The organism is Pelomonas nitida, from assembly GCF_043555975.1.
Lineage (GTDB): Bacteria > Pseudomonadota > Gammaproteobacteria > Burkholderiales > Burkholderiaceae_C > Pelomonas > Pelomonas nitida.
In genome coordinates, this window is sequence record NZ_JBIGIA010000011.1 from 168,211 (window position 1) to 225,881 (window position 57,671).

At 69.2% G+C, this 57,671-nt stretch carries 46 protein-coding genes and 1 riboswitch (2 of these 47 only partly in view); of the genes, 32 read left to right on the plus strand and 14 right to left on the minus strand.

Annotated elements, in window-relative coordinates; translation table 11 throughout:
• From ACG00X_RS15595 to pyk, 5 genes are all read left to right on the plus strand, one after another.
• Nucleotides 1–202 carry the 3' portion of an AzlD domain-containing protein gene (locus ACG00X_RS15595; protein ID WP_394489114.1) on the plus strand. The gene continues 128 nt to the left of window position 1, outside the view, so the window shows 202 of its 330 coding nt (coding positions 129–330); its start codon lies beyond the left edge, outside the window; its stop codon occupies nt 200–202.
• A gap of 62 nt (nt 203–264) precedes the next feature.
• Nucleotides 265–1,458 carry a phosphoglycerate kinase gene (locus ACG00X_RS15600; RefSeq protein ID WP_394489115.1) on the plus strand — a complete coding sequence of 398 codons (1,194 nt, stop codon included), beginning with the start codon at nt 265–267 and terminating at the stop codon, nt 1,456–1,458.
• 150 nt (nt 1,459–1,608) lie between these two features.
• The gene (locus tag ACG00X_RS15605; RefSeq protein WP_394489116.1) at nt 1,609–3,948 is read left to right on the plus strand and encodes an NADP-dependent malic enzyme; all 2,340 of its coding nucleotides are present in this window, start codon (nt 1,609–1,611) and stop codon (nt 3,946–3,948) included.
• Between the two features lie 71 nt (nt 3,949–4,019).
• Nucleotides 4,020–4,514 carry a GNAT family N-acetyltransferase gene (locus ACG00X_RS15610; protein WP_394489117.1) on the plus strand — a complete coding sequence of 165 codons (495 nt, stop codon included), beginning with the start codon at nt 4,020–4,022 and terminating at the stop codon, nt 4,512–4,514.
• A gap of 71 nt (nt 4,515–4,585) precedes the next feature.
• Nucleotides 4,586–6,016, plus strand: coding sequence for a pyruvate kinase (pyk, locus tag ACG00X_RS15615; protein WP_394489118.1), 1,431 nt, complete (start codon nt 4,586–4,588; stop codon nt 6,014–6,016).
• Between the two features lie 96 nt (nt 6,017–6,112).
• On the opposite strand, the gene ACG00X_RS15620 is transcribed toward pyk, so the two are convergent.
• The gene (locus ACG00X_RS15620) at nt 6,113–7,363 is read right to left on the minus strand and encodes an NRAMP family divalent metal transporter (RefSeq protein ID WP_394489119.1); all 1,251 of its coding nucleotides are present in this window, start codon (nt 7,361–7,363) and stop codon (nt 6,113–6,115) included.
• A 111-nt stretch (nt 7,364–7,474) separates the two neighbouring features.
• Here ACG00X_RS15620 and ACG00X_RS15625 point away from each other — a divergent pair, with 111 nt between their 5' ends.
• Nucleotides 7,475–8,431: a glycosyltransferase family 2 protein gene (locus tag ACG00X_RS15625; protein WP_394489120.1), complete on the plus strand. Its 957-nt coding sequence runs from the start codon at nt 7,475–7,477 to the stop codon at nt 8,429–8,431.
• On the plus strand, nt 8,428–9,219 hold the full coding sequence (locus tag ACG00X_RS15630; protein ID WP_394489121.1) for a ChbG/HpnK family deacetylase: 792 nt from the start codon (nt 8,428–8,430) through the stop codon (nt 9,217–9,219). The genes ACG00X_RS15625 and ACG00X_RS15630 overlap by 4 nt, the downstream gene beginning before the upstream one ends.
• Nucleotides 9,220–9,234: 15 nt before the next feature.
• On the opposite strand, the gene ACG00X_RS15635 is transcribed toward ACG00X_RS15630, so the two are convergent.
• On the minus strand, nt 9,235–10,698 hold the full coding sequence (locus ACG00X_RS15635; RefSeq protein ID WP_394489122.1) for an ArnT family glycosyltransferase: 1,464 nt from the start codon (nt 10,696–10,698) through the stop codon (nt 9,235–9,237).
• A 635-nt stretch (nt 10,699–11,333) separates the two neighbouring features.
• Here ACG00X_RS15635 and ACG00X_RS15640 point away from each other — a divergent pair.
• The 4 genes from ACG00X_RS15640 (at nt 11,334) to ACG00X_RS15655 (ending at nt 17,480) form a co-directional block, all read left to right on the plus strand.
• A complete protein-coding gene (locus ACG00X_RS15640; protein WP_394489123.1) occupies nt 11,334–13,928 on the plus strand; it encodes a TonB-dependent receptor in 2,595 nt (864 codons plus the stop codon).
• A gap of 115 nt (nt 13,929–14,043) precedes the next feature.
• Entirely contained in the window at nt 14,044–15,555 is a 1,512-nt protein-coding gene (locus tag ACG00X_RS15645) for a lamin tail domain-containing protein (RefSeq protein WP_394489124.1), read from the plus strand.
• Between the two features lie 96 nt (nt 15,556–15,651).
• Nucleotides 15,652–16,557, plus strand: coding sequence for a S1/P1 nuclease (locus ACG00X_RS15650; protein WP_394489126.1), 906 nt, complete (start codon nt 15,652–15,654; stop codon nt 16,555–16,557).
• A 14-nt stretch (nt 16,558–16,571) separates the two neighbouring features.
• Nucleotides 16,572–17,480, plus strand: coding sequence for a hypothetical protein (locus tag ACG00X_RS15655; protein ID WP_394489128.1), 909 nt, complete (start codon nt 16,572–16,574; stop codon nt 17,478–17,480).
• Between the two features lie 16 nt (nt 17,481–17,496).
• Here the strand turns inward: ACG00X_RS15655 and ACG00X_RS15660 are convergent, their stop codons facing one another.
• Genes ACG00X_RS15660 through ACG00X_RS15675 form a run of 4 tightly spaced genes read right to left on the minus strand, consistent with a single transcriptional unit; the run spans nt 17,497 to nt 23,766 of the window.
• Entirely contained in the window at nt 17,497–18,507 is a 1,011-nt protein-coding gene (locus ACG00X_RS15660; protein ID WP_394489129.1) for an MBL fold metallo-hydrolase, read from the minus strand.
• Nucleotides 18,504–18,974: a group I truncated hemoglobin gene (locus ACG00X_RS15665; RefSeq protein WP_394489130.1), complete on the minus strand. Its 471-nt coding sequence runs from the start codon at nt 18,972–18,974 to the stop codon at nt 18,504–18,506. The genes ACG00X_RS15660 and ACG00X_RS15665 overlap by 4 nt, the downstream gene beginning before the upstream one ends.
• Nucleotides 18,975–18,999: 25 nt before the next feature.
• Nucleotides 19,000–21,561 (minus strand): cyanophycin synthetase, encoded by a 2,562-nt coding sequence (gene cphA / locus ACG00X_RS15670; RefSeq protein WP_394489131.1) that lies wholly within the window; start codon nt 21,559–21,561, stop codon nt 19,000–19,002.
• A gap of 27 nt (nt 21,562–21,588) precedes the next feature.
• Nucleotides 21,589–23,766, minus strand: coding sequence for a cyanophycin synthetase (locus tag ACG00X_RS15675; RefSeq protein WP_394489132.1), 2,178 nt, complete (start codon nt 23,764–23,766; stop codon nt 21,589–21,591).
• 89 nt (nt 23,767–23,855) lie between these two features.
• Between ACG00X_RS15675 and ACG00X_RS15680 the strand changes: the two genes are divergently transcribed.
• The 11 genes from ACG00X_RS15680 (at nt 23,856) to ACG00X_RS15730 (ending at nt 34,560) form a co-directional block, all read left to right on the plus strand.
• Nucleotides 23,856–26,111 carry a cyanophycin metabolism-associated ABC transporter gene (locus ACG00X_RS15680; protein WP_394489133.1) on the plus strand — a complete coding sequence of 752 codons (2,256 nt, stop codon included), beginning with the start codon at nt 23,856–23,858 and terminating at the stop codon, nt 26,109–26,111.
• Nucleotides 26,104–26,610, plus strand: a complete 507-nt coding sequence (locus tag ACG00X_RS15685; RefSeq protein WP_394489134.1) for a RidA family protein — start codon at nt 26,104–26,106, stop codon at nt 26,608–26,610. The genes ACG00X_RS15680 and ACG00X_RS15685 overlap by 8 nt, the downstream gene beginning before the upstream one ends.
• Before the next feature lie 2 nt (nt 26,611–26,612).
• Nucleotides 26,613–27,086: a cyanophycin metabolism-associated DUF1854 family protein gene (locus ACG00X_RS15690; protein WP_394489135.1), complete on the plus strand. Its 474-nt coding sequence runs from the start codon at nt 26,613–26,615 to the stop codon at nt 27,084–27,086.
• A gap of 191 nt (nt 27,087–27,277) precedes the next feature.
• The gene (locus ACG00X_RS15695) at nt 27,278–27,883 is read left to right on the plus strand and encodes a hypothetical protein (RefSeq protein ID WP_394489136.1); all 606 of its coding nucleotides are present in this window, start codon (nt 27,278–27,280) and stop codon (nt 27,881–27,883) included.
• Between the two features lie 118 nt (nt 27,884–28,001).
• A complete protein-coding gene (locus tag ACG00X_RS15700; RefSeq protein ID WP_394489137.1) occupies nt 28,002–28,343 on the plus strand; it encodes an SDR family oxidoreductase in 342 nt (113 codons plus the stop codon).
• 45 nt (nt 28,344–28,388) lie between these two features.
• The gene (locus ACG00X_RS15705; RefSeq protein ID WP_394489138.1) at nt 28,389–28,676 is read left to right on the plus strand and encodes a TFIIB-type zinc ribbon-containing protein; all 288 of its coding nucleotides are present in this window, start codon (nt 28,389–28,391) and stop codon (nt 28,674–28,676) included.
• A gap of 90 nt (nt 28,677–28,766) precedes the next feature.
• Nucleotides 28,767–29,915, plus strand: a complete 1,149-nt coding sequence (locus ACG00X_RS15710) for a methionine aminotransferase (RefSeq protein WP_394489139.1) — start codon at nt 28,767–28,769, stop codon at nt 29,913–29,915.
• Between the two features lie 40 nt (nt 29,916–29,955).
• Nucleotides 29,956–31,062, plus strand: coding sequence for a sugar-transfer associated ATP-grasp domain-containing protein (locus ACG00X_RS15715; protein ID WP_394489140.1), 1,107 nt, complete (start codon nt 29,956–29,958; stop codon nt 31,060–31,062).
• A 146-nt stretch (nt 31,063–31,208) separates the two neighbouring features.
• Nucleotides 31,209–33,068, plus strand: coding sequence for a dihydroxy-acid dehydratase (ilvD, locus tag ACG00X_RS15720; protein WP_394489141.1), 1,860 nt, complete (start codon nt 31,209–31,211; stop codon nt 33,066–33,068).
• Nucleotides 33,069–33,237: 169 nt separating this feature from the next.
• The gene (locus ACG00X_RS15725) at nt 33,238–33,990 is read left to right on the plus strand and encodes a S1C family serine protease (RefSeq protein WP_394489142.1); all 753 of its coding nucleotides are present in this window, start codon (nt 33,238–33,240) and stop codon (nt 33,988–33,990) included.
• 102 nt (nt 33,991–34,092) lie between these two features.
• Entirely contained in the window at nt 34,093–34,560 is a 468-nt protein-coding gene (locus tag ACG00X_RS15730; RefSeq protein ID WP_394489143.1) for a hypothetical protein, read from the plus strand.
• Nucleotides 34,561–34,634: 74 nt separating this feature from the next.
• On the opposite strand, the gene ACG00X_RS15735 is transcribed toward ACG00X_RS15730, so the two are convergent.
• The 6 genes from ACG00X_RS15735 to ACG00X_RS15760 form a co-directional block, all read right to left on the minus strand.
• Complete coding sequence (locus ACG00X_RS15735; protein ID WP_394489144.1) at nt 34,635–35,900, minus strand: Zn-dependent hydrolase; 1,266 nt, start codon at nt 35,898–35,900, stop codon at nt 34,635–34,637.
• 11 nt (nt 35,901–35,911) lie between these two features.
• On the minus strand, nt 35,912–37,360 hold the full coding sequence (gene hydA / locus ACG00X_RS15740; protein ID WP_394489145.1) for a dihydropyrimidinase: 1,449 nt from the start codon (nt 37,358–37,360) through the stop codon (nt 35,912–35,914).
• Entirely contained in the window at nt 37,357–38,787 is a 1,431-nt protein-coding gene (locus ACG00X_RS15745) for an NCS1 family nucleobase:cation symporter-1 (protein WP_394489146.1), read from the minus strand. Before ACG00X_RS15745 ends, hydA begins: the two co-directional genes overlap by 4 nt.
• A gap of 94 nt (nt 38,788–38,881) precedes the next feature.
• A complete protein-coding gene (locus ACG00X_RS15750; protein ID WP_394489147.1) occupies nt 38,882–40,381 on the minus strand; it encodes a CoA-acylating methylmalonate-semialdehyde dehydrogenase in 1,500 nt (499 codons plus the stop codon).
• Nucleotides 40,382–40,391: 10 nt separating this feature from the next.
• Nucleotides 40,392–41,699, minus strand: coding sequence for an NAD-dependent dihydropyrimidine dehydrogenase subunit PreA (preA, locus tag ACG00X_RS15755; protein WP_394489148.1), 1,308 nt, complete (start codon nt 41,697–41,699; stop codon nt 40,392–40,394).
• Nucleotides 41,692–43,074, minus strand: a complete 1,383-nt coding sequence (locus ACG00X_RS15760; RefSeq protein ID WP_394489149.1) for an NAD(P)-dependent oxidoreductase — start codon at nt 43,072–43,074, stop codon at nt 41,692–41,694. Before ACG00X_RS15760 ends, preA begins: the two co-directional genes overlap by 8 nt.
• A 107-nt stretch (nt 43,075–43,181) precedes the next feature.
• Between ACG00X_RS15760 and ACG00X_RS15765 the strand changes: the two genes are divergently transcribed.
• The 3 genes from ACG00X_RS15765 to ACG00X_RS15775 are packed head-to-tail and all read left to right on the plus strand — an operon-like array spanning nt 43,182 to nt 44,636.
• Nucleotides 43,182–43,814, plus strand: coding sequence for a TetR/AcrR family transcriptional regulator (locus ACG00X_RS15765; protein ID WP_394489150.1), 633 nt, complete (start codon nt 43,182–43,184; stop codon nt 43,812–43,814).
• Nucleotides 43,815–43,840: 26 nt separating this feature from the next.
• On the plus strand, nt 43,841–44,284 hold the full coding sequence (locus tag ACG00X_RS15770; protein ID WP_394489151.1) for a nuclear transport factor 2 family protein: 444 nt from the start codon (nt 43,841–43,843) through the stop codon (nt 44,282–44,284).
• A 52-nt stretch (nt 44,285–44,336) separates the two neighbouring features.
• On the plus strand, nt 44,337–44,636 hold the full coding sequence (locus tag ACG00X_RS15775; RefSeq protein ID WP_394489152.1) for an antibiotic biosynthesis monooxygenase family protein: 300 nt from the start codon (nt 44,337–44,339) through the stop codon (nt 44,634–44,636).
• A 44-nt stretch (nt 44,637–44,680) separates the two neighbouring features.
• Here the strand turns inward: ACG00X_RS15775 and ACG00X_RS15780 are convergent, their stop codons facing one another.
• On the minus strand, nt 44,681–45,895 hold the full coding sequence (locus ACG00X_RS15780; RefSeq protein WP_394489154.1) for an HD-GYP domain-containing protein: 1,215 nt from the start codon (nt 45,893–45,895) through the stop codon (nt 44,681–44,683).
• Between the two features lie 84 nt (nt 45,896–45,979).
• Nucleotides 45,980–46,043: riboswitch (S-adenosyl-L-homocysteine riboswitch) on the plus strand.
• A 19-nt stretch (nt 46,044–46,062) separates the two neighbouring features.
• On the opposite strand from ACG00X_RS15780, the gene metH reads away from it, so the two are divergent.
• On the plus strand, nt 46,063–48,759 hold the full coding sequence (metH, locus tag ACG00X_RS15785; RefSeq protein ID WP_394489155.1) for a methionine synthase: 2,697 nt from the start codon (nt 46,063–46,065) through the stop codon (nt 48,757–48,759).
• A gap of 126 nt (nt 48,760–48,885) precedes the next feature.
• Nucleotides 48,886–49,452 (plus strand): glycine zipper 2TM domain-containing protein, encoded by a 567-nt coding sequence (locus tag ACG00X_RS15790; protein ID WP_394489157.1) that lies wholly within the window; start codon nt 48,886–48,888, stop codon nt 49,450–49,452.
• A gap of 401 nt (nt 49,453–49,853) precedes the next feature.
• Here the strand turns inward: ACG00X_RS15790 and ACG00X_RS15795 are convergent, their stop codons facing one another.
• Nucleotides 49,854–51,374: a YifB family Mg chelatase-like AAA ATPase gene (locus ACG00X_RS15795; RefSeq protein ID WP_394489158.1), complete on the minus strand. Its 1,521-nt coding sequence runs from the start codon at nt 51,372–51,374 to the stop codon at nt 49,854–49,856.
• Between the two features lie 286 nt (nt 51,375–51,660).
• Here ACG00X_RS15795 and ACG00X_RS15800 point away from each other — a divergent pair, with 286 nt between their 5' ends.
• From ACG00X_RS15800 to ACG00X_RS15820, 5 genes are all read left to right on the plus strand, one after another.
• Nucleotides 51,661–52,392 (plus strand): TorF family putative porin, encoded by a 732-nt coding sequence (locus ACG00X_RS15800; protein WP_394489159.1) that lies wholly within the window; start codon nt 51,661–51,663, stop codon nt 52,390–52,392.
• A gap of 19 nt (nt 52,393–52,411) precedes the next feature.
• Nucleotides 52,412–52,750, plus strand: a complete 339-nt coding sequence (gene glnK, locus ACG00X_RS15805; protein WP_233370978.1) for a P-II family nitrogen regulator — start codon at nt 52,412–52,414, stop codon at nt 52,748–52,750.
• Between the two features lie 33 nt (nt 52,751–52,783).
• Nucleotides 52,784–54,313 (plus strand): ammonium transporter, encoded by a 1,530-nt coding sequence (locus tag ACG00X_RS15810; RefSeq protein WP_394489160.1) that lies wholly within the window; start codon nt 52,784–52,786, stop codon nt 54,311–54,313.
• A gap of 140 nt (nt 54,314–54,453) precedes the next feature.
• Nucleotides 54,454–55,722, plus strand: coding sequence for a glutamate--cysteine ligase (gene gshA / locus ACG00X_RS15815; protein ID WP_394489161.1), 1,269 nt, complete (start codon nt 54,454–54,456; stop codon nt 55,720–55,722).
• A gap of 197 nt (nt 55,723–55,919) precedes the next feature.
• Nucleotides 55,920–57,671: the 5' portion of a potassium transporter Kup gene (locus tag ACG00X_RS15820; protein WP_394489169.1), read on the plus strand. 96 nt of this gene lie beyond the right edge of the window; 1,752 of the gene's 1,848 nt are visible here — the first part of the coding sequence; the start codon lies at nt 55,920–55,922; its stop codon lies beyond the right edge, outside the window.

The window sequence follows — 57,671 nt, forward strand, 5'->3', positions numbered from 1 at the left end:
CGCGCCGCTGGCGGCGCTGGCGGCGGTCATCGCGCCGGAGATCTTCATGACGCAGGGCCATGTCATCACCACCTGGCAGGACGCGCGCTGGCCCGGCGCGCTCGCCGGGACGGCCTATTTCTTCTGGCGTCGGGGCATCCTCGGCACCATCCTGGTCGGCATGGCGGTCATGCTGGTGTTGAAGCTCGGGCTCGACTGGTAACCGGACGTGGCGCGGGCGCGGCGAGAATCCGGCAGGATTTCTCAACCGTACCCGTCCCAACCATGAATGTCATTCGCTTCTCCGACCTGATCGCCGCCGGCAAGGTGGCCGGCCAGCGCGTCTTCATCCGCGCCGACCTCAACGTGCCGCAGGACGACAGCGGCCGGATCACCGAGGACACCCGCATCCGCGCATCGCTGCCCGCCATCAAGATGGCGCTGGACGCGGGCGCTGCCGTCATGGTCACGTCCCACCTGGGGCGCCCGACCGAAGGGGAGCTGAAGCCGGAAGACTCGCTGGCGCCCGTGGCGCAGCGCATGTCCGAGCTGCTGGGCCGCCCGGTGCCGCTGCAGCGCGACTGGGTCGACACCGTTTCCGTCGCGCCGGGGCAGCTGGTTTTGCTGGAGAACTGCCGCGTCAACAAGGGCGAGAAGAAGTGCAGCGAGGAGTTGTCGAAGAAGCTCGCCTTGCTGTGCGACATCTTCGTGCACGACGCCTTCGGCACCGCCCACCGCGCCGAGGCCACCACCTACGGCATCGCCAAGTACGCCAAGATTGCTTGCGCCGGCCCGCTGCTGGCCGCCGAGATCGACGCCATCACCAAGGCGCTGGCCAATCCGCGCCGCCCGCTGGTGGCCATCGTGGCCGGCTCCAAGGTGTCCACCAAGCTGACCATCCTGCAGAGCCTGGCGAGCAAGGTCGACGGCCTCATCGTCGGCGGCGGCATCGCCAACACCTTCATGCTGGCGGCCGGTCTCAAGATCGGCAAGTCGCTCGCCGAGCCCGACCTGGTGGACCAGGCCAAGGCCGTCATCGCCGCGATGAAGGCGCGTGGCGCCGACGTGCCCATCCCCGAGGACGTGGTCACGGCCAAGACCTTCGCGGCTGGCGCGACGGCATCCGTGAAGGCCGCTGCCGACGTGGCCGACGACGACCTGATCCTGGACATCGGCCCCAAGACGGCGGCCAAGCTGGCCGACAAGCTGATGGCTGCCGGCACCATCGTCTGGAACGGCCCGGTGGGCGTGTTCGAGTTCCCGGCGTTCGCGCAGGGCACCGAGACGATCGCGCGCGCCGTCGCCGAGAGCCTGGCCTTCAGCATCGCGGGTGGCGGCGACACGCTGGCCGCCATTGCCAAGTACGGCATCGAGAAGGAAGTGGGCTACATCTCCACCGGCGGTGGTGCATTCCTGGAAGTGCTGGAAGGCAAGACGCTGCCGGCCTTCGAGATTCTCAGCAAGCGCGCCGCTGGCTGATCCCGCCCACACCGAGACATGCCAAGGCCCCGATGGGGCCTTTTTGCATGACGCCGGTTGCGCGTTCTGCATGGGTCCCCAGCAAACGCGCATCGGCGGGTGCCGAAACGAGGCGTAATCTCCCGGGTTCCGCTCTGCATTTCCGCTGCCATGGAAAAGAACAACGCTCCCTTGTCGCCCGCCGAAGCCGCGCTGCGCGACGCCGCCCGTGAGTACCACCGCGCCCCCACGCGCGGCAAGATCTCCGTCACGCCCACCAAGGCGCTCTCCAACCAGCGCGACCTGTCGCTGGCCTACTCGCCCGGCGTGGCCTACCCCTGCCTCGACATCGAGCGCGATCCGTCGCTGGCGGCCGAGTTCACGTCGCGCGGCAACCTGGTCGGTGTCATCACCAACGGCACGGCCGTGCTGGGCCTGGGCGACATCGGCCCGCTGGCCGCCAAGCCGGTCATGGAAGGCAAGGGCTGCCTGTTCAAGAAGTTCGCGGGTGTCGACGTGTTCGACATCGAACTCGCCGAACGCGACCCCGACAAGCTCATCGACATCATCGCGGCGATGGAGCCTACGCTGGGCGGCATCAACCTCGAGGACATCAAGGCGCCCGAGTGCTTCTACATCGAGCGCGAACTGTCCAAGCGCATGAACATCCCGGTGTTCCACGATGACCAGCACGGCACGGCCATCATCTCCAGCGCCGCGCTGCTGAACGGGCTGGAACTGGTGGGCAAGGACATCGGCTCGGTCAAGGTGGCCGTGTCCGGCGCCGGCGCCGCGGCCATCGCCTGCCTGGACGTCATGGTGGGCCTGGGCGTGAAGCGCGCGAACGTGTTCGTCTGCGATTCGCGCGGCGTCATCCAGTCCGAGCGTGAAGACGCCAAGGCCGGCAAGCTCGACGATTCCAAGCAGCGCTACTGCCAGGTCACGTCGGCGCGCACGCTGGCCGACGTGGTGGCCGGTGCCGACGTCTTCCTCGGCTGCTCGGCGGCCGGCGTGCTCAGTGCCGACATGGTCAAGACCATGGGCACGCAGCCCATCATCCTGGCGCTGGCCAACCCCGAGCCGGAGATCCGCCCCGAGCTGGCCAAGGCCGTGCGGCCCGACTGCATCGTCGCCACGGGCCGCAGCGACTACCCCAACCAGGTCAACAACGTCCTGTGCTTCCCCTACATCTTCCGTGGCGCGCTGGACTGCGGCGCCACCAAGATCACCGAGGGCATGAAGCTGGCCTGCGTGCGCGAGATCGCCGCGCTGGCCAAGGCCGAGACGAGTGACGAAGTGGCCGCAGCCTACGCCGGCCAGGAGCTGGCGTTCGGCCCCGACTACCTGATCCCCAAGCCCTTCGACGCGCGGCTGATCCTGCGCATCGCGCCGGCCGTGGCGGCCGCCGCGGCGGCCGATGGCGTGGCCACGCGCCCGATCGACGACCTGGCGGCCTATCGCCAGTCGCTGGAGCGCTTCGTCTACCAGACCGGCATGTTCATGCGCCCGGTGTTCTCGGCCGCCAAGGCCATGGGCGCGTCGGGCTCGCCGGCCCGCGTCATCTATGCCGAAGGCGAGGACGAGCGCGTGCTGCGCGCCGTGCAGGTGGCGCTGGATGAAGGCCTGGCCAAGCCCACCCTGATCGGCCGCCCGGCGGTGCTCGAAGCGCGCATCCAGCGCGCCGGCCTGCGCCTGAAGCTGGGCGACGACGTGGCCGTCATCGACCCCGAGGACGACCCGCGCTTCCGCCAGTACTGGGAGGCCTATCACGCCCGCATGAAGCGCAACGGCGTGACGCCCGAGATGGCCAAGTCGGCCGTGCGGCGCTCCAACACCGCCATCGGCGCGCTGGCCCTCGAGCTGGGCGACGCGGACGCGATGATCTGCGGCATGGTGGGTCGTTTCGACCGCCACCTGGAGCAGGTGCGAGACCTTGTCGGCCTGCGTGCCGGCGCGCGTCAGTTCGCGGCGATGAACGCGCTGATGCTGGAGAAGATGACGCTGTTCATCACCGACACCTTCGTCAACGACGACCCGACGGCCGAGGAGCTGGCCGACATCGCCGCCATGGCGGCCGAGGAAGTCAGCCGCTTCGGCCTGCCGCCCAAGGCAGCCTTCGTCAGCCACTCGATGTTCGGCTCCAGCACACGGCCGTCGGCGCTGAAGATGCGCCGCGCGCACGAGCTGTTCTCCGCCGCCCACCCCGAGGTGGAATGCGACGGCGAGATGCACGGCGATGCGGCGCTGTCGGAAAGCGTGCGCCACGCCTTCCTGCCCGACAGCAAGCTCACGGGTGCCGCCAACCTGCTGGTGCTGCCGACGCTGGACGCCGCCAACATCCTGTTCAACGTGCTGAAGATCAGCGCCAGCCAGGGTGTGACCATCGGCCCCATCCTGCTGGGTGCGGCCCGGCCGGTGCACATCCTGACGCCGTCGGCCACGGTGCGCCGCATCGTCAACATGACGGCGCTGGCGGCGGCTGACGTGCTGGAAGCGAAGAACGCCGGCTGAGCGGCGCGGGCTGCGCGGCCGCCTGACCGGTGGCCGCGCAGTGCCCCGGCTGTAACTGAACGATCAAAGACATGAGCGTTGACCAGGCCGTTCGCCTCGAAGCCCTCGACCCCGGCCACCCCCAGGCCCAGGCGCTGATGGCGCAGTCCGAGGCGCTGATGAGCGCGCTCTACCCGAGCGAGAGCAACCATTTCGAGCCGGCCTCGGGCCTGCGCCCGCCCGGCGGCCGCTTCTTCGGCGCCTGGCAGGGCGAGCGCCTGCTGGGCTGCGGCGGCGTGAAGTGCTTCGTGGCCGGCGATGAGCCGGCGTACGGCGAGATCAAGCGGCTTTTCGTGCGGGACGAGGCCCGTGGCCGCGGCTTGGCCAAGCGCCTGATGGCGCTCCTCGAAGCCGAGCTGCAGGGGCTGGGCATCGAGGTGGCGAGGCTTGAAACGGGCATCTACCAGCCGGAGGCGCTGGCGCTGTACCGGGGCCTCGGTTATGCCGAGCGCCCGCCCTTCGGCGGCTATGCGCTCGACCCCTTGAGTGTTTTCTTCGAGAAGCGTCTGGCGCCGCCGGCGGGCTGAAACGCGACGAAACTTCTGGCGGCCGGCGCGGCCCATAATTCCGCCGCTTCAGATAAGCCACGAGACAAGCCATGACCCGCGCCACCAAGATCGTCGCCACCCTCGGCCCCGCTTCCAACACGCCGGAGGTGCTCGAAAAGATGATCCGCGCCGGCGTCGACGTCGTGCGGCTCAACTTCTCGCACGGCAAGGCCCAGGACCACATCGACCGCGCGAACATGGTGCGCGCGGCGGCCGAGCGCGTCGGCAAGTCGGTGGCCATCATGGCCGACCTGCAAGGCCCCAAGATCCGCGTCGGCAAGTTCGAGAACGGCAAGATCGAGCTGATTCCCGGCAACAAGTTCATCCTGGATGCCGACCGCACCGAGCTGGGCAACCAGGACATCGCCGGCCTGGACTACAAGGAACTGCCGCGCGACGTGAAGCCCGGCGACACGTTGCTGCTCAACGACGGCCTGCTGGTGCTGACCGTCGACCATGTGCGTGGCGCGCAGGTGCACACCACCGTCAAGCTGGGCGGCGAACTGTCCAACAACAAGGGCATCAACAAGCAGGGCGGCGGCCTCACGGCGCCGGCGCTGACCGGCAAGGACATGGAGGACATCAAGACGGCGATGTCTTTCCAGTGCGAGTACCTGGCGGTGAGCTTCCCGAAGAACGCCACCGACATGGAGATGGCGCGCCAGCTCGCCAACGTGGCCGGCGAGCCCTACCGGCACAAGCCGGCCATGATCGCCAAGATCGAGCGCTACGAGGCCATTCCCCACCTCGAAGCCATCCTGAAGGCCAGCGACGGCATCATGGTGGCGCGCGGCGACCTGGCCGTGGAAGTGGGCAACGCGGCCGTGCCGGCGCTGCAAAAACGCATGATCAAGATGGCGCGTGAGCTGGACAAGGTGTCCATCACGGCCACGCAGATGATGGAGTCCATGATCGTGAACCCGGTGCCCACGCGCGCCGAGGTCAGTGACGTGGCCAACGCCGTGCTGGACGGCACCGACGCCGTCATGCTGTCGGCCGAGACGGCCGCCGGCAAGTTCCCGATCGAGACCGTCGAGCAGATGGCCGCCATCGCGCTGGAGGCCGAGCGCGCCGAGTTCGTCACGCTGGACACCGACTTCGCCGGCCGCCAGTTCGGTCGCATCGACCAGTCCATCGCGATGGGCGCGCTGTTCACGGCGCATCACCTCGGTTGCAAGGCCATCCTGGCGCTGACCGAGTCGGGCTCCACCGCGCTGTGGATGAGCCGCCACCGCATCAACGTGCCCATCTTCGGCCTGACCAGCCAGGTCGTCAGCCAGCGCCGCATGGCGCTGTACCGCAACGTCACGCCGCTGCTGATGCCGCAGTTCAATGACCGCGACGAGGCGCTGGCGGCGGCCGAGAAGCTGCTGGTGGAGCGCGGCGTGCTGATGCCGGGCGACACCTACGCCATCACCTGCGGCGAGCCCATGGGCTATCCCGGTGGCACCAACATGCTGAAGGTCTGCCGCGTCAACTGACGCCCCCTCAGCGGCTTCGCCGGCCCCTCACGGAGCCGCTGGCTGGGAAGCCGGCGGCGGGCGGCGGCTTCGTGAACTCCATCGTGGGGCGGCGGTTCAGCTCACCGCCAGTGCCAGGACCGTCAGCGTCATGACGCCGGTGGCCAGCCAGCCCAGCACGCGCAGCCGCCTGCCGATGGCGTGGCCGCCCATGACGGACGGGCGCGTGGCCAGCACCATCATCGCCACCATGATGGGCACGGCCGTGACGCCGTTGAACACGGCCGACCAGAACAACTCCTTGACCGGGTCCATCGGCGTGAAGCACAGCGCCACGCCGCCCAGCGTCGCGGCGGCGATGACGCTGTAGAAGCCGCGCCCCTCGCCCCGTTCGAGCTTGAGGTTGAGCGAGCCGCGCCAGCCGGCCACCTCGGCCACGGCATAGGCGGCCGAGCCCGCCAGCACCGGCACGGCCAGCATGCCGGTGCCGATGATGCCCAGCGCGAACAGCAGCGCCGCGTGCTCGCCCGCGAGCGGGCGCAGCGCCTCCACGGCCTGGGCCGAGGTCTGGATGTCGGTGAGGCCGGCGGCGTGCAGCGTGACGGCCGTGGACAGCATGATGAAGAAGGCGATGAGGTTGGAGAACCCCATGCCGATGTTGGTGTCGAACTTGATGCGGCGCAGGTGCTGCTTGACCTCCTGCGGCGTGTGCGGTTCGCCCGCACCGGCGGCGCGGTCCTCCACCTCCTGGCTGGCCTGCCAGAAGAACAGGTAGGGGCTGATCGTCGTGCCGAACAGCGCCACGATCATCAGCAGCGTGTCGCGGTTCCAGTGGATGTCGGGGTGCAGCGTGCGCACCAGCACGTCGCGCCAGTCCAGGTGCAGCACCAGCACCACGCCCACATAGGCCAGCAGGGCCAGCGTCAGCCACTTGAGCCAGCGCACATAGCTCTGGTAGGGCAGGAAGACCTGCATGACCGCGCTGGCCAGGCCGAAGGTGAGGGCGTAGACATGGGTCGAGCCGCCCAGCAGCAGGCGCAGCGCTTCCGCCATGGCGGCGATGTCGGCGGCGATGTTCAGCGTGTTGGCGGCCAGCAGCAGCCCCACCAGCGCCAGCAGCACGGGCCGGGGGAAGGCCCGCTTGAAGTTGGCGGCCAGGCCTTTGCCGGTCACATAGCCGATGCGCGCGCTGACGATCTGGATGGCGGCCATCAGCGGCAGCGTGATGACCAGGCTCCACAGCATCGAGTGGCCGAACTGCGCGCCGGCCTGGGAGTAGGTCGCGATGCCGCTCGGGTCGTCGTCGGCGGCTCCGGTGATGAGGCCGGGGCCGAGTTGGCGGAGGGCGAGGCGGAGTCGATTGAGCATGGCGACAGCCTAATCGTGCAAGCCTGTGCGACCTGGTGGGCGCGGGCGCGGGAAAGGCTGCGGTCAGTCACCCACAAGCCGGCTGTCATACCCACGCCCAAGAATTTGCCCATGACTGCCGCGCCCCGAGATCCCGCTGCCAGCCTGGACGTGGTTCTGCCGGCGTTCAACGAGGCTGCCAACCTGCCCGCACTGTTCGCGCAACTGCGGCGTGTGCTGAGCGCGCTGACGCCACGCTGGCGCATCCTGCTCATCGACGATGGCAGTGGCGACGACACCGCCGCCGTGGCGCTTGGCGCCATCCGCGCGGGCCTGCCGCTGCGCTACGTGAGGCTGTCGCGCAACTTCGGCAAGGAGGCGGCGCTGACCGCCGGCCTGGCGCTGGCCGACGCCGACCGGGTGGTACTGATGGACGCCGATGGGCAGCACGCGCCGGAGCTGGTGGCCGCCATGCACCAAGCCTGGCTGGGCGGCGCCGACATGGCTTGCGCGGTGCGCTCCAACCGCGATGAGGAGGGCTGGGTCAAGCGCCTGGGCACGCGGCTGTTCTACCGCTTCGTCAACGCGTTCACGCGGCTGCACATTCCGCCGGACGCCGGCGACTTCCGGCTGCTGGATCGCCGTGTCGTGCAGGCGCTGAATGCGCTGCCCGAGCGCAACCGTTTCATGAAGGGCTTGTATGCCTGGGTGGGCTATCGCACGGAGTTCCTGCCCTACAAGCCCAGGCCGCGCGTCGGCGGGCGCACGCATTTCTCGCTGGGCCGCCTGCTGCAGCTGGCCTTCACCGGGGTCACCGCGTTCAGCAACCTGCCGCTGCGCATCTGGAGTTCGCTGGGCGGCGTCATCGCGCTGGTGGCCTTGGGCTATGGCGGCTGGATCGCCGTGGAGCACCTGCTGTATGGCCACCCCATCCCGGGCTGGCCTACCGTCGTCGTCGGGCTGATGTTCTTCAGCGGCGTGCAGCTGCTGTCCATCGGCATCATCGGCGAGTACGTGGGACGCATCTTCGACGAGGTCAAGCAGCGGCCGGTCTATCTCGTCGCGCAGGACACGGGCGCCCCGACATGACGCGGCCCCGCCGGCTGGCCGTCTGCGCGGACGACTATGGCCAGGGCGCGGCCGTCGACCGCGGCATCCTCGCGCTGGCGCAGCAGGGGCGGCTCACGGCCTTCAGCTGCCTGGTCACATCGCCGCGGTGGGCGCATGCGGGCCTGGCGCTGCCCGACGGCGGCGTGGCCACCGGGCTGCATGTCAACCTGACCGAGGGCGAGCCGCTGAGCCCCGCCCTGCGCAAGCACTGGCCCCGCTTTCCGCGCCTGGGGGCGCTCATCGCGCTGGCTCATCTGGGCCGGCTGCCGGCGGCGCTGGCCGGCGAGGTTCAGGAGCAGCTACGCCGCTTCGTCGACGTCACCGGGCGAGGCCCCGCGTTCATCGACGGTCACCAGCACGTGCATGCGCTGCCCGGCGTGCGGCCGCTCGTGCTGGCCATGGCGCGCGGGCTGCATCTGCCGGTGCGCAACACGGGCCGCGTGCTGGGGCCGGGCTTCCCGGTCAAGCGCCGTGTCATCGAGGCTTGCGGCGGCCGGCAGCTGACCGAATGTCTGCACGGGTTGGGCCTGCCGGCGGCGACGGCGCTGCTGGGCGTGTACGACTTCGACCCTCGCGCCGACTACCGGGCGCTGATGCGCGGCTGGCTGCGCGAGGCCCCCGACGGCGCGCTGCTGTTCTGCCACCCGGCCGAGGGCACGGCCGATCCCGGCGACGCCATCGGGGCAGCGCGCGTGCGCGAGATGGCCTATCTCGCGAGCGACGCCTTCACCGCCGACCTGGCGGAGTTCGGCGTCGTGCTCGGCTGAGCCAAGGCCGAGGCCTCATGGGCAGTTGCCCGGTGGTGGCAGCGCGTACAGCGTCGCCCGCCGGCCGGTGAAGACGGGCTGCGCATCCGGCAGCGCGTGCGCCGGCATGGCGACAAGCCAGAGCCGCCCCGCCGCGCAGCGTTCGCGCGCCAGGCGGGCGGGCGTCCACAGCACCTGCTCGCCATGGCCGGGGTCGAAGCGGGCCGCGTCCAGTAACTCGCGCTGCCAGTTGTCGCCGCCTTGCGAGCGCAGCGCGTCCCAATCGGCCAGCACGGCCGGCGCGGTGGTCAGCCGGGCCTGCAGGCGCAGGTCGAAGAACGGGTCGCCGGTGACGAGCACACGGTCCCCGGGCGCCAGGCGCGCCCGCAGTGCGGCGCCCACGTCGGCGTCGTCCGGCTTGCCCCAGTGCATGAACGCCGGCACGGCGGCCACGCACAGCAGCGCGCTGACGACCGCCATGCCGCGTGCCGCGCGGCGGCCGCGCCAGGCCTGCGCCAGCAGCAAGGCCAGCGGCACCAGGGCCGGCAGCACATAGCCCACCAGCTTGGAGCGCGGCGCCGAGAAGAACGCGACGACCACGAACACCCACCACAGGTCGACGCTCATGCGGCGCAGCGCTGCCGGCAGCCGCAGGCTCAGCGGCAGCGTGGCGAGCGGCAGCACGGCCAGGAAGAACCACCAGGGCTGCGCGTTGTTGAAGCGGGCCTCCGTGTAGCGGCGGAAATGCTGCTCGACGATGAAGTAGTCGAAGAAGCCCGGAAAGCGCTGCTGCATGGCCAGCATCCACGGCAGCGCGACCGCGGCGAAGACGCCCAGCGCCAGCGGATGCAGCGCGAAGCGCAGGTCGCCCCAGCGGCGCTGCAGCAGCAGACCCGGCAGCACCACCAGCCCCGGCAGCACGATGCCGATCAGCCCCTTGGACAGCAGCGCCAGCGCCATCGCGGCCCAGGCGCCGCACAGCCAGGCCAGGCTGCGCGATGGCAGGGCCCGCCGCACGGCGACGATGGCCAGCGAGATCCACCCGGCCACCAGCATGTCGTGGTTGGCGTACTGGGCGGCCAGGTAGAACAGCGGCAGCACGGCCAGCGTGACCAGCGCCTGCCGGGCGTCGCCCGTGCCGCCACGCGCTCTTGCCTCGATCCACAGCGCCAGGCCCATCAGCCAGGCGCCCAGCAGCGGCGCCGCGCGCAGCGCCAACGGCACGGGGCCCAGCAGCTGCAGGGCGGCCATGTCGACCCAGTACATCAGCGGCGGCTTGTGAAAGTAGGGCAGGCCGTAGAGCGTGGGCGTCAGTGCGTCGCCGCCGGCCAGCATCTCGTAGGCCACGCCGCCATAGCGGCCTTCGTCCGGCAGGGCCACCGGCCGCCAGGGCGCGCCGGCCAGCAGCCACAGCGCCAGCAGCATCAGCGGCAGGGCGGCGCGCAGCCGCGCCGACGTGAGGGACCGGGGGGCTGTGAGGATCGGAGTCGTGAGCGCCATGGCGCGCCAGCCTAGCGAGCGGGCATGACGGCTTGTTTCGGCCGGCTGACGCCAGGCTGATCGGGGGCTTCCGGCTTCGCGCTGGCGGATGGCGTCGTGGCGCCGGGCGTGGGCGCAGATATTGACGACGGGTTTGCGCGATATTGGTGCGGCAGGCCCAGTTATTGGGCGGGCCGCACGCCGAATATGCGTATTGCCTTATTCGGTGGCCGCGGGCGCCAAAACAATGCGCGGCAATTAATAAATCCCTGCCGAGGTGCCTGGGTGCTCGCTATGGGTGCAAATTCGTCGAACTGCGACGGCTGCTGAAGAAAGCGGCAGATGCCCTGCGGCAAGACCCGCTTCATGGGGGAAATCCCGGGTGTTGGCCTCTCGAGGCGACGTCGACGCCTTCGCCTTGTTGATGAATGCCGCAGCGTGTGTTGGTGAGGTTGTATTTCTGTTGGCCGCGCACCCCGGAAATTCCTGCAATACCGCACGAAACGGCGGAAATCTTGCGGCATCGGTATTCACCTCAATAGCTGCCGTCACCGAAAAAACAAATACTTTACTAAGTAGTACGAAAGACGCGGCTGTCCGCTTGGGGCGGCTTTTTGTTGGGATGAAGCGCTGTGCGCTCTACAGGAGTGAATGGGATGACTCATCAGAAATTTGGCCGGTTTGCCCTCACGACGCTTGGCGTGGCGGTGACGGCCATGGTGGCTGCGACCGCCGCCCACGCCCAAACGGCCAGTGCCGCGGCGAAGGCGGGCGCAAAGGACGCCGCCCCCGCCAAGGGCCAGGCGGCGCCACAAGACAAGGCCGCATCGCCAGACAAGACGGCCTCCTCGCGCGCCAGCGCGTCCACCACGTCCAACACCACGAACGCGAACGCCACCAAGAACACGATCGAATGGCTGGACGCGGTGCTGGTCAACGGGCGCCAGCAACTCGGCGGCGGCCTGATGTCGCTGCAGGCGGCGCCCAAGGCGGTGTCCACCATCACGCGCGCGGCCATCGAGGACGCGGCGCCCAGCGCCACCTACGCGCAGCTGATCGACACCATCCCCGGTGTCGTGGCCATCACCGATGACCCGAGCGGCCTGTTCGACGCGAACTACCAGATCCGCGGCTTCACCAACGACCAGATCGGCGTCACGGTGAACGGTGCGCCCGTCAACGACAGCGGCAACTACCGCGTCTACCCGACGGAGTACGGTGACACGGAGAACATGAACGACATCACCGTGCTGCACGGCTACCCGGACGTGGACCAGGCGGTCGCGGGTGCGGCGGGCGGCTCGATCGCGTGGTCCACCATCGACCCGTCGCACAAGTTCAGCGTCGACACCACGCTCTCCGGCGGCAGCCGCAACTATCAGCGCCAGTTCGTGCGCGTGCAGACGGGTGACCTCGGGCCCGTGCGTTCGTGGTTGTCCTATTCCCACAACAGCACGGACATCTGGCGAGGCAAGGGCGATGCCCAGGTCTGGAAGGTGGACGGCAAGTCCGTCTGGACCATCGACAGCGGCAACTCCATCACCGCGTCGCTGCAGTACAACCACCTGATCCGAACCGGCGGCTACAGGTTCCAGACGCAGGCGACGGCGGCGTCCAACTACGAGGCCAACTACGACACCGAGTACACCGGGTCCAACACCGCCTACTACAAGCTGCACGTCAACCCGTTCAAGGACTACATGCTGAGTCTGGACGGCGAGTTCACGCTGACCCCGTCGCTGCACCTGACGGTGATCCCGTACTTCCAGTACGGCTCGGGTGGTGCGGGCTCCGGCTACACCTTCACCGAGAACACGGCTGCGGGCAACGTGGGCCGCTTCAGCTACGTCAACTACGACCTGGACGGCGACGGGCTCGTCACCAACGGCAAGAGGGTCATGACGTATTCCTACGCCGGCTCGCAGACCTGGCGCCCGGGCGTGATCGCCAAGCTGATCCAGGACTTCGGCGACACCGACACGCTGACCTACGGCGTCTGGTTCGACCGGCCGCGCCAGCAGCAGGACCAGACCTATTCCAGGGTCGACGCCGCTGGCAACCCGTCGGACATCTGGGGCGAGAGCAACCGCATCGGCTATGTGGCCGACGGCGGGCCGCAGTACAACTACCACGACTACACCACCACCACGCTCAAGCGCGCCTTCGTCAGCAACGAGTGGACGCCGAACGACCGCTGGACCGTCACGCTGGCCGGCGCCTACACGAGCGTCGAGCGCAAGGGCTTCGGCTATCAGCACTACGGTGCGCACGCGGCCTCCGCGAGCCTGGACTATCTCAACCAGTACGGCGGCTACAGCGCCCATACCTGGAACAAGTTCACCCCGTCGGCCGGCGTGAAGTACCAGTTCGACCGTGCCAACCAGGTCTACCTGGGCTACGGCCGCAGCTTCCGCGCGCCGGTCAATGGCGTCATCACGCAAAGCGATGCCGTTCGCGCCTTCTACGAGCAGAACCCCGATGAGGTGGCGTTCAGCGGCTACACGCCCGCGCAGCTGCAGGCGGCACTGAGCAAGCTGGCCGTCAATCAGCCCGAAACGGCCGACACGCTGGACTTCGGCTGGCGCTTCTACCAGGGCGCCTTCTCCGGCAGTGTCAATGTCTATGGCGCCAACCTGAAGAACAAGCAGGTCAACGGCTACGACAGCGCCAGCGGCCAGACCGTCTACCTGGCCGTGCCCATGCTGCACCAGCGCGGCGTCAACGCCGAAGGCGCGTACAAGCTGAGCCGCAGCCTGAGCCTGTATGCGTCGTACGCGTACACCAAGTCCACCATCATGGACGATACCTTCGCGCTGGGCGACGGCACCTACCCCACGGCCGGCAAGGCGTTCGTGAACATCCCGAAGAACGCCGTCGCGCTCGGCGTGAACTACCGCAGCGGCCCCTTCTTCATGAGCATGAACGCGAAGTACCGCAGCGAGTTCTGGGCCGACTGGGTGAACACCGAAAAAGCCCCCGGCTACGCCACCGTGAACCTGAACACCGGCTGGAACTTCGGCGACGTGGCGTCGTGGGCGCACAAGGTCAAGCTCAAGCTCAACGTCACCAATCTGACCGACAAGAAGGCGGTGACCTTCGCGAGCGCCACCAACTTCCTGTCCAACAACCCGGCGGGTGCGGGCCAACTGATCGACGCGACCACGGGCAATGCGCTGTACGCCAGCGCGTCCACCTACAACCTGCTGGCACCGCGCTCGGTGATGTTGACGCTGAGCGCGTCGTTCAACTGATCCCATCGTCAGACAGCGCCCCGCGCCTGGGTGTGCCGGCTTGTGCCGGCGTGCGGGCGGGGTGCTGACCCCAACATGTGCCGGCCACAGCGCCGGTGAGGCAAGGAATCCCTTCATGAAGAAGATCAAGTTCTGGATGGCTGGTGCCGCGGCGACGATGCTGACGGCGATGGCCGGATGCGGCGGTGGCGGCGACGAGGCTCACGAGCCGCCCACGCTGACCGCGACGTTGCCGACCTCGGCCACGGCCGGCGTGCCGGTGACCATCACCGGCATCACGGCGACCAACACCACGACGCTGACCGTGGACTGGGGCGACGGCACGCAGGACGCGCCGGCCACCATCCCGACCAGCCTGTCGCACACCTACGCGGCCACCGCGACCTGCGTGAAGGCCGGGCTGTGCACCATCGACGTGGCGGTGCTGGGCTGGGGCCAGGCCGTCCAGCAGAAGGGCAGCGTCGTCGTCAGCCCGGCGCCGACGCTGGCCGCCACGCTGCCGGCCACCGGCACGGCGGGGGTGGCCTACACCATCACCGGCGTCGCCGCGGCCAATGGCACGGCGCTGTCCATCGACTGGGGTGACGGCACGAAGGAAAAGCCGGCCGTCAGCTCGACGAGCCTGACCCACACCTACGCCACGTCGGGCAGCTACGCCATCGGCATGGTGCTGACCGGCAGCAACGGCAGCTCCGCCGAGCAGAAGGGCAGCATCATGATCGTCGACCCGGCGGTGCTGGCGCTGACGGCCACGTTGCCCACCAGCGGCGTGACGGGCACCGGCGTCAACATCACCGGCATCACGGTCAGCAACGGCACCGCGCTGAGCGTGGACTGGGGCGACCTCACGAAGGATGCCGCCGACGTGACCTCGACGACGCTGACCCATGCCTACGCGGCGACCGGCACCTACACCATCGCCATGACGCTCACCGGCCCGGCCGGCAGCACGCCCGTCACCAAGACCGGCAGCATCACGATCGACACGCCGGAGCTGTTCATCAACCGCTACATCTCGGGTTCCAGCAACAACAAGGCGCTGGAGATCTACAACCCGACCGGGCAGGCCGTCGACCTGAGCTATTACGTGGTGGAACTGTGGTCCAACGGCCGCGGCCCGGCCTACACCACGCCCGTCGCCACCGGCGCCACGCCGACAGCGGCGCTGCACCTCAGCGGCACGCTGCCTCCCGGCAGCACCAAGCTCATCGTGAACTACCAGGCCACGCTGGCGGGCCTCACCTCGGTGACGGGCTCCATCCCCGGGCGCAACGACAACCCGACCGGCACCTCCGACGTGACCGCCTTCAACGGCGACGACGTGGTGTTGCTGCTGAAGTCCACGACGGCCGACACGGGCACGGCCCCACGGGCCTGCGCCCGCGACACGGCAGGCGTGACGGCCTGTACCGTGGTCGACAGCTTCGGCGTGCTGGGCAAGCGCCCGACGACGGGCGCGAGCTGGGGCGGCACGGCCACGCCGGCCATCCGGCACACGCTGCATCGCAAGCTCGGCATCGGCAAGGGCAGCGTGCCGACGGCCACGGCCGCCGACCCGTGGTGGGATCCCACCGCGGAGTACGACGTGCTCGACGCCGACAGCCTGACCGGACTCGGCAGCCGCTGAGGCCCCTGGCCACGGGACCGGGCGTCAGCCGTCCCGTGGCCCTGCACACGCAGCCCTGCGTTCGCGACAGGGCTTTTTCATTGGGAATGCATGAACATGACCTTCTCTCGCCAGCGGCTGCGCCGCCTGCTGTCGGCCCTCGCGGCCGCCAGTGCCCTCACCGCCGCGCCCGCAGCCTTGGCCTGGAGTCACCTCGGCCACTGGCTGGTGGGTGAACTGGCGCAGCCGCTGCTCACACCCGCCGCGCAGCAGCAGGTCGCCGTGCTGCTGCAGGGCGAGCCCAATCCGACGCTGGCCGGCGTGGCGTCCTGGGCCGACGAGCTGCGTGGCGGCAGCGACGCGGACCTCGCCCGCAAGACTGCCAAGTGGCATTACGTCGACCTCGACCCCGAACGCTGCGACTACCAGCCGCCGCGCGACTGCCCGGGCGGCAATTGCGTGATCGCGGCCATCGACACGCAGAGCAAGATCCTCGCCGACACCGCGCAGCCACTCGAGGCGCGCCGCGATGCGCTGAAGTTCCTCGTCCACTTCATCGGCGACGTGCACCAGCCGCTGCATGCGGGCGCCCGGCCGATGGCCGAGGGCGGCGACGACGCGGGCGGCAACAAATACCAGGTCAGCCTGCGCACGGCTGTCGCGCCCCAGGGGCGCAACGCGCGGCGGCAGGTGGCGGGCGGGCCCATCCCCACCAACCTGCACACCGTGTGGGACTACTACGCGCTCGAATCGGCCATCCTCCCGCCCGAGAAGTACGCCGCTCAGCTGCGGCAAGGCGGCATGGCCCCCGTGGCGCCGCAGGCGCTGGGCGGCCCGGCCGACTGGGCCGTCGAATCCTGCCGGGGCATCAACGCGCAAAGCCTCTACCCCCGTGGCGAGGATGGCGAGTGGCAGCACAAGCTCGGTGGCGCCTACCTCGATGCCCAGCGGCCGTACGCCGAGGCGCGCGTCCGCCTGGCAGCCGAGCGGCTGGCCACGGTGCTCAATGCCGCGTTGAAGTGAGCGGGAGGCGCGCCGTGAGACTGCGACTGCTCATCGCCCTGATGCTGTTGCCGCTGGCGGCCGCCGCGGTGCCTGACGCGGCCGCTGAGCGGACGGCGGCGCCGCAGACCGTCGCGTTGATCGCCGCCATCGGCGACCGCGTGGACGTGGTGCGCCAGCTCAAGCGCTCCAGTGGCCATGCGGAACCCTATGCGCGCAAGACGCTGCGGGTGTCGGGCCAGGCGCTGAACTTCGCCGTGCTGCGCGGGCTGGACAAGGCCTTGACCGAAGACGAACCCGACGCCCGCCATGTGCTGCTGCAGTGGGACATGCCGGCCGAGCTGCTGAACCAGCTCGCCAGGGCAGGGGCGGGCGTGCGGCGGGACATGGTCATCGCGGCGCTGGTGCAGCACCTGAGCAGCCTGCCGGAGCGCCAGGGCTGGGACCGCATCGAGGCCATCGTGCCGGCCTACCAGGACGAGGCGCAGCAAGGGCTGGGCAGCCGGCTCGGCGGCATCGGCGTGTATGTGCAGTCACAGGCGCGGCAGGATTTCGACATCGACGGCATGGCCGACGGCGAGCCGGCGGGCATGGTCACGAGCGAGGCCGACGGCGACTACCGCACCGTCAACCCCCGCACCGGCGAAACGGCACATGCCGCCACCTATGTCGCGCCCTACATGGGTTTTGAGCGCCTGAGCTTCGATGCCCGGTCCATGGCCCTCATCAGGCACGAGCACCATTTCGAACACACCAAGTACGCTGACCCGGACTCGACGGCGCTGGACGTCGGCAGCCAGATGAGCGGCACGACGCTGATCGGCAAGCTGGTCGAATCGGTGGAGCGCTCGGCCTACCGGGCCATCCGGCCGGTCACGCAGGCCGTGACGGTGACGGAGCCGAAGGTCTTGCCCGCGCCCGCGCCGCCGCCCGCCGGCAAGTAGCCGCCGGGCGCGGTGTTCAGCCCTCGCGGCGCGGCAGCCGCCGCGTGCCGCCGATGGGCAGCGTGAAGAAGGCGTCTTCGGCGAGGCCCAGCGCCGCGCGTTGGCGGGCGAGCTGGCGCGGCGGCTCGTCCAGCGACTCATCGGTGAGTTCGAAGGTGCCCCAATGCACGCCCAGCGAGGCCTTGGCGCCCAGGTCGGCATGGATCTTCAGCGCCTCCTCGACATTGACGTGCTGCTCCTTCATGAACCAGCGCGGCTCGTAGGCGCCGATCGGGATCAGCGCGAGGTCGAAGCCGCCGTGCTGCTGGCGCGGCGCGAGGCGCTCGCGGATGTCCGCAAAGTCGCGCGAGTAGCCGGTGTCGCCCGCGAAGAAGAGGTGGCAGTCGGGCGCGAACACGGCGAAGCCGCCCCACAGCGTCTTCATGCGGTCGCCCAGGCCGCGCGCCGACCAGTGGTTGGCCGGCACCAGCTGCATCTCGATCCCCGACAGCGTCTCGGACTGCCACCAGTCCAGCTCCACGACACGGCTCACGCCGCGGGCGCGGAACCAGGCCGCCAGGCCCAGCGGCACGACGAACAGCGGGCTGCCGCCCGGCTGGGCCGCCAGCGCCCGGCAGGAGGGTAGGTCGAGGTGGTCGTAGTGGTTGTGGGAGACGAGCACCGCGTCGATGGGCGGCAGCGCGGCCAGCGCGACACCGGGCGGCTGCTCGCGCCGCGGCCCGACGAAGGACAGCGGCGAGGCGCGCTCCGAGAAGATCGGGTCGGTCAGCACGTTCAGGCCGCCCAGTTGCGCCAGCACGGTGGCATGGCCGATCCAGGTCACGGCGGGCTGCTGGCCCGGGCCGCGATTGGCGTTCAGGAAGGCGAGGTCGGCCGGCTGCGTCGGAATGGGCTCGACGGGGCGGCGGGGTAGGCCTTGCCGCGCGGCGTTCCAGCGCCAACGCAGCACATCGGCCAGCGACTTGGGTTCGAAGTCGCCGTGGTTGTTCTGGAAGCCGCCGTCGCGGTGGTGGGCGGGGCGGCTCACCGGGTGACGATGTCGCGGTGCAGCGGGGCCATGCGCGCGAGCAGCTCGTTCTGCGTCGAGAACGGCACGCGGGCACGGTCCATGGCGAGCTGCAGGTGCTCGACCAGCGCATTGAAGTCGCGCTTGGCCAGGCCCAGGTGGGCGTGGGCGTCCTTCATGCCGACGCCGTCGTAGACACAGGGGCCACCCGCGACGACGCAGAAGTAGTCGGCCAGCACGCGCTTGAGGTAGCGCGGGTTGAGGCCCTCGAAGAAGCGGGCGATGCGGGCGTCCTGGAGCATGCTGTCGTAGAAATCGTCGGTGAAGCGCTGGATGGCCTCGCGGCCGCCCAGGGCCTGGTAGAGCCGGTCGTCGGCCGGGAGGGGGGCGGTGCCGGGCACCACGGTGGCCGGGCCGGTCTGCGCGAGCAGTGCCGGTGCCGGCAGCGCCAGCGCCAGCGCAACGGGGAGGGCCAGGGCGGGCTTCATGCCGATGCTCCTGGCCCGTCCGGCATCACGCCTCGGCGATGCGCTTGGCCAGGTGGGCCAGCGCTTCCTCGACCTGGTCCACCAACACCAGGCACAAGTCGCCCGGCGAGAGGCGCGCCAGCGCGCGGTCTATGGCCGTGAACTCGCCGACGATCTCTTCGATGTGGCGCGTGCGTGCCGCACCTTCGAGGCCAGCGCGCAGCAAGGCCACGACCTCGCCGGCCTGGCGGCCGCGCTGGCAGGCGTCTTCGTAGAGGATGACGTCGTCGAACGCCGCGCCGAGGATCTCCGTCTGCACGCGGATGTCCTCGTCGCGCCGGTCACCGGCGCCGCTGATGACGACGACGCGCTTGTTCGCCGGCATGGCGGCCACGGCGCCCACCAAGGCCTTCATCGCGTCGCCGTTGTGGCCGTAGTCAGCGATGACCGTGGCACCGCGGTAGTCCATCACGTTGAAGCGGCCGGGTGCGTTGTCGGCGTCGTTGGCGAAGCTCGCCACGCCGCGGCGGATGGTGTCCCAGTCCAGCCCCACGCCCCAGGCGGCGGCCACGGCGGCCATCGCGTTCTCGACCTGGAAGCCGATCACGCCACCGCGCGTCAGCGGGATGTCGCGCAGCGGAATGCTCTCGCGCCACACGCCCTGCGCGGCGACGAGCTGGTCGCCGTCCACGTAGACGCAGCGTTTGCCCTGGGCGCGGTGCGTGGCCATCACCGGGTGGTGGCGGTCGGCGGCGAAGTAGATGACCTGGCCGGGGCAGATGGCGGACATCTGGGCCGTTAGCGGGTCGGTCGCGTTGAGCACCGCGTAGCCCGTGGGCGCCACGTTCTGCACGATGACGCGCTTGACCAGCACGAGGTCTTCGGCCGTGTGCAGGAAGTTCATGCCCAGGTGGTCGCCCGCGCCCACGTTGGTGACGACGGCGACCTGGCAGCGGTCGAAGCCCAGGCCTTCGCGCAGGATGCCGCCGCGGGCGGTCTCCAGCACGGCGGCCTCGACGTCGGGGTGCATCAGCACGTTGCGCGCGCTCTTGGGGCCGGAGCAGTCGCCGCTGTCGATCTGGCGGCCGTCGACGTAGACGCCGTCGGTGTTGGTCATGCCGACCTTCAGGCCACAGCTGGCGAACAGGTGGGCGATGAGGCGGGTGACCGTGGTCTTGCCGTTCGTGCCGGTGACGGCGACGACCGGGATGCGGCCGTCCTCGGACTTCGGGCCGGTGCCGAACAGGTGGCCGATGATGGCGTCGCCGACGTTGCGGCCCTTGCCGAAGCTGGGCGACAGGTGCATGCGCAGGCCCGGCGCGGCGTTGACCTCGACGATGCCGCCGTTGATCTCCTCCAGCGGGCGCAGCACGCTCTCGGCCACCACGTCCACACCGCAGACATGCAGGCCCACCACCTGTGCCGCCGCGATGGCACGCGCGGCCACCTCGGGGTGCACGTCGTCCGTCACGTCGGTGGCGGTGCCGCCGGTGGACAGGTTGGCGTTGTTGCGCAGGATGACGCGCTGGCCCTTCTCGGGCACGGACTCGGGCGTCAGGCCTTGCTGCGTGAGCCGCGCGACGGCGATGTCGTCGAAGCGGATCTTGGTCAGCGACGTGGCGTGGCCGTCGCCGCGGCGTGGGTCGCTGTTGACCTTGTCGACCAGTTGCTTGACGGTCAGCTGGCCGTCACCGATGACATGCGGCGGGTCGCGGCGGGCGGCGGCGATGAGCTTGTCGCCGATGACCAGCAGACGGTAGTCGCCGCCCGGCAGGAACTTCTCGACCATGACCTGGCCGATCTCGTCGGCGGCCTTGTAGGCAATGTCGAAATGCGCGCGGTCGACGACGTTGACCGTGACGCCCTTGCCCTGGTTGCCGTCCTGCGGCTTCACGACGACCGGCAGGCCGATCTCCAGCGCGACGGCCCAGCCGTCGTCCGGCGACTCGACCGGCCGCCCCGTGGGCACCGGCACGCCGGCCGACTGCAGCAGGCGCTTGCAGAGGTCTTTGTCCTGCGCGATGGACTCGCTGACGGCGCTGGTCGCGTCCACCTCGGCGGCCCAGATGCGGCGCTGCTTGGCACCCCAGCCGAACTGCACCAGGCTGCCCTGCGTGAGCCGGCGGAACGGGATGCCGCGCGCCACGGCCGCATTGACGATGGAGCCGGTGGAGGGGCCGAGGCGGATGTCCTCGTCCAGCTCGCGCAGCTGGGCCAGCACGGCGTCGGCGTCGAACTCGCCCCCGTCCAGCGCTGCGTTGACGAGCTTGACCGCGTGCTCGAACGCGAGCCGGCCGACGTCTTCCTCGCTGTACTCGATGACGATCTGGTAGGTGCCGGCCTCGGGCGTGACGTGCGTCTGGCTGAAGGTCACCGGGCAGCCGGCCTGGGCCTGCAGCGCCAGCGTGGCCTGCTCCAGCACCTGGGCCAGCGAGGTGTTGTGGCGCAGCGCGCCGATGGTGGGGAAGAGCTTGCGCAGGCGGGGCTCGAAGCCGGCCAGGCGTTCGAGCGAACGCTCGGCTTCACTGCAGTGCACGACGGCCTCGATGGCCGTGTGGCGACTCCACATGTTGGGGCCGCGCAGCGCGCGGGTGCGGGAAACGTCCATGTTGTTTGGCGGTGCTTGGTTTCGGCTTCAGGCCAGGTGGAGTTCGGGGACGAAGGTGTCGAGGCCCGCGGCGATCAGTTCGGGCGAGATGCCCAGCGCCCATGCGGCGGCCACGGCGGCCAGCAGCGTGCTGGCCGGCGTCGCGCTGTTGCCGAAGCGGCGCATCAGCGCATCGATGTTGGCGCCGGGCGTCTCGGCCGGGCCTTGGGCCAGCACGGCGGCGCCGCCGCGCAGGAAGACGGCCCGGCCGCCGCGCTCGCGGTGCTGCTGGATGGCGGGCAGCGCGCCGTCCTCGGCGTAGAAGACGACTTCGCCGTCGCTGAGTTCGGCCATGTCGACCAGGCGCGGGTGGGCGGCGTTCAGCACGCTGGCGCCGTCGCCCAGCACCACGTCGATCTGGGTGCGCAACACCTTGTAGAGCTGGTCCTCGTTCTGCACGTCGAACTCGGCCAGGGCCTCGATGCCGTCGAGGTCGGTGACGACGCCGACCGTGGCGCGGTCATAGGCCAGGCCGTCGCGCAGGATGGACGCGGCGTCGTTCTCGACGACGGCGGCATTGACCACGCGGTTCATCAGCAGCCGGTGGGCGGCGTCCCAGCGGGCGCTGTCGCGCTGCTCAACGCGGCGTGTGCCCAGGAACAGGCCGTCACGGCAGGCCAGGCCCACGTGACGACCGTTCAGGTGCAGCAGCCAGGCGACCAGGCGCGAGATCTGGCGCCCGCCGGTCGAGCCGGCCACGCCGACGATGGGAATGCGCCCGGTCTCGTCCTCGGCGAACAGGTGGTCGATGATGGCCTGGCCGACGGGTTGCGGCGCGCCGCCGGCCGGCTTCAGGTGCATCAGCAGGCCCGGGCCGGCATTGACCTCGACGATGGCGCCGCCGGTCTCGGCCAGCGGCTTGGCGATGTCTTCGGTGACGAGGTCCACGCCGGCGATGTCCAGCCCCACGGTGCGCGCGGCCAGCGAGACGGCATGCGCCACCTCGGGATGCACTTCAGACGTGCAGTCGATGGAGACGTTGCCGTTGCGCTGGATCAGCACATGCTTGCCGGCGGGCGGGATGCTGTCGGCAGACACGCCCTGGCGCTGCAACTCCAGCAGCACGACCGGGTCTTCACCCAGCACGATCTTGTTGAGCGGGAAGTCCTCGGTCAGGCCGCGGCGCGGGTCGATGTTGATCTGCAGGTCGATCAGCTCGGCCACGGTGTGCGTGCCGTCGCCGTGCACCCAGGCGGCCTCGCCGCGCGCGGCCGCCACGACCTGGCCGCCTACGACCAGCACGCGGTGCTCGTTGCCGCGGATGTAGCGCTCCACCAGCACGGACGAGCCTTCGGCATCGGCCAGCTTGAAGGCGGCATGGCAGTCGGCCTCGTTGTCGATGTCCAGCGTGACGCCGCGGCCGTGGTTGCCGTCGGTGGGCTTCACGACCACCGGCAGGCCGAGGTCCTGCGCCACCTCCCAGGCCTGGGCGGCACTCTTGACCTCCTGGCCGCTGGGCACCGGCACGCCGACGGCCTTGAGCAGCGTCTTGGTCAGGTCCTTGTCGCCGGCAATGCCTTCGGCGATGGCGCTGGTCATGTCGGTCTCGGCCGTCCAGATGCGGCGCTGGCGCGCGCCGTGACCCAGTTGCACGAGGTTGCCGTCGTTCAGGCGGATGTGCGGGATGCGGCGGTCCGTCGCGGCGGCCACGATGGCGGCGGTGGACGGGCCCAGGTAGCAGTCATCCAGCTTGTCGCGCACACGGGCCACGGCGGCGGGCACGTCGAATGGGCGGTCGTTGATCATGGCCATGATCAGCGCATGGCCCTCGGCCAGCGCGGCGCGGGCGACCTGCTCGTCGCGGGCGCGGAACACCATGCGGTAGACGCCGCGCTTGGACGTGGAGCGCGTCTGGCCGAAGCCGGTGGGCATGCCCGCCAGGTTCAGCAGCTCGATGACGATGTGCTCCAGCACATGGCCGCACCAGGTGCCTTCACGCAGGCGCTCCAGGAAGCCGCCGCGTTCGCCGACGCCGCAGTGGTGCTCGATCAGGTTGGGCAGGGCGGCGGTCAGGCGGTCGTTGAAGCCGGGCAGCAGGTGGCTGGGGTAGTCCTCCAGCTCGCCCAGGTCCAGCCAGACTTCCAGCACCGGGCGGTAGGTCCACATGTTGGGACCGCGCAGGTAGTTGACGCGCAGCAGGCGGATGTCTTCTTTGTCGTTGCTCATGGGGTAAGGGGTAGGCGCGGCTAGCGCTTGGAATTGTGCGCTGAACTCATCGGGGAGAATCGCCTCGGCCTCCAAGCGCGAAGAACAACATGTCAGATCAACTTCCCGTCCCATCGCCTCATCCTCAAACCGCCGCCCTCCATGGGCGGCTCCTGGCTGGGGAGAACGTGGTGGCTACCGTGGAGGTTGACCTGGACGCTCAGGGGCGGTTCGCCCAGGGGCTGATCGCGTTGACGGATGCACGACTCCTCGCCTATGAGCCTGCCGTCGGCACGTGGAGCGATTACGTCTTGTCACCAGATCAGTCGCTCAAGCTCAGCGACCATGGCGGCCTGGCCTTCCTGGAACTGTTCGACCGCGAACGGCGCCTGGCGCGCTGGCGTTTCACGCTGGCCAGCAACCCGGCGGCCGTGCGGCTGGTGGAGGCCTTCTTGCGGGAGCAGCAGCGCCTGGCCGGCGTGGCGGTGCGCGCTGCCGAGGACGAGGAGGCGGGTGACGACTTCGACTTCGGCGAGGCCAGCGCGCCGCCCAGCACCTGGGTGCTGCTGCGGCTGTGGCGCTTCGCCCGGCCCTACCAGGGGCAGTTGCTGCTGGGCTTCGCGCTGATGCTGGGGGCCACGGGCGCCACGCTCGTGTCGCCCTACCTGACCATGCCGTTGATGGACAGGGTGCTCATCCCGTTCCAGAACGGTCAGGCCATCGATCCGGGGCTGGTCACGTTGCTGCTCAGTGGCCTGCTGGGGGCGGCGCTGGTGTCCTGGGCCATGGGCTGGGCCAAGACCTATCTGCTGTCGCTGGTGTCCGAGCGCATCGCGGCCGACCTGCGCACCAGCACCTTCGAGCACCTGCTGGGGCTGTCGCTGGAGTACTTCGGCAACAAGCGCACGGGCGACCTGATGTCGCGGATCGGCTCCGAGACCGACCGCATCAGTGTGTTCCTGTCGCTGCACGCGCTGGACTTCATCACCGACGTGCTGATGCTGGCCATGACGTCCATCATCCTGTTCAGCATTCACCCGGGTCTGGCGCTGGCCACGTTGGTGCCGCTGCCCTTCATCGCCTGGCTGATCCACCTCGTGCGCGACCGGCTGCGCACGGGCTTCGAGAAGATCGACCGCGTCTGGGGCGAGATCACCAACGTGCTGGCCGACACCATTCCCGGCATCCGTGTCGTCAAGGCGTTCGCACAGGAATCGCGCGAGGCGCGCCGCTTCAAGGACGCCAACGCCAACAACCTGCAGGTCAACGACCGGCTGAACAAGACCTGGAGCCTGTTCACGCCCACCGTCGCGCTGCTGACCGAGATGGGACTGCTGGTGGTGTGGGGCGTGGGCATCTGGCTGATCTCCCACCAGAACATCACCGTCGGCACGCTGACGGCCTTCCTGGCCTACATCGGCCGCTTCTACGGCCGGCTCGATTCCATGAGCCGCATCGTCTCGGTCACGCAGAAGGCCGCGGCCGGCGCCAAGCGCATCTTCGACATCCTGGACCACGTCTCCAACGTGCCCGACCCGGTCAACCCGCAGCCGTTCGAGAACGTCACGGGCGCCATCTCCATGCAGGGCGTCAACTTCCGCTACGGCTCGCGATCCATCATCCGCAGCCTGAACCTGGACATCCGGCCCGGCGAGATGGTGGGCCTGGTGGGCCACAGCGGCTCGGGCAAGAGCACGCTGGTCAACCTGATCTGCCGCTTCTACGACGTGACCGAGGGCGCCATCAAGGTCGACGGCGTGGACCTGCGCCGCGTGAAGGTGGCCGACTACCGCCGCCACATCGGCCTGGTGCTGCAGGAGCCCTTCCTGTTCTTCGGCACCATCGCCGAGAACATCGCCTACGGCAAGCCCGATGCGACGCGCGACGAGATCGTCGCCGCCGCGCGCGCCGCCCACGCGCACGAGTTCATCCTGCGCCTGCCGCACGGCTACGACAGCCTCGTCGGCGAGCGCGGCCAGGGCCTGTCCGGCGGCGAGCGCCAGCGCATCTCCATCGCGCGTGCGCTGCTGATCGACCCGGCCATCCTGATCCTGGACGAAGCGACGAGCGCCGTCGACACCGAGACCGAGAAGGAAATCCAGCGCGCGCTGGACAACCTCGTCAAGGGCCGCACGACCATCGCCATCGCCCACCGCCTGTCCACGCTGCGCAAGGCCGACCGCCTCGTCGTGATGGACCGCGGCGAGATCGTCGAGCTCGGCCCGCATGACGAGCTGATCGCCAAGCAGGGCCACTACTGGCGTCTGTGGGAAGCCCAGGCCCGCCGCGTGGATGCCGAAGCCGACGAAGATGGCGGCCTGATGGTCGTCGCCCCCAACCCCAACGCGCACACCGTCAATGCCTGATATCGCCTCTCATGACCGTGACGGCGAGTTGCTCGCCGCCTGTGCCGAACATGGCTTCGACCCCGCGCTGGAGCTGCAGGTCGGCGGGCGCTACACCCCGCTGGTGCGCGACGGCCGAACGCTGTATGTGAGCGGGCAGATCCCGCGCATCGGCGACCACATCGCCGTGACCGGCGTCGTCGGCGTCGACGTCAGCCTGGAGCGCGCGCGCCGCGCCGCCGCGATCTGCATGCTGCGCGCGTTGGTGCTGCTGCGCCAGGAGCTCGGCAGCCTCGTGCGGCTGCGGCAGGCGCTGCGCGTGACCGTCTTCATCCACTGCGACGCCGGCTTCACGCAGCTCAGCGAGGTGGCCGATGGCGCCTCTGACCTGCTGTGGCGCGTGCTGGGCTCCAACGGCGGCGAGCACACGCGCACCTCCGTCGGCGTGCTGCAACTGCCCAAGAACGCCGCCGTCGAGCTCGACCTGATCGCCCTGTCCATCGACGACGCCAAGGCCTGACCATGCCTGACCTGCCATTTCGCGACCTCGCGCTCGACGCCTTCGGCCGCCTGGTGCTGACCGACCTGGACGGCGCCACCCATGTCGGCGTGACGCCGGTGCGCGCCCATCCCATCTCCGCGCCGGACGAAGGCGTGTCCCTGGTCGGCGTGCACGGCCATGAGCTCGCCTGGGTGGCGCGCCTGTCGACGCTGCCCGACGGCCCGCGCCGCCTGCTGGAGGGCGAACTCGCCGCGCGCGAGTTCCACCCCACACTGAAGCGGCTGATCGCCGTGAACACCTTCGCCACGCCCAGCACCTGGCGCATCGACACCGACCGCGGCGAGATCGACTTCGTGCTCAAGAGCGAGGAAGACATCCGCCGCCTGGAAGAAGGCCGGCTGCTCATCGCGTCCACGCATGGCGTGCAGTTGCAGGTGCCGGACCGCTGGGCGCTGGACAAGCACTCCAAGAAGCTGCTGGAACGCTTCCTCTGACAGTGCGGCGGGGCTGGGCGACTGTCGCCGCTGCATGACGGCACGGTGACGGCGAGGCCGCCCGTGGCCCCTCCTTGCGTTGGATCAAACCTGGCTGCCGCGCCGCGTCGGGCGCCGTTCCGCGTCACGTGAATTTCATGCGTGCCCGCGAGGCTCGCAGTCGCGATCCGCAACTGCAAGGAGCCTTCTCGATGTCCACGTTCTGGGACCACGTCCGCACGCTGCGCTGGGACGACCACCGCTACTACCACCAGTGCCGCATCAACCAGACGCTGCACCTGGTCAGCGCCCTCAGCTTCCTGGTGGCCTACGGCCTGCTGTTCGTCGACCCGGCGGCCGCCGCCTGGCTGGGCTGGTGCGTCGGCATGGTCACACGCCAGAGCGGCCACATCTTTTTCGAGCCGCGCGGCTACGACCACGTCAATCAGGCGACGGACGCCCACAAGGAGGCCATCAAGGCCGGCTACAACATGCGCCGCAAGGCGGTGCTGATCGGCGTCTGGCTGGCGTTGCCGCTGCTGCTGGCGCTCTCGCCTTCGTTGTTCGGGCTGATCGAGCCCGGCCAGGGCTTCAGCGGCTGGGCGCACGACGTGGGCCTGGCCTGGCTGATGCTGGCGGTCTCGGGCCTCCTGTTGCGGGGGCTGCAGCTGGCCGTCGGGCGCGGTCCGTCGTGGGGGCTGGCCTGGGTGACCAAGGTGCTGACCGATCCGCTGCACAACGTCGACATCTACTGGCGCTCGCCGCTGGCGCTGCTGCGGGGCCAGCGTTATGACCCGCTGGAGCAGCCGCCGCACTGAGCGCGCGCACGCCTGCGAGCTCACTTCCGAAGCACGGAAGTGAGCCTCACGGATTTCCTGCTGGGTGTTGGGGCCCGCGCCCTCAAGTGAAGGACTCCTGTCATTGCTGGAGTCCGCCATGCAAGTCCTGTTCAAGTTCCGTGCGCCGCATGCGTCCGATCACCGCGAGTTGGCCCAGGCCCGACTGCGCACCGCCCTCTCGCGGCTGGCCAGCCGGGTGCCCCGGGCCACGGTGCAGCTGGCCGATCTGAACGGCCCGCGCGGCGGCGTCGACAAGCTCTGCCAGCTGGAACTGCACACCGTGGGCGCCGGCACTGTGATCGTGCGGTCGGTGGCCAGCGAGTGGCGCGCGGCCTTCGACAACGCCCTGGCCCGCGCGCTGCGCCTGCTGGCGCGGCTGCTGCACCGCCAACCCCGCCGGGCGCTGCCGCTGCGCCGCCAACTGCCCGACGGGCTTTGATGGCCTGCCGCCCCCAACATCGCTTCGCTTCCCAGGAGTCTGCCCATGAAATGCCCCCATTGCCCTGACACCGCCCTCGTGATGAGCGAGCGCCAGGGTGTCGAGATCGATTACTGCCCCCAATGCCGTGGTGTGTGGCTGGACCGTGGCGAGCTCGACAAGCTCATCGAGCGCGCCGCCGCAGCCGCCCCCAGCCCGGCCGCCGCCCCTGTGCGGCGGCCTGATTTCGTCGACTCCGACTACGGTCGCCATGGCAGTCATGGCAGTCATGGCAGCCATGGCCACCACGGCGGCACGCGGCGCAAGTCCTGGCTCAGCGACTTCTTCGATTGATGATGGGGCCCGGTGCACGGGCCCGCCGTTGATCGCAGCCGCAGGGCCGCCCCGACACAATGGGGCTCTTCGCCGTCACCCCTGTTGGCCATGCCCGTCCTGCCCGCCAAGCTGCCGAACACCGGCACCACCATCTTCACCGTCATGTCGGCGCTCGCCGCCGACCACGGGGCGGTCAACCTGGGCCAGGGCTTTCCTGACTTCGGTGCCGACCCGGCGCTGCTGCAGCGGGTCACCGACGCAATGGCCGCCGGCCACAATCAGTACCCGCCGATGGCCGGTGTGCCGGCCTTGCGCGAGGCCATCGCGGCCAAGCTCAACGGCGTCTACGGCGCGGCCTACGACGCCGGCACCGACATCACCGTCACCGCTGGCGGCACGCAAGGCCTCATCACCGCGTTGCAGGCCTGCGTGGGCGCGGGCGACGAGGTCATCATCCTCGAGCCCGCCTACGACAGCTACGACCCGGCCATCCGCCTGGCCGGCGCCGTGCCGGTGGGCGTGCCGATGACGCTGGACTACCGCATCGACTGGGCGGCCGTGCGCGCCGCCATCACGCCCCGCACCAGGGCGCTGGTGCTGAACACGCCGCACAACCCCAGCGGCCGTGTCGCCACTCGCGACGATCTGCTGACGCTGGAACGCCTCGCCGAGGAACACGACCTGTTCATCGTCAGCGACGAGGTCTATGAGCACATGGTGTTCGACGGCCAGCCGCACGAGAGCGTTGCCCGCTACCCGCGCTTGCGTGCGCGCAGCTTTCTCGTCAGCAGCTTCGGCAAGACCTTCCACGTGACGGGCTGGAAGGTCGGCTTCGTGGCCGCGCCGCCCGCGCTCACGGCGGCGTTTCGCCGGTTGCATCAGTACACGGTGTTCACGGTGCACACGCCGACCCAGCATGCGCTCGCCGCCTACCTGGCCGACCCCGCGCCGTGGCAGGGCCTGAGCCGCTTCTACCAGGCCAAGCGCGACGCCTTCCGCGCGGCGCTGGCCGGCACGCTGCTGAAGCTGCTGCCCTGCGAGGGCACCTATTTCCAGACGGTGGACTACAGCGCCGTGTCGGCGTTGAACGAACTGGACTTCGCCCGCTGGCTGACCGCCGACGTGGGCGTGGCGGCCATACCGCTGTCGGTCTTCTACCAGCAGCCGCAGGAGCGGCGCCATGTTCGGTTTTGCTTCGCCAAACGTGATGAGACGCTGGCGCTGGCGGCCAGTCGTTTGCAGGCCGGGCTGGGCTAGAGTTTTCGCGGCCCCGGCTTCACGCGGGGCGGGAGACGCCATGAAGGACGTCCGGGACAAGCTGAATGCCTTCCTGCAGCAGTCGCGCGAGGTGCACGCCCAGGGCGGCCCCACGCCGTGGCGGCAGTTGCGCGACATCGCCCGGTTGACCCGTAGCGAGGCCCGCCTGGGCCCGGGCGACTACTACACCTACCGCCTGTTCGAGCCCGGGCTCACGCCGGCGGCCGTGGCCGAGTTTGTCGGCTGGCGCATGGAGTCGCGGCTGGACCGGCTCAACGAGCGCTCGTGGGCCTGCCTGGGCCTGGACAAGGTGCTCACCGCCGAACTGCTTGCTGCGCAGGGCCTGCGCTGCACCGAGACACGCGCCGTCTACCTGCCGGGCCGCACACGCTTGCTGCAGTCGGCCCGGCCCCTGGTGGACCTGGCGGAACTGCAGGCCTGGCTGCGCGAGCCTGCCCACTACCCGTTCTTCGGCAAGCCTTCGGCGAGCGGCTTCGGGCGCGGCGCCTGCTTCGCCGAGCGCTACGACCCGGCCGCCGATGCCGTGTGCCTGCGCAGCGGCGAGCGCGTGGCGGTGGCCGACTTCGTCGCGCCCCGGTTCGACCTGGAGCAGTTGGGCTACCTGCTGCAGACGCCGGTGGCGCCAGACCCGCGGCTCGTGCCGCAGATCGGCAGCCTCGTCACCAGCCTGCGGGTGATGGTGCTGCTGGACGAGGTCGAAGGGCCGCTCATCCACCGGGCGTTCTGGAAGCTGCCCACCGGCACGAACATGAACGACAACTTCAACGACGGCCGCACCGGCAACCTCGCCGCCGGCATCGAGCTGGGCGACGGGCGTGTCACGCGGGTCGTCACCGGCAGCGGCTTGAGCCGTCGCGAAGTGCAGCGCCATCCCGACACCGGCGCTGACCTGCTCGCCCTGCGGGTGCCGGACTGGGCGGCCGTGCGCGCCTTCGTCGAGCGCGCCGCGCAGGTGTTCCCGAAGCTGCGTTTTCAGCAGTGGGACATCGCGCTGGCTGACGGTGGGCCGCTGGCGCTGGAGCTCAATCTGTTTGGCACCGGCGGCGGCGAGCTGAGCCAGATCATCGAGCGGCGCGGGCTGCTGGACGCCACGATGCGGCGCTTCCTGGCGCGGCACACCGCGTAGCGCCGACTCTCGGCGCCGGTTGCCGAGCATTCGGCATGCCGCAACCGAGCTTTCGGCGCCGCTGCGGAATAGCGTTCGGGCGAGACAGCGGCCGGGCCGTGCAAGAAAATCGCGGTCTTTCCGACCCGCACGCCGCAGGCCCCGCCATGCCCACCTACCGCTCCAAGACCTCCACCGCCGGCCGCAACATGGCCGGCGCCCGCTCGCTGTGGCGCGCCACCGGCATGAAGGACGATGATTTCTCCAAGCCCATCATCGCCATCGCCAACAGCTTCACGCAGTTCGTGCCCGGCCATGTGCACCTGAAGGACCTGGGCCAGCTGGTGGCCCGCGAGATCGAGGCCGTGGGTGGCGTGGCCAAGGAGTTCAACACCATCGCCGTGGACGACGGCATCGCGATGGGCCACGACGGCATGCTGTATTCGCTGCCCAGCCGCGATATCATTGCCGACTCGGTCGAGTACATGGTCAACGCCCACTGCGCCGACGCGCTGGTGTGCATCTCCAACTGCGACAAGATCACCCCCGGCATGCTGATGGCCGCGATGCGGCTCAACATCCCCGTGGTGTTCGTCTCCGGCGGCCCGATGGAAGCCGGCAAGGTGCGCCTGGCGGTGCCCGGCACGGCCAAGATCGAGATCAAGAAGCTGGACCTGATCGACGCGATGGTCATGGCCGCCGACAGCAAGGTCAGCGACGCCGATCTGGCCGAGGTCGAGCGCTCGGCCTGCCCCACCTGCGGCAGCTGCTCGGGCATGTTCACCGCCAACTCGATGAACTGCCTGACAGAGGCGCTGGGCCTCTCGCTGCCGGGCAACGGCACGGTGGTGGCCACGCATGCCGACCGCGAGGCGCTGTTCAAGCAGGCCGGCCGCACGGCGGTCGAGCTGTGCAAGCGCTACTACGAGCAGGACGACGGCAGCGTGCTGCCGCGCGCGGTGGGCTTCAAGGCCTTCGAGAACGCCATCGCGCTGGACATCGCCATGGGCGGCTCCACCAACACCATCCTGCACCTGCTGGCGATTGCCCAGGAGGCCGAGATCGACTTCACGATGGCCGACATCGACCGCATGTCGCGCCACGTGCCGCAGCTGTGCAAGGTGGCGCCCAACACCAACAAGTACCACATCGAAGACGTGCACCGCGCCGGCGGCATCATGGCCATCCTGGGCGAGCTGGACCGTGCCGGCAAGCTGCACACCGACGTGCCCACCGTGCACGCCAAGACCCTGAAGGACGCGCTGGACCAGTGGGACATCGCCCGCAACCCGAGCGAGGCGGTCAAGACCTTCTATAGGGCCGGCCCCGCCGGCATCCCCACGCAGGTGGCCTTCAGCCAGAACACGCGCTGGCCGAGCCTGGACACCGACCGCGCCGAGGGCTGCATCCGCTCGTTCGAACACGCCTTCAGCAAGGAAGGCGGCCTGGCCGTGCTGCGCGGCAACATCGCGCTGGACGGTTGCGTCGTGAAGACGGCCGGCGTGGACGACAGCCTGCTGGTGTTCGAAGGCCCGGCCCACGTGGTGGAGAGCCAGGACGAGGCCGTCGCCAACATCCTGGACGACAAGGTGAAGGCCGGCGACGTGGTGGTGGTGCGCTACGAAGGCCCCAAGGGCGGCCCCGGCATGCAGGAAATGCTCTACCCGACGAGCTATATCAAGAGCAAGGGCCTGGGCAAGGCCTGCGCGCTGCTGACCGACGGCCGCTTCTCCGGCGGCACCTCGGGCCTGTCCATCGGCCACTGCTCGCCGGAAGCGGCGGCGGGCGGCGCGATCGGCCTGGTGCGCGACGGCGATCGCATCCGCATCGACATCCCCAACCGCCGCATCGACGTGCTCGTCAGCGACGAGGATCTGGCCAAGCGCCGCGCCGAGCAAGATGCGAAGGGCTGGAAGCCGGCCGAAGCGCGTCCGCGCAAGGTGAGTGCCGCGCTGAAGGCCTATGCGCTGCTGGCGACCTCGGCGGACAAGGGCGCCGTCCGGGATGTGAGTCAACTGGGCGGTTGACCCTCCCGGCCGCGCGCGAGGCGGGGGCAGACGTGGGGGGTGAGGTGGCCGCCGATTGCAGTAGGCTCGCCCCTCGACACGCTTCAGCCCCCCCGCCGTCATGCCCACCTTGCCGCTACACCGTCTTCCGCCCCAAGCCGAGACCGGGCCAGGCCTGTTGCGCAGAGACATGCTGGCCGGGCTGGCCGGCCTGGCGTGCGGCGGCACAGCCGTGGCGGCCGAGCCGCTGCAGGCGCTCATCCCGCGGGTCAAGCGCTCGGTTGTGGCCGTGGGCAGCTATGGCCTGATGGACACGCCGCGCTTTGGCTTTCGCGCAGCCGGCTTTGCCGTGGGCGACGGCCTGCATGTGCTGACCAACGCCCATGTGGTGCCCGAGGAGACGCCCGAGCGTATCGACCGCAGCATCGCCGTGCAGGTGTGGCTGGGCGATGGGCAATGGCAGACGCGCAGCGCCAAGTTGCTGGGCCGTGACCTGCGCAATGACCTGGCCGTGCTGGCCATCGACGGGCCGGCCTTGCCGGCGCTGAAGCTGGCCGAGCGCGACGCGGAGGAGGGCGCGTCGATTGCGCTGATGGGTTTTCCGATCGGCAATGCGCTGGGCCAGGTGCACACCACGCACCGCGGCATCGTGTCCGCCTGGACGCTCATTGCCCAGCCGGCCGAAGGCCCGGCGGGCCTGGACCCGCGCGCCGTTCGCCAGCTGCGCAGCGGCGCCTTCAAGGTGATGCAGCTCGATGCCGTCGCCTACCCCGGCAACAGCGGCGGGCCGGTGCTGGATGTCGAGACGGGTGAGGTGGTGGGCGTGCTGCAGGGCGGCGCCGTCAAGAGCACCAAGGAAGCCGCGCTCAGCGCGCCGACCGGCATCACCTACGCCGTGCCGGCCAGCACGGCCGCGCGGTTGTTGGCCGAATCGACGCGCTGAGCCGATCTGTCAGGCAGTTCTCGCGGCGGCACGTTTGTTACCGTCACGGTGGACGGCGGCGTCCGAATAATCGGGCTTCGTTTCCATGACCGGAGCCCCTCAATGAAAACTGCAGCCATCGTGTTCGCGGCGCTGGCCGCGACGGCCGCGCTGTCGGCCGCGCCCGCGCGTGCCGCCGACGTCGGCGTATCGATCAGCATCGGCCAGCCTGGCTTTTATGGCCAGATCGACATCGGCAGCATGCGGCCACAGGTGATCTACCCGCAGCCGGTCATCATCCAGCGCGTCACCGCGCCACCGCCGCCGCTGTATCTGCGCGTGCCTCCGGGGCATGAAAAGAACTGGGCCAAGCACTGCAGCAAGTACGACGCCTGCGGCCGGCCGGTCTATTTCGTGAAGGGCGATTGGTACGAGCGCGAGTACGTGCCGCGCTACCGCGACCAGTACGACCGCGAACGCGGCGGCTGGCGCGATGACGACGGCCCAGGGCGCGGGCGTGGCCGCGGCCATGACAAGGATGACGACAAGGGTCGAGGCCGGGGCCACGGCAACGGCCACGGCAGGGACTGACGCCACCTCGGCTGTCGGGCTGCGCAGGGCTTCGACGCCGCGGGCCAGCCGATGCAGGGCGTGCGGCGAACGGTTCAGGCCTGCGCGCGGTCCAGGCCCAGCATCGCCTGCAACAGCACATTGCACCCGGCCTCGATGTGCTCGGGCTTGGCGTCCTCGATCTCGTTGTGGCTGATGCCGTCCTTGCAGGGAATGAAGATCATGCCGGCCGGGGCCAGGCGGGCCATGTAGACGGCGTCATGGCCGGCGCCTGAGACAGCTGGCATGTTGCTGTAGCCCAGCTCGTTCGCCGCCTTCTGCACGGCGGCGATGCAGTCGGCGTGGAAGGGCTGGGCGGGGTAGGCGCTGACCGGGGTGATTTCGATCGGCAGGCCGCTCTCCGCGCTCAATTTCGCAGCGACTGATCGGATGTCGGCGTCCATCGCCTCGCACAGCGCGTCCGTCGCGTTGCGCAGGTCGATGCTGAACTTCACGCGGCCAGGGATGACGTTGCGGCTGTTGGGGTGCACCTGCACCATGCCCACCGTGCCACGGCCATGCGGCGGGTGGCGGTGGGCGCAGGCCACCACTTCCTGCATCAGCTTGGTGGCCACCTGCAGCGCATCCTTGCGCAGCGCCATCGGCGTGGGGCCGGCGTGGGCTTCCATGCCGGTGACGACGCAGTCGTACCAGCGAATGCCCAGCACGCCCGTGACCACGCCGATGGTCTTGTCGTGGTCTTCCAGCACCGGGCCCTGCTCGATGTGGGTCTCGAAGTAGGCGCCGATGGGGTGGTCGCCAGGCTCCTGATCGCCGATGTAGCCGATGCGCTCCAGTTCGCCCTTGACGGTCTTGCCTTCGGTGTCGGTGGCCGCGTAGGCGTGCTCCAGCGTGAAGGCCTTGGCGAACACGCCCGAGCCCATCATGACGGGCACGAAGCGCGAGCCTTCCTCGTTGGTCCAGAACGCGACTTCGATGGGAGCTTCCGTTTCGATGCCGTGGTCATTCAGCGTGCGCACGACCTCGATGCCGGCCAGCACGCCGTAGTTGCCGTCGAACTTGCCGCCGGTGGGCTGGGTGTCGATGTGGCTGCCGGTCATGATGGGCGGCAGCGTGTTGTTGCGGCCGGCGCGGCGCATGAAGACATTGCCGATCTTGTCGACCGTGATGGTCATGCCGGCCTCGCGCGCCCAGCGCGTGACGAGGTCGCGGCCCTGCTTGTCGAGGTCGGTCAGCGTGAGGCGGCAGACGCCGCCCTTGTCGGTGGCGCCGATCTGGGCCAGTTCCATCAGCGAGGCCCATAGGCGCGAACCGTTGACGCGGAGTTTGGTGATGTCGGGGGTCTTGGCGGGCATGTCCATGAGGTTCTCCTTCAACGGGCCACAGCCGTGGGCATCAGCTCGGCGGTGCGCTTGGCGGCAGCGTCGAACTGCGGGCCGAATGGCGGGCGCTTCAGATAGCGGCCGGTGCCGGGTTCAGCGCGCAGCTCGCCGCGGGCGAACACGACACGGCCTTGCGAGATCGTGTGGCTGGGAATGCCGCGCACGGTGCGGCCCTCGAAGATGTTGAAGTCGTTCTTGGAGAACTGCGTCTTGGCGCTCAGTGTCTTGATACCGGCCGGGTCCCACAGCACGAGGTCGGCGTCCGCGCCCTCTTTGATGACGCCCTTGCGCGGGTACATGTTGAACAGCTTGGCCGCGTTGGCCGACGTGATGGCGACGAACTCTGATGGCGTCAGTCGCCCGGAGTTGACGCCGGCATCCCACAGCACGGCCATGCGCTCCTCGACGCCGCCGCAGCCGTTGGGGATCTTGGCGAAGTTGTCGCGGCCCATGGCCTTTTGCTCGGCGCAGAAGGTGCAGTGGTCGGTCGCCGTCGTGTGCAGCTGGCCGCTCTGCAGGCCGCGCCACAGGAACTCCTGGTGGATCTTGGGGCGGAAGGGCGGGCTCATCACATAGGCCGCAGCCTTGTTGAAGTCGGGGTCGCGGTAGACGCTGTCGTCGATGAGCAGGTGGCCCGCCAGCACTTCGCCGTAGACGCGCTGGCCACGGGCACGGGCTCGGGCGATGGCCTCGGCGCTTTCGATGCAGCTCACATGCACGATGTAGATGGGCACGCCCAGCACGTCGGCAATGGCGATGGCGCGGTTGGCGGCTTCGCCTTCCACCATCGGCGGGCGGCTCATCGGGTGGCCTTCGGGGCCGGTGATGCCCATCTTGGCGACCTCGGCCTGCAGCAGGTAAACCAGCTCGCCGTTCTCGGCGTGCACGGTCGGCATGGCGCCCAGTTCGAGCGCACGCTTGAAGCTGTTCACCAGCGTCTCGTCGTCGCACATGATGGCGTTTTTGTAGGCCATGAAGTGCTTGAAGCTGTTCACGCCTTCGTCGCGCACCAGCGTGCCCATGTCGTCGCTGACCGTCTGGTCCCACCAGGTCACGGCGACGTGGAAGGCGTAGTCGGCCGCGCTTTTCTCGGCCCAGCCGCGCCAGGTGCGGTAGGCGTCCATCAGCGGCTGCTGCGGGTTGGGGATGACGAAGTCGATGATGGACGTCGTGCCGCCGGCCAGCGCGGCGGCGGTGCCGGTGAAGAAGTCGTCCTGTGTGACCGTGCCCATGAAGGGCAGCTGCATGTGCGTGTGCGGGTCGATGCCGCCGGGAATCAGGTACTGGCCGGTGCCGTCCAGCGTCGTCGTGCCGGCGGGGGCTTCACGCACGGCGCGCTCGCCCATCGCGGCGATGCGGCCGTCCACGCACAGCACATCGGTGCGGGATTCGGCATCGGCGTTGACGACGATGGCGCCGCGGATCAAGAGCGAACTCATGCATGCACTCCCAAGGCCGCGCGCTGGCGCGGCATGCTGAAGAAATAGACCGTGCCGGACACGGCCAGGCTGAAGAACCAGCCGAAGTCGAAGAGGGTGACCAGCGCGGGTGCGACGGACGACTTGTCCAGCACGCCCGACACCACCAGGTAGCCCGGCATGCAGGGCAGCACGCCCAGCAGCAGCGCGACGAGGGCGCGCGGGTTCCAGCCGTTGCTGTACTCGTACTCGCCGCCACGGCGGTAGAGGTCGGCGCTGTTCAGCTCGGTGCGGCGGATCAGGTAGTAGTCGGTCAGCAGGATGCCGGCGATGGCACCCAGCAAGGTGCCATAACCGCCCAGCCACGTGAACAGGTAGCCGCCGGACGTGGCCAGCAGCTTCCACGGCATGAACAGCAGGCCCAGTGCGGCGGCGATGAGGCCGCCCATGCGGAAGCTGATCTTGCTGGGCGCCAGCTGCGAGAAGTCGTAGCTGGGTGAGACGAGGTTGGCGGCCACATTGGTGGTCAGGTTGGCCAGCAGGATGACCAGCAGGCCCAGGCCGGCGGCCACCGGGCCCATCTTGGCCAGCAGCGCGTCGGGGAAGAGCTCGGCCTTGCCGTACAGGATGGCGCTGGCCGAGGAGCCGATGACGCCCACCATGGAGAACAGCGCCATCGGCAGCGGCAGGCCGATGGCCTGGCCCAGCGTCTGGTCACGCTGCGTGTTGGCGAAGCGGGTGAAGTCGGGGATGTTCAGCGCCAGCGTGGCCCAGAAGCCCACCAGTCCCGTCAGCGCGGCCCAGACCTTCGGGCCACCGGGCACCTCCTTGGCGGGCAGGCCGAACAGCTGGGCTGTGGGCACCATCGTCATCAGCGCGACGACCAGCGCGATGGAGGCGCCGATCATCAGCGGCGCGGCGATGACCTCCAGCAAGCGGATGGACTCGGTGCCGCGCCAGATGAACACCAGGTGCAGCGCCCAGAACGCGAGGAAGCAGGCCAGCTGCGAGGTGCTGATGGTTTCGCCCGCGGCCGGCGCGGCCAGGCCGAAGCCCAGCACGTTCAGGAAGCTGTGCAGCGCCAGCGCGCCGAAGTAGCAGTTGATGGAGAACCACCCGCAGGCCACCAGCCCGCGCAGCACGGCCGGGAAGCTCGCGCCCTTCACGCCGAACGAGGCGCGCGCCAGCACCGGGAACGGGATGCCGTGCTTGGGGCCGACGCGGCCGATCAGCACCATGGGCACGAGCACGATGAGGTTGGCCAGCAGCACCAGGCCCACGGCCTGCTGCCAGCTGAAGCCCTGGTCCAGCATGGAGCTGGCCATGGTGTACGTCGGCACGCACACCACCATGCCGACCCACAGCGCGGCGTAGTCCTTCCAGCGCCACGTTCGCTGAGCGGATGTCGTGGGAACGAGATCGTGGTTGCTCAGCGAGGGATCAGTCATGGTGTTGTCGCGTCCTCAATGGTGCATGTTGCGTTAGCGGGGCGAGCGCCGGGCCGCGTCCAAGGCAGCCCGCCCTAGGCGATGTGCTCGGGGCTCACGTGTTCTGCGGGAAAGCAAATTGCGGGCCTTTGGGCGTGCTGTCGGGCCAGCGCTGCATGACGGCCTTGTGCTTCGTGTAGAAGCGCACCGCCTCGGGCCCGTAGGCGTGGTGGTCGCCGAACAGGCTGCGCTTCCAGCCGCCGAAGCTGTTGAAGGCCATGGGCACCGGCAGCGGCACGTTCACGCCCACCATGCCCACCTGGATGTGGTGCACGAACTCGCGGGCCACGTGGCCGTCGCGCGTGAAGATGGCCACGCCGTTGGCGTACTCGTTGGCCTCGATCAGTGCGATGGCCGCGGCCAGGTCGGGCACGCGCACCACGCACAGCACGGGGCCGAAGATCTCTTCGGTGTAGCAGCTCATGTCGGCGCTGACGCCGTCGAGGATGGTGCCGCCGACGAAGAAGCCGTCTTCATGGCCGGGCACGCGCAGCCCGCGGCCGTCGACGACGGCCTTGGCGCCAGCCTCGATGCCTTCGCCGATCAGCCGCTCCACGCGCTGCTGCGACGCACGCGTGATCAGCGGGCCCATCTCGGCGCCGGGCTGGTGGCCTTCGCCGATCTTGAGCGCCTTGACCTTGGGGGCCAGCGCGGCAACGAGCTTGTCGCCCACGTCGCCCACCGCCACGGCCACCGAGATGGCCATGCAGCGCTCGCCGGCCGAGCCGTAGGCCGCGCCCATCAGCGCGTCGACGGCGCCGTCGAGGTCGGCGTCGGGCATGACGACCATGTGGTTCTTCGCGCCACCCAGCGCCTGCACGCGTTTGCCGAAGGACGAGCCGACCTTGTAGATGTGCTCGGCCACCGGCGTGGAGCCGACGAAGCTGACCGCCGCAATGCCCGGGTGGGCCAGGATGGCGTCAACGATGTCCTTGTCGCCCTGGATGACGCTGAAGATGCCGTCGGGCAGGCCGGCTTCCTTCAGCCATTGCGCCATCAGCAGGCTTGAGCTCGGGTCGCGCTCGCTGGGCTTGAGGATGAAGGCGTTGCCGCAGCCGATGGCGATGGGGTACATCCACATCGGCACCATGGCGGGGAAGTTGAACGGTGTGATGCCGGCGACGACGCCCAGCGGCTGGCGCATGCTCCAGGCGTCCATGCCGCGCGCGATCTGCTCGGTGTACTCGCCCTTGAGCAGCTGCGGCATGCCGGTGGCGAACTCCACCACCTCGATGCCGCGCGCCACCTCGCCCAATGCGTCCGGCAGCGTCTTGCCGTGTTCGCGCACGATGGCTTCGGCGAGCTGCTCACGGCGCTCCTGCAGCAGCGTGAGGAACTTGAACAGCACGCGGGCGCGGGCCAGCGGGGGCGTCTGGCTCCAGCTCTTCACGGCCTGGGCGGCGCTGGCCACGGCGGCGTCGAGGTCGGCCACGCTGCCCAGCAGCAACTGGCCCTGCACGGCGCCGGTGGCGGGGTTGAAGATGTCCTGCTTGGTGCTGCCGCTGCCCTGGCTGACCGCGCCGTTGATCCAGTGCCCAACTTCATAGTGACTCATCGCAATTCCTTCAGCCGCAGCTGGTGCTCATCGGGTTGTTCGGATGCGTCGTCCAGTTGGCATAGCTGCCATCGATGACCCGGCCCGTGCGGGCATCCGTCTCACCAGGCTGGAGCGAGCGCATCGTGATGGTGCCAGGGACGGGGCAGATCGACACGCACAAGTTGCAGCCCACACACTCCGCTTCGTTGACGTGGAAGTGGCGCTTGCCATCTTTCGTTGCCCAGATGGCCTGGTGCGAGGTGTCCTCGCAGACGATGTGGCAGCGGCCGCACTGGATGCAGCTGTCCTGATGGATGACGGCCTTGTCGACGTGGTTGAGGTTGAGCTGGTTCCAGTTCTTGACGGTCGGCACGGCGCGGCCGCGGAAGTCGTCCAGCGAGGTGTAGCCCTTCTCGTCCATGAAGTTGGACAGGCCCGAGCACAGGTCCTGCACGATCTTGAAGCCGTAGACCATCGCGGCGGTGCACACCTGCACCGTGCCGCAGCCCATGGCGATGAACTCGGCCGCGTCGCGCCAGGTGGTGATGCCGCCGATGCCGCTCAGCGGCAGGCCGGCGGTGGCCGGGTCGCGCGCGATCTCGGCCACCATGTTCAGCGCGATGGGCTTCACGGCCTGGCCGCAGTAGCCGCCGTGCGAGCCCTGGCCGTCGGTGTGCGGGCTCATGATCATGCGGTCCAGGTCCACGCCCATGATGGAGTTGATCGTGTTGATCAGGCTCACGGCATCGGCGCCACCGGTCTTCGCCGCGCGGGCCGGGAAGCGCACGTCGGTGATGTTGGGCGTGAGCTTCACGATGACGGGCATCTTCGTGTGCTTCTTGCACCACTCGGTGACCTGCTGGATGTACTCCGGCACCTGGCCCACGGCCGAGCCCATGCCGCGCTCGCTCATGCCGTGCGGGCAGCCGAAGTTCAGCTCCACGCCGTCGGCGCCGGTGTCGGCCACGCGTTCGAGGATCGCCTTCCAGCTCGCCTCGTTCACCGGCACCATCAGCGAGACGATCATGGCCCGGTCGGGGAAGTCGCGCTTCACGCGCTTGATCTCGTCGAGGTTGGTCTGCAGCGGCCGGTCGGAGATCAGCTCGATGTTGTTGAAGCCGATGACGCGCCGGTCCTGGCTCCACAGCGTCGCGTAGCGCGGGCCGTTCACGTTGACGACCGGCGGGTCCTCGCCCAGCGTCTTCCACACCACGCCGCCCCAGCCGGCCTCGAAGGCGCGGCGCACGTTGACCTCCTTGTCGGTGGGTGGGGCCGAGGCCAGCCAGAAGGGGTTGGGGCTCTTGATGCCCAGGAAGTTGGTGCTCAGGTCAGCCATGGGTGGCCTCCTTGTCGAGATGGCGGGCCGTGGCGAGGCCCAGGGCGCGGTCGATGGCCTGTGCGGCGCGCTTGCCGTGCTCCACGGCCTCGACGGTCAGGTCCTGGCCGCCGGCGCGGCAGTCGCCGCCGGCCCACACGCGCGGCAGGCTGGTCTGGCCGTCGGCATCGGTCTGGATGCGGCCGCCGCGCAGCTGCAGGCTCTGGCCGAGGGGCTCGGCGTCGAAGGTCTGGCCGATGGCGCGCAGCACCAGGTCGGCCTGCAGCGAGAACTGCTCGCCGGTGTCCATCAGCCGGCCGTCTTTCATCGTGGTGGCTGCGAAGCGCATGCCCTTGAGCACGCCGCCTTCGGTCTCGACGGCCAGCGGGCGTGCCCAGCAGCGGATGGTCACGCCGTGCGTCTGCGCCCACTGCTGCTCATGGGTGGAGGCCGACAGGCTCTCGGCGCCGCGGCGGTACACCATGGTCACCTGTTCGGCGCCCAGCAGCCGCGCCTGCACGGCGGCGTCCACGGCCGTCATGCCGCCGCCGATGACGATCACGCGGCGACCCACCGGCACGTCGGCCGGCGCGTTCTGGCGCAGCTCGGCGATGAAGTCCACCGCATCCCGCAGCGAGGGCTGCAGGCCCGGCAGCTCGGGCTCGGCGATGCCCAGCGCGTTGACGCCCTGCAGGCCCAGGCCTAGGAAGACGGCGTCGTATTCGGCGAGCAGGCCGTCGAGCGTGATGTCGCGGCCGAGTCGACAGTTCAGCCGCGGCGTGATGCCGCCGATGCTGAGCAGCCAGTCGATCTCCTGCTGCGCGAAACCGCCGGCGACCTTGTAGGTTGCGAGGCCGTATTCGTTGAGCCCGCCCAACTTCGGTGCGGCGTCGAACAGCACAACGTCGTGTCCGCGCCACGCCAGGCCATGCGCTGCTGCCAGGCCGGCCGGCCCCGCACCCACGACCGCGACGCGGCGCCCCGTCGGCTGGCCGCGCTGGAACAGCGGCTTGCCGGGCTTAGCCAGGTGGCCCTCGACCGCATAGCGCTGCAGCAGGCCGATCTCCACCGGCTTGCTCTCGTTGGTGTTGCGCACGCAGACCTGCTCGCACAACACCTCGGTCGGGCAGACGCGGGCACACATGCCGCCCAGCGGGTTGGCCGTCAGGATGGCCTCGGCCGCGCCGCGCACGTTGTCCTGCGCGACGCGCTGGATGAAGGTGGGGATGTCGATGCCGGTCGGACAGGCCGTCTGGCAGGGGGCATCGAAGCAGTAGTAGCAGCGCTCGGCCTCGATGAGGGCTTGCGTGCGGTTCAGCGGCGGGTGCGCGTCGGCGAAATGGCGCGCGTAATCGTCGGGGGTGAGTCGACCGGACTTCAGATCGGTGGGGTCCACGGGGCTTCTCCGAGTGGAAAACGCCCAAACATTACTACCCAGTAAAACTTGACCGAAGCGTAAAAACCCGCAGCAAGCGTTTGGTGCGTAACGGCAGAATCCGGTGCATGACTGTGACCGCTACCGCCGTTCGCACGCCGCGTGCCGCCACCCTGCGCAAGCAGGAAGCCATCCTCGTCGAAGCCGAGCGCCAGTTCGCTCGATTCGGCTTCGAAGGCGTCAGCCTCGACAGCATTGCTGCGGCGCTGGATCTCTCCCGGCAGAACCTGCTCTACCACTGGCCCAGCAAGGAAGACCTCTACCGCGCCGTGCTCGACAGCGTGATGGGCGAGTGGATGGCCAACATGACCGCGATCGCCGAGGCCGACGAACCGGAGGTGGCCATCCACACCTATGTCGACGTCAAGCTGCGCTTCAGCCGCGACCGCGCCACCGGCAACGCCGTGTTCACGCGCGAGATCATGGCCGGCGCGCCGCGCTACCGCGACGTGCTCAAGGCCCAGGTCATGCCGCTGTTGCACGCCGACGTGGCCCGCTTCGAGCGCTGGGCCGCCGACGGGCTGATCCGGCGCGTGGATTTCACGCACCTGATGTTCCTCATCTGGTCATCCACGCAGGCCTATGCCGACCTCGGCCCGCAGTTCGCGCTCTACATGGGCAAGCCGGCGCTGGACGACGATGACTTCGACCGCGCCCGCGAGTTGATCACCCGGGTGATCTGGGGCAGCCTGAAGGTATGAGTGGCGCGGCGCGAGGCTCATGGCGCATGCGGCGCTTGCTGTTGGGGTGTGTGCTGGTGCCGGCGCTGGCCGTTGCGGGCTTGGCGCATGCCGCGCCGCCGGCCGCGCTGGTGGCGCGTCTGAAGGCACAGGCCGATGCGTGGGACCGGGCCATCGTCGCGAAGGATCGCGCGGCCATCGTGGCGAACATGGCCGACGACTTTCGTCAGATCGACGGCCAGGGCAATGTGGAGAACCTGCGCAGCTTCGTCGACGGACTGGTGTCGCCGGCGCTGGTCATCGACCCCTACACCGTCGAGGACTTCGAGGTGCGCCTGTACGGCGACACCGCGCTGCTCAGCGGCCGCACGCGCATGACCGGCCGCTACGACGGCAAGCCCTTCAGCTCGCACTACCGCTACATCGACGTCTACGTGAGGCGCGCCGGCGCGTGGAAGATCGTCAGCGTGCAGATCACTCCGCTGCCATGAGCACAAGTCCCCAGGCCGGCCGATTGCTGGCGGGCGTGGCAGAGTCGCGAGCATGATTCTCGAAATCGTCGACATCCGCATCCATGCCGGCCAGCAGGCGGCGTTTGAAGCCGCGCTGAAGGAGGGCATCGCGACCACGCTGTCGCGCTCGCCCGGCTTCATCAGTGCCCGCGTGCAGCACGGCATCGAATCGCCCGAGCGCTACATGGTGTTCATCGAGTGGCAGACGCTGGAAGACCACATGCAGGGCTTCCGCAACGGCCCGCTGTACCCGGTGTGGCGCGGCCTGGTCGGTGGCTTCTTCGCCAGCCCGCCGGGCATGGAGCACTTCAGCGCCGTGCCGCTGGGCTAGGGCTCGGCCATGGCGCCGTGCGGCGCATGCCCTCGGGCCGGTGCTCAGTAGAGCTTGAGCAGCGCTTCGAGGTTGACGCGCAGCCGCAGGTCGGCCGGCGCCAGGCTGGCGGCGATGGCTTGCGTGGCCAGCCGCGTGTCGCGCGGCACGGGGCTGCTCAGCGGCGTGCCGCTCTTGCCGATCAGCGCCGCCACGTGCGGCTCGTTGGCGCTGAAGCCGCGCTTGAAGACCAGTCCCACCTCGCCGTTGGCCAGCCGCACGATGCTGCCGGGCGGGTACAGGCCCACGGCCTTGATGAGCGCCGCGCCGGCTTCGTCGGGCTGGCCCTGCTCATCCAGGAAGACGGCACGAGCGGCGGCGGCGCCGCTCATCGCGTTGCGGCTGCGGCGGGGTGACAGCCGGGCGCCGAACATGTCGATGCGGCGCAGCAGCCGGGCCAGCTTCTCGCCGTCCTCGCGGGTGGCGAGCGGCCCGGGGCCGGCGTCGTGGTGCAGGCGCACGGCGGTCAGCCAGACGGGGTCGTCGATGCCGAACCGCGCAAGCCGCTGGGCGGCGTGCGCGCCGTGGGCCGACAGCGCATGGCGCTGCGCGGGCGTGGCCGGGGCCACCTGGCTGGCCAGCCGGTCGTGGGCGGCGCTGGCGCCCAGGTTCATCGTGAGGGCGGCGTTGTGCAGCGCAGCTCGCTGCGGCGGCGGCAGCTGCATCTGCTGGGCCACCATGTCGCACAACAGCAGCGTCAGCAACGCGTGGCGGGCGCTGTAGTCGCCGAATTCCTGGCTGCTCTCGAACACCAGCAGCATCAGCGTGGCATCGGGCTGGGCGTGCAGCCGCTTGAGCGCCGCGTCGCGGATCTGGGCCACGCGCTGCTGAAAGTCTGCCGGCGCGTCCTCGCGCAGCAGCGTGTGCATGTGCAGCAGCAGGTCCGACCAGGCTTCGCGCGGCCCCAGGGCCACCTTGGCTGGGGCGGCGGGGCCGGCCGGGTCGAGACGGAAGCTCGCGTCGGCCTTGGCGATGTGGGCCAGCGGCACGTCCTGCAGCACCAGCGTGTCCAGCCGGTGCGCTCGAGCACGCTGGTAGGCCATGGTGTCCTCGGAGTTCACCCAGGCGCCGCCGTCGATGAGGCTGCGCACCTGTGGCGAGTCACTCAGCTGGTGGCCGCGGGCGAACAGCAGCTGGCCGTTGGCGTCGTAGAGGTCGTAGGGCAGCGTCATGCCCAGGCGCAGCGTGCGCGCGGGGAGGGGGATGAGGTTGGATGCCATGGACGGGCGCATTCTGATGGGCCTTCGGCAGGCGCGAGCCGTTCTTGAGCGACGGCGAAGGGGCGGCTGCGTAGAATTCCCGGCTCATCCGAGGAGCGCTGCGAGGACTTTCCCCAGGCTCGGATCGTTCCAACGGCGCTCATCGATCTCTCGCGCGAGCTGCCTCGATGACTCTTTCGCCGCCCCCTCTGAAGCTCTCCGGTCTGGAGCCCGTTGCCATCGACGCGGGCAGCCTGTTCGTCAACATCGGCGAGCGCACCAACGTGACCGGCTCCAAGGCCTTCGCCCGCATGATCCTGGCCGGCCAGTTCGAGGACGCGCTGGCCGTGGCCCGCCAGCAGGTCGAGAACGGCGCGCAGGTCATCGACGTGAACATGGACGAGGCCATGCTGGACAGCCAGGCGGCCATGGTGCGCTTCCTGAACCTGATGGCCAGCGAGCCCGAGATTGCGCGCGTGCCGGTGATGATCGACTCGTCCAAGTGGGCCGTCATCGAGGCCGGCCTGAAGTGCATCCAGGGCAAGGGCATCGTCAACTCCATCTCGCTGAAGGAAGGCGAGGCGGAGTTCAAGCGCCAGGCCCGCCTGGTGAAGCGCTACGGCGCCGCTGCCGTGGTGATGGCCTTCGATGAGCAAGGCCAGGCCGACACCTTCGCCCGCAAGACCGAGATCTGCACGCGGGCCTACCGCATGCTCGTGGATGAGGTGGACTTCCCGCCCGAGGACATCATCTTCGACCCCAACATCTTCGCGATCGCGACGGGCATCGAGGAGCACGACAACTACGCGGTGGACTTCATCGAGGCCACGCGCTGGATCAAGCAGAACCTGCCCGGCGCCAAGGTGTCGGGCGGTGTGAGCAACGTCTCTTTTAGCTTCCGCGGCAACGAGCCGGTGCGCGAGGCCATCCACACCGTGTTCCTGTACCACGCCATCCAGGCGGGCATGGACATGGGCATCGTCAACGCCGGCATGGTGGGGGTCTACGACGACCTCGACGCCGAACTGCGCGAGCGCGTGGAAGACGTGGTGCTGAACCGCCGCCCCGATGCCGGCGAGCGCCTCATCGAGATCGCCGACCGCGCCAAGAGCGCCGGCAAGGACGACTCGGCGCGTCTGGCCTGGCGTGCGGGCAGCGTCGACGAGCGGCTGAGCCACGCCCTGGTGCATGGCATCACCGACTTCATCGTGGCCGACACCGAAGAGGCCTGGCAGGCGATTTCGGCCAGGGGTGGCCGGCCGCTGCACGTCATCGAAGGCCCGTTGATGGCCGGCATGAACGTCGTCGGCGACCTGTTCGGCCAGGGCAAGATGTTCCTGCCGCAGGTGGTGAAGAGCGCCCGCGTCATGAAGAGCGCCGTGGCCCATCTGGTGCCCTACATCGAGGAAGAAAAGCGCCAGCTCGAAGCCGCCGGTGGCGACGTTAGGCCCAAGGGCAAGATCGTCATGGCCACGGTCAAGGGCGATGTGCACGACATCGGCAAGAACATCGTCACGGTGGTCCTGCAGTGCAACAACTACGAAGTCGTCAACATGGGCGTCATGGTGCCGGCGCGGGACATCCTGCAAAAGGCCAAGGACGAGGGCGCCGACATCATCGGCCTGTCCGGGCTCATCACGCCGAGCCTGGAGGAGATGCAGCACGTCGCTGCCGAGATGCAGCGCGACAGCTATTTCTCGTCGCGCCACATGCCGCTGCTGATTGGTGGCGCCACGACCAGCCGCGTGCACACGGCCGTCAAGATCTCGCCGCATTACGACGGCCCGGTGGTCTACGTGCCCGACGCGTCGCGCGCCGTGGGCGTGTGCTCGGAGCTGTTGTCCGATGAACGCGCGGCGGCCTACATCGCCGAGCTGCGCGCCGACATCGAGAAAACCCGCCAGCTGCACGCCAGCAAGAAGCAGACGCCGCTGGTCACGCTGGCCCAGGCCCGCGCCAACGCCGCGCCGCTGGACCTGGCGCGCGTGCCGCCCGCGCCGAAGTTCACCGGCCGCCGCGTGCTGAAGAACCTCGATCTCGCCGAGCTGGCCCGGTACATCGACTGGGGCCCGTTCTTCCAGACCTGGGACCTGGCCGGCCCCTATCCGGCCATCCTCGATGACGAGGTGGTGGGCGCCGAAGCGCGCAAGGTCTTCGCCGACGCGCAGGCCATGCTGAAGAAGGTCATCGACGGCCGCTGGCTGCAGGCGCATGCGGTGTTCGGCCTCTACCCGGCTGCGCGCGTGAACAGTGACGACATCGAGATCCGTTCCGAGCCGCCGATGACCTGGCGCGGCCTGCGCATGCAGTCCGAGCGGCCGTTCGTCGAAGGTGTGAAGCGCCCCAACCGCTGCCTGTCCGACTTCATCGCCGAGCAGGGTGACCACATCGGCCTGTTCGCCGTGACGGCCGGCCTGGGCGTCGACAAGAAGGAAGCCCAGTTCCAGGCCGAGCATGACGACTACTCGTCCATCATGCTGAAGGCGCTGGCCGACCGCCTGGCCGAAGCCGCTGCCGAATGGCTGCACGAGCGCGTGCGCCGCGAGTTCTGGGGCTATGCGCCGGCTGAAGGCCTGACGAACGAAGAGTTGATCGCCGAGAAGTACAGCGGCATCCGGCCCGCGCCGGGCTATCCCGCCTGCCCCGACCACCTGGCCAAGGCCGACCTGTTCCGCGTGCTGGCGCCGGAGGAAATCGGCATGGGCCTGACCGACAGCATGGCCATGACGCCGGCCGCCAGCGTCAGTGGCTTCTACCTGGCTCACCCCGACGCGGCCTATTTCAACGTCGGCCGCATCGGTGACGATCAGCTGGCCGACTGGGCCGCGCGCTGCGGCCTCGGCGAGGACGACGCCCGCCGCGCGCTGGCGCCGCTGCTCGGCTGAGTGGCTTGACCGACGGCAGCACCTCTTACCCCTTGTGACGCGGCACTGCGGTGCTGTCCTACAAATTTGGGGGGTGAGGGGAGGCATGCTGTGGGTCATCTCAAAAACGCCCTTTGGAGGCTGCTCATGTCGACCGCAATTCCCGTCAAGTCCACCCAGATCGTCGCCGGCGTCGCCGTCGTGATGGCGCTGCTCGGCGGCGCTTACGCGGTGGGACGGTCGGCGGGCGGCAGCACACCGGCCGAGCCCGAAGCCGCGGCCGCAGCGCAGCCGGCGGTGAAGGCCGAGCCGCAGCGCGTTGCCAGTGCTGACACCAAGCACTCGGCGGCGGCCGCCCAACACGAAGCCCAGCCGGCGCTGTGCCAGAACTGCGGCCGCGTGACGGACGTGCACACGGAGAAGCGCGAGGGCAAGTCCAGCGGCGTGGGTGCCGTGGGTGGCGCCGTCGTTGGCGGCTTGCTGGGCAACATGGTGGGCGGCGGCAACGGCAAGAAACTGGCGACCGTGGCCGGCGCCGTGGGCGGCGGCTATGCCGGCAACGAGATCGAGAAGAGCCAGAAGAGCACCACCGTCTGGGTCATCAAGGTCGAAGAGCGCGACGGTCGCATCCGCCGCTTCGAGCGCAGCGCCGACCCGAGCCTGCGTGTCGGCGACGAAGTGCGCCTGAGCGAAAACGGCTTCACCCGCCTCTGACACCTGCAGGCGGCCCAGCGCGGCCGCCGGCGCATGGATCGCAGCCGTGGCTGCCCTGACGGGCGCCACGGCTGTTTTGCATGGCGTGAGCCTTGGGGCGAGGGCTGCCACAGGCCTCGCCGCCCCGCTGCAGCCCAGGCTGCCAAAGCGAGCTGACCGGTCGCGCGCCTGCCACCCTGGGTCTGTTTGGGTTCGGGCGCGAGGCGTCGGTCAGGCCAGGCGGGGCGCTGCCGTGGAGGGCGTGGGCCGACGATTTGGGCGTCAGCTTGGTGCGGCCGTGCGCGTCCACGGTGCTGCAAGGCGCTGCCGGTGTGCCGACATGGCGGCTGGAGGGCGGCGTCCGCAATCATGCCGCCCTGTTGATGCGTTTGGCTGGTGGATGGCTTCGTTGTGTGGCGGCGTTAGCCGCTGTGGGCCGGCAGGCCCCGCCGCAGCTGGATGGCTTCCGCCACATGGGCGGCGGCGATGGCGGGCGAGGCCGCGAGGTCTGCCACCGTGCGGGCCACACGCTGCACGCGGTGGAAGCTGCGGGCCGACCAGCCCAGTTTCTCGGCCGAGCGCTCCAGCAGCGCTTTCGCCGCAGGCTCCAGCGCGGCGTGCGTGGCCAGGTCCTGTGCCTGCAACAGCGCATTGGCATGGCCTTGCCTCGCCACGGCGCGCTCACGCGCGGCCGCCACGCGTTCGGCCACCTGCGCGCTCGGCTCGCCCGGGGCCAGGTCTTGCAGCTCGCGTGGCGGGATGACGGGCACTTCGATGAGCAGGTCCAGCCGGTCCAGGAACGGCCCGCTGAGCCGGCCCTGGTAGCGTGCGATCTGGTCGGGCGTGCAGCGGCAGGCGCGCAGTGGGTTGCCCAGGTGACCGCAGGGGCAGGGGTTCATGGCCGCAATCAGCTGGAAGCGGGCGGGGAACTCGGCCTGCCTCGCCGCCCTCGAAATCAGGATGCGGCCGGTCTCCAGCGGTTCCCGCAGCGCCTCCAGCGCCGCGCGGGGAAATTCGGGGAGCTCATCCAAAAACAATGCACCGTTTTGCGCCAGCGAGATCTCGCCCGGCCTCGGTGGTGAGCCGCCGCCCACCAGCGCCACGCTGGACGCGGAATGGTGCGGCGCGCGGAACGGCCGCTGCCCCCAGCGCGAGATGTCGAACTGGCCGGCCAGGCTCAGCACGGCGGCAGATTCCAGCGCGGCCTCGTCGTCCAGCGGCGGCAGCAGCCCCGGCAGGCGCTGCGCCAGCATGGACTTGCCGGTGCCGGGCGGCCCGACCATCAACAGGCTGTGGCCGCCGGCGGCGGCAATCTCCAGCGCGCGCTTAGGGCCGGCCTGGCCTTTGATGTCGGCCAGGTCGGGCAGCCCGCTGGCGGCTTCACGGGGCAGCGCCGCCGCGCGGGGCAGGGCGTCGCCGTCGGGCTGCAACGCGGCGACCACGTCGAGCAGATGCGTGGCGCTGCGCACCGTCAGGCCTTCGACGAGCGCCGCCTCGGCCGCGCTGGCGGCCGGCAGCAGCAGGTCGCGTTCGGCCCCTGCGCGCCGCAGCGCCAGCGCCATGGCTAGCGCTCCACGTACCGGCCGCAGTTCGCCCGCCAGCGAGAGCTCCCCGGCGCATTCCAGACGCGCCAGCCGAGCGGCGTCGATCTGCCCGTTGGCGGCCAGCAGGCCCAGCGCCATCGGCAGGTCGAACCGGCCGCCTTCCTTGGGCAGGTCGGCCGGGGCCAGGTTGACGGTAATCCTTTTATTGGCCGGGAAACCCAGGCCGCTGTTGGCCAGCGCAGCGCGCACGCGCACGCGCTCGCGGGCTTCCTTGACTTCGGTGTCGGCGAGGCCCACGACGGTGAACGACGGCAACCCGTTGGCCAGGTGCACTTCCACGGTGACCGGCGCGGCGGCCAGGCCGTCGAGGGCGCGGCTGTGGACCGTGGCGAGGCTCATGGGGTCATCGGCGTGCGGTGGGTGTCGCGCCGGCATGGGGCGCGGGGCGAGGGCGCTGCGAGTCTAGTGAGCTCTTGCCGGGCAGTGCAGCGGTTGTTTTCCCGTGCATGCACCTTGCGTGTGCGTTTTTGGCTGAAAACAATGCCAGCTTGGTGCGCTTGCCTGGGCCTTGGGCAAGCGGTTCCCAGATTTGTGCGAGACGCCGGCTATGACTGTTGGCACGGAAGCTGCAATTACCGCTCGCAACGCTTTCCGTCACTCACTATTCGAAACAGGAGCCTTCGCCATGAAATTGTCCCCCACGCTGCTCGCCCTGGCGCTGTCTGCGGTCGTTATGCCTGCCTTCGCTGACGAGCCCGCGCCGGCCGATCCGCTGTCGTTCAATGTCGGCGTTGTCAGCGAGTACCGCTACCGCGGCATTTCGCAGTCGCGCCTGAAGCCCGCATTGCAGGGGGGCATCGATTACGCGGCGCCGAGCGGTTTCTACGTCGGCACCTGGGCCTCGACGATCAAGTGGATCAAGGACGCCGGCGGCGACTCGCAAGTCGAGGTGGACGTCTACGGTGGCTACAAGACGGAAGTCAGCAAGGGCCTGACGCTGGACGTCGGCCTGCTGCAGTACTACTACCCCAGCAACAAGCTCGCCACCAGCGCCAACACGCTGGAAGCTTACGGCGCCCTGAGCTTCGGCCCGGTCACGGCCAAGTACTCGCACAGCACGAGCAACCTGTTCGGTTTCCCTGACAGCAAGGGCTCGGGTTATTTCGACGTGACGGCCAACTTCGATCTGGGCAACGGCATGACGCTGACGCCGCACGTGGGCCACCAGACCGTCAAGCACCTGGCCATCGCCTCGTACACCGACTACTCGGTGACGCTGGCCAAGGATTTCTCCGGCCTGGTCCTCAGCGGTGCCGTCATCGGCACCGATGCGGACAAGTCGGCCTATGCCAGCCCCGCCAACGGCAAGTTCATGGGCAAGACCATGCTGGTGGTCGGCCTGAAGAAGACCTTCTGAGATATCACTGGAGCGCGACATGAAATTGATCACTGCCGTCATCAAGCCCTTCAAGCTGGACGAGGTGCGTGAGGCCTTGAGTGCCATCGGCGTACAGGGGCTGACGGTCACCGAGGTCAAGGGCTTCGGCCGCCAGAAGGGCCACACCGAGCTGTACCGTGGGGCGGAGTACGTCGTGGACTTCCTGCCCAAGGTCAAGATCGAAGCCGCCGTGAACGACGACGTCGTGGACCGCGTCATCGAGGCGATCGAGTCTTCCGCGCGTACCGGGAAGATCGGCGACGGCAAGATTTTCGTGTCGCCACTGGACCAGGTCGTTCGCATCCGCACCGGCGAGACCGGCAATGACGCGCTCTGACGCGTGAATAACAACCGTTTGGAGAAACCTCAAATGAAGAAACTCCTCGCCGGCCTTGCGCTCGCCGCCGGCCTGCTCGCGCCAGCCGCCTGGGCTCAGGACCCGGCCTCGGCGCCCGCTTCTGCCGCTGTGGCCACGACGGCTGCTCCGGCCGCCGCCGATGCGGCATCTGCGCCCGCTGCCGCCACGGCCGCCGCGCCGGCCGAAGCCGCCTCGGCGCCGCCGGCCCAGCCCAACAAGGGCGACACGACCTGGATGATGCTGTCCACGCTGCTCGTCATCCTGATGACCGTGCCCGGCCTGGCGCTGTTCTATGGCGGCCTGGTGCGCAGCAAGAACATGCTGTCGGTGCTGATGCAGGTGATGGTGGGCTTCTCGCTGATCGTCGTGCTGTGGTGCCTGTACGGCTACAGCTTCGCGTTCACCGAGGGCAACAAGTTCATCGGTGGCACGGATCGCCTCTTCATGAAGGGCCTGTGGGACAACGTCGCCGGCACCTTCGCGCTGGGCGCCACGTTCAGCAAGGGCGTGCCGATGTACGAAATGGTGTTCGCTGCCTTCCAGGCGACGTTCGCCGGCATCACGGCCTGCCTGATCATTGGCGCCTTCGCCGAGCGCATCAAGTTCTCGGCCTGCCTGGCCTTCCTGGTGCTGTGGTTCACGTTCAGCTACCTGCCGATCGCCCACATGGTGTGGTTCTGGGCGGGCCCGGATGCCTACACGGCTGCTGCGGTCGTGGATGAGACCAACGCCAAGGCTGGCTTGATCTGGCAATGGGGCGCGCTGGACTTCGCCGGCGGCACGGTGGTGCACATCAACGCGGCCGTGGCCGGCCTGGTGGGTGCCTTCATGGTCGGCAAGCGCGTCGGCTACGGCAAGGAAGCCTTCACGCCGCACAGCCTGACGCTGACGATGGTCGGTGCCTCGCTGCTGTGGGTGGGCTGGTTCGGCTTCAACGCCGGCTCTGCGCTGGAAGCCAACGGCTTCGCCGCCCTGGCCTTCATCAACACCTTCGCCGCCACGGCCGCTGCCGTGCTGGCCTGGTGCATCGGTGAGGCGCTGCTCAAGGGCAAGGCCTCCATGCTGGGTGCTGCCTCGGGTGCCGTCGCTGGCCTCGTGGCGATCACGCCGGCTGCCGGCAACGTCGGCATCGGTGGCGCACTGGTCATCGGCTTTGTCGCCGGTTTCGCCTGCCTGTGGGGTGTGTCGGGCCTGAAGAAGCTGATCGGTGCGGATGACTCGCTGGACGTCTTCGGCGTCCACGGTGTCGGCGGCATCGTCGGCGCGCTGCTGACCGGTGTGTTCAACAGCCCTGCGCTGGGTGGCCCGAGCGCCGTCGGCGACTGGGTCACCGCGTCCATGATCGCGCCCGATGCCTACTCCATCGCCACGCAGTTCATCACCCAGGCCAAGGCCGTCGGCGTGACGATCGTGTGGTCCGGCGTGGTGTCCGTGATCGCCTATAAGCTGGTGGATCTGACCATCGGCCTGCGCGTCTCCGAAGAGGAAGAGCGCGAGGGCCTGGACATCACCGCCCACGGCGAAACCGCGTACCACAAGTGATGCGCACGGCCGGCCACCAGCCGGCCGCCGCATCGCCGAAGCCGCCGCAGGGCGGCTTTTTTCATGGCGGCGCGGGGTTCTTGTGTTTCGGCCGCCTGCCCTCAACTGGCGTCGATTCGCGAGTTTGAGATCATTCGGTCATGGTTCCCCATCTGATCACCGCCCTGAACGGCCCCATCAACGAGTTGGAGGCCCGCATCCTGGAATCCATGCCGGCGACGGAACGATGGTTCCGGCTCGAATGGATGGAGCACACGCCCACCTTCTATGCGTCGGTGGACCTGCGCAATGCCGGCTTCAAGCTGGCGCCGGTGGACACCAACCTGTTCCCCGGCGGCTTCAACCTGCTGACGGCGCAGATGCTGCCGCTGGCCGTGCAGGCCGCGATGGCCGCCATCGAGAAGATCTGCCCCGAGGCGCGCAACCTGCTGGTCATCCCCGAAACCGGCGCGCGCTGCAGCTTCTACCTCGAGAACCTCGCCACGCTGGCGCGCGTGTTCACGCAGGCCGGGCTCAACGTCCGCTTCGGCACGCTGGATACCGCCGTCACCGAGCCCACCGAACTGCGGACCGCCAACGGCGACGCCATCGTCATCGAGCCGTTGGTGCGCCGCCGTGGCCGCCTGACGATCAAGGGCTTCGACCCCTGCACCATCCTGCTCAACAGCGACCTGGCCGCTGGCACGCCGCCGCAGCTGATGGGCCTGCATGAGCAATACCTGCTGCCGCCGCTGCACGCCGGCTGGAGCGTGCGACGCAAGAGCCAGCATTTCCGTGCCTACGAGGAAGTCGCCAAGCGCTTCGGCAAGCTGCTGGGCATGGACCCCTGGCTCATCACGCCGATGTTCCAGGCCGTCGACCTGCGCGGCAAGAAAGGCATCGAGGCGCTGCAGACGGCCGCGGACGCGCAGCTGACCAAGGTGCGCCGCAAGTACAAGGAATATGGCATCAACGAGAAGCCCTTCGTCGTCATCAAGAGCGATGTGGGCAGCTACGGCCGCGCCGTGCTGACCGTGAGGGATGCCAAGGACATCGAATCGCTGGCGGCGCGGCTGCCCGACAGCCTGGGCCAGGAAGTCATCGTGCAGGAAGGCGTGGCCACCCACGAACGCGTGCACGAGGCGGTCGCCGAGCCGGTGGTCTACACGATGGACCGCTATGTGGTGGGCGGCTACTACCGCGTCCATGCCAGCCGGGGCATCGACGAGAACCTGAACGCGCCGGGCGCCAGCTACGTGCCGCTGGCCTTCGCCGACTCGCCGCACCTGCCCCGGCCGGGCGAGAAGCCGGGCGTCAGCGCGCCCAACCGCTTCTACATGTACGGCGTCATTGGCCGGCTGGCGATGCTGGCGGCCGCCTATGAACTCGAGGCGACCGACCCGCAGGCCGAGGCCGAGGAAGCGGCCTGACGCCCCCGCCGGCACCTTGTGTGCCGGCCTGCAAGCCGGCTTTGCGTTAGGAGTCAAGCCGTGTTGCTGCGGGTATGCTGCGCTGCACAAAAGCCCAAAACAGAGCGGAGAATCCCCACTTTCGAACAAATGCCACGGCGCTTGCCAGTGGCCCCAGTGAAGTGAGTTCTTCCCACGCGGCCCGCAGCCCTTCGGCGATGGCGGGCCTCACCCTCGGCGCCTTGGGCGTCGTCTACGGCGACATCGGCACCAGCCCGCTGTACGCGCTCAAAGAAGTCTTCCACGGCGGCCACGTCGCGACGACGCCCGACAACATCCTCGGCGTGCTGTCGCTGCTGTTCTGGACGATGACGGTCGTCGTCTCGATCAAGTACGTGCTGCTGATCCTGCGCGCCGACAACAACGGCGAGGGTGGGCTCATCGCCATGCTGGCGCTGGCCACCAACGCGGTGAATGACAAGCCGCAGCTGCGGCGCGGGCTGTTGCTGGTGGGTCTGTTCGGCACGGCCATCTTCTTTGGCGATGCCGTCATCACGCCGGCCATGACGGTGCTCGGCGCCGTGGAGGGCATCGACGTCTACGAGCCGCAGCTGCACGACGCCATCCTGCCGCTGACACTCATCGTCATGGTGGGGCTGTTCTCGGTGCAGCGCTTCGGCACCGGCGGCATCGGCAAGGCGTTCGGGCCGGTCATGCTGGCCTGGTTCGCGAGCCTGGTGGCGCTGGGCCTGCCACACATCATCGAGAACCCGCACGTGCTGGCGGCCATCAACCCGATGTACGCGCTGCACTTCTGCCTGGAGTACCGCTGGGTGGCCTTCGTGGCGCTGGGTGCCGTCGTGCTGGTCGTGACCGGTGGCGAGGCGCTCTATGCCGACCTGGGCCATTTCGGCAAGAAGCCCATCCGCATTGCCTGGTATGGCGTGGTCATGCCGGCGCTGGTCATCAACTACTTCGGCCAGGGCGCCATGCTGCTGGACAACCCGGAGGGCGTGAAGAACCCCTTCTTCCTGCTCGCGCCGTCGTGGGCGGAGATCCCGCTGTTCCTGCTCGCCACGGCAGCGGCCATCGTCGCGTCGCAGGCGCTGATCACGGCCGCGTTCTCGGTGGCCAAGCAGGCCATCCAGCTCGGCATCCTGCCGCGGCTGCGCATCCTGCACACCAGCGTGCGCGACACGGGCCAGATCTACGTGCCCTTCGTCAACTGGGGGCTGTTCGTGCTCGTGGTGGTGGCCGTGGTGTTCTTCGGCTCGTCCACCAAGCTGGCCGGCGCCTACGGGGTTGCCGTGACGATCGACATGACCATCACCACGGTCATGACCTTCTTCGTCATCCGCTACGGCTGGGGCTACCCGCTGGCGTTGTGCGTGGGCGCGACGGGCGTGTTCTTCCTCATCGACGTGACTTTCCTGGCGTCCAACCTGCTGAAGATCATGGCGGGCGGCTGGTTCCCGCTGTTGATCGGCATCGGCATGTTCACGCTGATGCTGACGTGGAAGCAGGGCCGTCGCCTGCTGTCCACCAAGCTGCGCGAGGACGCCATCGAGCTGACGGCCTTCCTGGAGGCCGTCTTCATCAACCCGCCCACACGGGTGGCGGGCACGGCGGTGTTCCTGTCGGCCGAGAAGGGCTCCACGCCCAATGCGCTGCTGCACAACCTCAAGCACAACAAGGTGCTGCACGAGCAGAACATCTTCGTGACCGTGAAGCACCACGAGGTGCCGTGGATCGGTTTCGACAAGCGCTGCGAGGTGGAGGCGCTGGGCCACAGCTGCTGGCAGGTGGCGTTGCACTTCGGCTTCAAGAACGAGCCCGATGTGCCCGAGGCGCTGGAGCTGCTGAAGAAGCACGGTGTGCAGCTGGACGACATGGAGACCAGCTATTTCCTGAGCCGCGACATCGTCATCCCGACCATCGGCTCGGGTATGGCGCTGTGGCGCGAGAAGCTC

Coding starts and splice junctions, on each gene's coding strand:
- ACG00X_RS15600 (WP_394489115.1), top strand. CDS start 265: ATGAATGTCATTCGCTTCTCCGACCTGATCGCCGCCGGCAAGGTGGCC.
- ACG00X_RS15605 (WP_394489116.1), top strand. CDS start 1,609: ATGGAAAAGAACAACGCTCCCTTGTCGCCCGCCGAAGCCGCGCTGCGC.
- ACG00X_RS15610 (WP_394489117.1), top strand. CDS start 4,020: ATGAGCGTTGACCAGGCCGTTCGCCTCGAAGCCCTCGACCCCGGCCAC.
- pyk (WP_394489118.1), top strand. CDS start 4,586: ATGACCCGCGCCACCAAGATCGTCGCCACCCTCGGCCCCGCTTCCAAC.
- ACG00X_RS15620 (WP_394489119.1), bottom strand. CDS start 7,363: ATGCTCAATCGACTCCGCCTCGCCCTCCGCCAACTCGGCCCCGGCCTC.
- ACG00X_RS15625 (WP_394489120.1), top strand. CDS start 7,475: ATGACTGCCGCGCCCCGAGATCCCGCTGCCAGCCTGGACGTGGTTCTG.
- ACG00X_RS15630 (WP_394489121.1), top strand. CDS start 8,428: ATGACGCGGCCCCGCCGGCTGGCCGTCTGCGCGGACGACTATGGCCAG.
- ACG00X_RS15635 (WP_394489122.1), bottom strand. CDS start 10,698: ATGGCGCTCACGACTCCGATCCTCACAGCCCCCCGGTCCCTCACGTCG.
- ACG00X_RS15640 (WP_394489123.1), top strand. CDS start 11,334: ATGACTCATCAGAAATTTGGCCGGTTTGCCCTCACGACGCTTGGCGTG.
- ACG00X_RS15645 (WP_394489124.1), top strand. CDS start 14,044: ATGAAGAAGATCAAGTTCTGGATGGCTGGTGCCGCGGCGACGATGCTG.
- ACG00X_RS15650 (WP_394489126.1), top strand. CDS start 15,652: ATGACCTTCTCTCGCCAGCGGCTGCGCCGCCTGCTGTCGGCCCTCGCG.
- ACG00X_RS15665 (WP_394489130.1), bottom strand. CDS start 18,974: ATGAAGCCCGCCCTGGCCCTCCCCGTTGCGCTGGCGCTGGCGCTGCCG.
- cphA (WP_394489131.1), bottom strand. CDS start 21,561: ATGGACGTTTCCCGCACCCGCGCGCTGCGCGGCCCCAACATGTGGAGT.
- ACG00X_RS15675 (WP_394489132.1), bottom strand. CDS start 23,766: ATGAGCAACGACAAAGAAGACATCCGCCTGCTGCGCGTCAACTACCTG.
- ACG00X_RS15680 (WP_394489133.1), top strand. CDS start 23,856: ATGTCAGATCAACTTCCCGTCCCATCGCCTCATCCTCAAACCGCCGCC.
- ACG00X_RS15685 (WP_394489134.1), top strand. CDS start 26,104: ATGCCTGATATCGCCTCTCATGACCGTGACGGCGAGTTGCTCGCCGCC.
- ACG00X_RS15690 (WP_394489135.1), top strand. CDS start 26,613: ATGCCTGACCTGCCATTTCGCGACCTCGCGCTCGACGCCTTCGGCCGC.
- ACG00X_RS15695 (WP_394489136.1), top strand. CDS start 27,278: ATGTCCACGTTCTGGGACCACGTCCGCACGCTGCGCTGGGACGACCAC.
- ACG00X_RS15700 (WP_394489137.1), top strand. CDS start 28,002: ATGCAAGTCCTGTTCAAGTTCCGTGCGCCGCATGCGTCCGATCACCGC.
- ACG00X_RS15705 (WP_394489138.1), top strand. CDS start 28,389: ATGAAATGCCCCCATTGCCCTGACACCGCCCTCGTGATGAGCGAGCGC.
- ACG00X_RS15710 (WP_394489139.1), top strand. CDS start 28,767: ATGCCCGTCCTGCCCGCCAAGCTGCCGAACACCGGCACCACCATCTTC.
- ACG00X_RS15715 (WP_394489140.1), top strand. CDS start 29,956: ATGAAGGACGTCCGGGACAAGCTGAATGCCTTCCTGCAGCAGTCGCGC.
- ilvD (WP_394489141.1), top strand. CDS start 31,209: ATGCCCACCTACCGCTCCAAGACCTCCACCGCCGGCCGCAACATGGCC.
- ACG00X_RS15725 (WP_394489142.1), top strand. CDS start 33,238: ATGCTGGCCGGGCTGGCCGGCCTGGCGTGCGGCGGCACAGCCGTGGCG.
- ACG00X_RS15730 (WP_394489143.1), top strand. CDS start 34,093: ATGAAAACTGCAGCCATCGTGTTCGCGGCGCTGGCCGCGACGGCCGCG.
- ACG00X_RS15735 (WP_394489144.1), bottom strand. CDS start 35,900: ATGGACATGCCCGCCAAGACCCCCGACATCACCAAACTCCGCGTCAAC.
- hydA (WP_394489145.1), bottom strand. CDS start 37,360: ATGAGTTCGCTCTTGATCCGCGGCGCCATCGTCGTCAACGCCGATGCC.
- ACG00X_RS15745 (WP_394489146.1), bottom strand. CDS start 38,787: ATGACTGATCCCTCGCTGAGCAACCACGATCTCGTTCCCACGACATCC.
- ACG00X_RS15750 (WP_394489147.1), bottom strand. CDS start 40,381: ATGAGTCACTATGAAGTTGGGCACTGGATCAACGGCGCGGTCAGCCAG.
- preA (WP_394489148.1), bottom strand. CDS start 41,699: ATGGCTGACCTGAGCACCAACTTCCTGGGCATCAAGAGCCCCAACCCC.
- ACG00X_RS15765 (WP_394489150.1), top strand. CDS start 43,182: ATGACTGTGACCGCTACCGCCGTTCGCACGCCGCGTGCCGCCACCCTG.
- ACG00X_RS15770 (WP_394489151.1), top strand. CDS start 43,841: ATGCGGCGCTTGCTGTTGGGGTGTGTGCTGGTGCCGGCGCTGGCCGTT.
- ACG00X_RS15775 (WP_394489152.1), top strand. CDS start 44,337: ATGATTCTCGAAATCGTCGACATCCGCATCCATGCCGGCCAGCAGGCG.
- ACG00X_RS15780 (WP_394489154.1), bottom strand. CDS start 45,895: ATGGCATCCAACCTCATCCCCCTCCCCGCGCGCACGCTGCGCCTGGGC.
- metH (WP_394489155.1), top strand. CDS start 46,063: ATGACTCTTTCGCCGCCCCCTCTGAAGCTCTCCGGTCTGGAGCCCGTT.
- ACG00X_RS15790 (WP_394489157.1), top strand. CDS start 48,886: ATGTCGACCGCAATTCCCGTCAAGTCCACCCAGATCGTCGCCGGCGTC.
- ACG00X_RS15795 (WP_394489158.1), bottom strand. CDS start 51,374: ATGAGCCTCGCCACGGTCCACAGCCGCGCCCTCGACGGCCTGGCCGCC.
- ACG00X_RS15800 (WP_394489159.1), top strand. CDS start 51,661: ATGAAATTGTCCCCCACGCTGCTCGCCCTGGCGCTGTCTGCGGTCGTT.
- glnK (WP_233370978.1), top strand. CDS start 52,412: ATGAAATTGATCACTGCCGTCATCAAGCCCTTCAAGCTGGACGAGGTG.
- ACG00X_RS15810 (WP_394489160.1), top strand. CDS start 52,784: ATGAAGAAACTCCTCGCCGGCCTTGCGCTCGCCGCCGGCCTGCTCGCG.
- gshA (WP_394489161.1), top strand. CDS start 54,454: ATGGTTCCCCATCTGATCACCGCCCTGAACGGCCCCATCAACGAGTTG.